The sequence below is a fragment of the Schaalia suimastitidis DSM 15538 genome, from assembly GCF_000429105.1.
GTDB lineage: Bacteria > Actinomycetota > Actinomycetes > Actinomycetales > Actinomycetaceae > Pauljensenia > Pauljensenia suimastitidis.
Window position 1 is genome coordinate 174,407 of the sequence record NZ_KE386848.1, and the last position, 57,671, is coordinate 232,077.

Sequence of the window (57,671 nt, forward strand, 5' to 3'; positions counted from 1 at the left end):
AGCCCAGCCCTTCCTTGACGGCTACGAGGCTGGCGGTGGCCAGGTACCCGACGATGACTATCTGCGTGACGCGCGAGCCCGCACCATCGTGGAAAAACTCGCAGAGCCACTGCGCAATGCGCAGCCCACGTGGAAAAACGACATGAACAACGCCCTTGACGAACTGGAAGGACTCCTTCGATGAAAGCGTTTGAACGCCTCAACGCCATCGCGGATGTTCGACGCGCGTGGCCAGCAGCAGGCAACAGCATCGTCTTTGAAACACTTGACGAATACCAGCGTATTCGCGCCGGCAAGATTGACGCCGACGGCACGGTGACGATTAATGCCTACGCCAGTGACGGTCAACTGCCGACAGTGGCAGGTGCGACCGGCGATATTGTTGTCCACCGCCTCGGCAGACGAGCTGTCGAAATGCGCAGTCGAAGCGTACGCAAACACCTGCGCGCCTCCAAGGTCGCCTCAGCTTTTGGCGCAGCCCAGCTCGCCTCACGCGCAGCGCGGCGCTGCGGACTGTATGTCCCGCCCGTCATCGCCGTCGGCCAAACCTATATCGACTTCGAAATGCGTCCGGGTATTAGCCTGGCCGGTGCTGACTGCCCCGAAAGCGCGTGGGAAGCCTTCTACGCCACATGGCCAGGTTTTGCCGCCAGCACAGTCGACGCCGCCACACACGATGGCGCAGATGAAGCCCGGGTACTTGCCACGTGGCTTGACCACGTGCGCACCCACAACACCATGGAAGCCATCACCGACATTGCTGCCAATGCTCAAAGGGTTGCTGCAGTCTTGACTCGTACAGGTGACCATCTCGTCACCGCCCACCGTGACCTGCACGAAAAGCAAATGCTGTGGGATGGACGTCACCTTACCCTCCTCGATGGGGACACCATCGCCCGCAGCGAAGCGGCCCTTGACCTTGGCAACCTCGCTGCACACCTTGAACTTGCCGCCACCAGCGGACACATTCCCACCAGCACAGTCAACCACCGCCTGGGCAAACTTCGCGACCTTGCGCACACGATGCATGTGAGCGAAAGCCGCCTAGAGGCATATACCCAAGCAGCACGCCTGAGAACCGCGTGCGTGCACTCATTCAGACCAACATCTATGCCGTGGATCAGCCACTGGATTGACCACTGCCTGGCCCACTGACAACACCCACGACCAATGGCGCGAATAGTCGCGCCTGACACCACTCGTTCCACCTCAGACATGAAAGACAAGGACTACCACTATGAATATCTCAGTTATCGGATGCGGATACCTCGGCGCCGTCCACGCAGCATGTATGGCCTCCCTCGGCCACACGGTCGTTGGTATCGACACCAATAAAGAACGCGTTGACGCACTTGCTCAAGGTATCCCACCGTTCCACGAACCCGGCTTTGAGGAACTACTGGCTGAACAAATTGCCAGCGGACGCCTGAGCTTTACCACCAATGCTGACGAGGTGGATTTTTCCAGCATCGACGTTCACTTCCTTGCCGTGGGCACGCCACAAAAGGCTGACTCTCATGCCGCTGATCTGTCGTACCTGTGGAGTGTCGTGGATATGCTCATCACGAAGGATATTCGTGGAGCACTCCTCGTTGGCAAATCGACCGTCCCAGTCGGCACCGCCCAACAAATCGCCGACACCGTCGAACCCTATGGTGCAACCCTTATGTGGAACCCTGAGTTCCTACGTGAAGGCTTCGCCATCAAAGACACCTTACATCCTGACCGCATTGTCTACGGTCTGCCCGCCGACGAAAACCGTGCGGCACGTGCGAAAAGTACCCTCGATGCTGTGTACGCAGCCCTGCTAGAAGAAGAAATCCCACTGCTCACAGCTGACTACGCCACTGCCGAACTGGTCAAGGTTGCTGCGAACGCCTTCCTGGCAACCAAGATCTCATTCATTAACGCCATGGCCGAAATCTGTGAAAGTACCGGTGGTGATGTGACAATCCTGGCTGATGCCATCGGTCACGATCCGCGTATTGGTCGCCGTTTCCTTGGCGCCGGCATTGGTTTTGGTGGCGGCTGCCTACCTAAAGACATACGCGCCTTTGTTGCGCGCGCCGAAGAGCTTGGCAATGGCGAATCGGTGTCCTTCCTCCGACAGGTTGACGCCATCAACGGGCGACGCCGCAGCCGCGTTATCGATTTGTCCCACGAAATGTTGGGCAAGGACCTCTCTGGCGCGCGCGTGGCCGTGCTTGGCGCCGCATTCAAGCCCAATAGTGACGACATACGTGACTCGCCGGCCCTTGACGTGGCAACGCGGCTTCACGAGGCAGGGGCAGATGTAGTGGTCACCGATCCCAAGGCCCTGCCTGCTGTTGCGGCCCGCTACCCGCAGCTGCGCCTCGAAAAGGAAACAACCACAGCGCTCAAAGATGCCGACCTGGTGATCCTGGCAACGGAATGGGACGAATACGCCACCCTCAACGCCACCCAGGTGGCAGGCCTGACACGTCAAAGCAACGTGATCGACGCACGCAACGTCCTCAACCATGAGCAGTGGCGTTCCCAAGGGTGGAACTTGCGCGGCTTAGGGCGATAAAAGATGAACATAGGTGCACGTATCCTCAAGGCAGGGCACAATAGCCACGTGAGACTTTGGGGAGCGGATGCCAAAATCCGTACGCGCATCCTATGGAGCATCATCGGTGTGGCCGTCAGTGCCGTACTGGTATGCGGGGTCAGCGTCTTTGTCCTCCAAACAAATAGTGTCTACTCGCAGATGACGTCAGAACTGCAAAGTATCGAAGGCGAACTCAAAGTACTTGCTGAAACTGGAGTAGATCCGCAAACAGGACAACCTTTCGCTGACCCCGCTGCGGTGATCCGCACACATTTAGAACGTTCAGTACTTCAACAAAGTGAATCAGAAATGGGTTACGTCGGCGCGAATCTCACCTGGCTCGCGCCCTTGGATGTGACATTTCGGCCCGAACAGGATGCCGAACTACTCAGCGACGTCGCACAATGGGTCCAAGCCACCGAAAGCACCATACGTACCGTGTCGACGACCTCAGGTACCTACAGGGTCCTGGTGGCTCCTGTCCATTCGGGTTCTTCCTCTGGCGCCCTCGTGCACGTCTACGATGTTAATAGTGCACTGGCGGGTCTGCGATCCATGCTGTGGACCTATGCCATTGTGGGGATCTTCACCATTGCGTTAGTGGCCGCCTTGGCCCATTTACTTGTTGGCAGACTTTTGCGACCCATCGGTGAATTGCGTGATGCCACCGAATCCATTGACGAAACAGATCTGACCAAACGCGTGCCTGTACGAAGCCGAGACGACTTGGGGCGTTTGGCCGCATCCTTCAACCGAATGCTTGACCGTGTGCAGGAAGCCTCAGATGCACAGCGGGCCTTACTTGACGATGTCGGACATGAGTTACGTACCCCGGTGACGATCCTGCGTGGCCACCTTGAATTAATCGACCCCACCGATGAGGACGATGTCCGTCAAACCCGCGACTTGCTCCTTGATGAGACCCAACGCATGGGGATGCTCGTAGAAGACATTCTGATGCTCGCCAAAGCCCAGCAAGCAGATTTTGTTACCGCTACTGACGTTGACCTTGAGGTCCTTGGCGAGCAAGTCTTTGAAAAGGCGCGCGCCCTTGGTGACCGCGCATGGGTTGCTGACCTTCACGCTGTTGGCCAATCGAGGCTTGATGCGAGCCGTGTCACCCAAGCCTGGTTGCAGTTGGTGGACAATGCTGTCAAATATTCACGACCTGCCTCCACGATTACCGTGGGGTCACGTATCGTTGACAACGTCATTGAGTTGTCAGTGCGCGACGAAGGTATTGGCATTTCACCTGAGGATCTTGATCGTATTACTCAACGTTTTGCCCGCAGTCGCCAAGCGGCGCGCATGGCAGGCGGGAGCGGCTTGGGCTTAAGTATTGTCGAGACTATCGTCGTTGCCCACGGGGGTGTCCTTGCGGTCACCTCACAGCCTGGGATCGGATCAACCTTCACCCTGCGCCTACCTGTCGTTCATGCACCTGACCCTGATACACCCGATACGTCGACGGCATCGTCGAAGCCCACACCCTCCAAGGAGCGTCAATGAGACAGATCCTCATCGTTGAAGACGAAGAACGCATCGCCTCATTCATTGCCAAAGGACTGAAAGCTGCAGGCTACTCGACGATCGCCACGCCGTCGGGCCGTCAAGCCGTCACCTTACTGCTGACTGCAGAATTTGACCTCGTCATCCTTGACGTGGGTTTGGAGGATATTGACGGGTTTGAGGTCCTTGAACAGATGCGCGGGCAAGGTGTGTCAACGCCGGTCATTATGTTGACTGCACGTTCATCTGTGGCTGATCGGGTTGCGGGCCTGGAAGGTGGAGCCGACGACTATATGGCGAAACCTTTCTCCTTTGATGAGCTTTTGGCGCGTGTGAAGCTGCGTTTGCGAGCCGAAAAAACGCAAATGCCCGAGGCGGAGCTTGCTCACGCGGGGATGGTGTTGAACCTGCGGACACGCCAGATACACGTGGATGGGCGCGTGATCGACCTGTCGGCCCGTGAATTTGCGCTCGCTGAAGCGTTGATGCGTCACCCTGGGCAAATACTGTCGCGTGAACAACTCTTGTCGTCCGTTTGGGGTTTTGATTTCGACACGGGTTCCAATGTGGTGGATGTGTATATCTCGTATTTGCGTTCCAAATTAGGTAAGGATCACGTGGAAACGGTCCGCGGTATGGGGTATCGCCTCCGATAGGCGTTTTGTGTGCAGTTTTCTGGCGCGCGCGCATGCTCGGGTGCATCCGACATGCATCACCGTGTCATTGCAGTGTGTCATTGCCTGTTTCTGCTGCACTTGGCCGTTATGTACAAAGTGGCGGTGTGCCACAGCCTACACCTGCTGCAGTGTGCCACTCACTGCGTCTGCTGCCAACGACGAAGGGCCCAGCGCAGATGCGCTGGGCCCTTCAATGACGACAGTTAGTCGTCGGAGTCATCATCTGAATCGTCGTCATCCACCGTCACTGGAGCGGCTGGCGCCACAGGCTGCGGGGTGGACGGTACGGTGACCGTTGTTGTAGTTTGCTCGGCGGTCACTTCGGGTAAGGGGGTCGTCGTTTCAGTGCTGGTTACGCTGGATGAATCCAACGGAGACTGACCTTCGGTGGTGGCGTCGGTGCTTTGTTCGGTTGTGCTCTGATCCGTTCCAGTGGTGTCTGAACTATTCATGACGATTGCTTCAGAGCGAATCTCGGTGGAGTTATTGCTTGCCAGGGTAACAAGTGCCCACGTCGCAGCTGCGGCCGTCACAATCAGGCCAAGCAGTGATGCGCCAATACGTAGATAGCCGCTTCTCATGGTCTTTCCTTCCCAGTTCTCGTGTCCTTGTTACCACTAGTCAACACGACCTAGATGAAAAAACAGGTCGATGAAGATGAGAAAACTCTTAGGTACAGTCTGCCTGCAAATAGGCAAGAACAAAAGTCTGTTTCATGTCTGTGCCGCGAACGACAGCGTGGCCGTTAACGTGCCACAGCGTCGACATTTTACCGCTAGGCGCCGGGGATCCTCGGGCATGAAAGCGTCGTTGAAGCCATTGAGTGACCTGTCGTGGGTTCGACACTAGTTCCGTCGTGGAATCACCGAAGTGGCCCGAGCCGAACTTGGCGCTTGCTAGGCGTAATCAAAGGGGGTGGGGGCCGCCTGCACGCGGGCGGTTTCAAACCACCCGCAACTATGTGCAGGCAGCGTAAAGGACACGGCAGAACGGTGACGGGGCGCCGCGGACGTCAGGAGCGGCAGGTGCTGGCTGGGAACCTCAATATCGGTGGAGGTTGTATTGAGTACCACCATGATCCCTGACACGATCATCACGAGGACCCCATCAGGGGCCCACTCAAGACCATCGACGATAGCCAACGACCCTGTGCCCATATCCCGTTCGCGGCGCAACCGCGTTGCTTCACGAAGCATAGCCACACGTGTTGTTCCACCGCCAAGTGCGCTGGCTTGGGCTTCAAGGGGGCTACATTGGGCGACCGGTATGCCACTGGCAAGGTAGACGCTTCCAGGCAAGGCAAGGGAGGCAAGCAAGCGAGCATTGTCGTCGTAGCCGGTTTGAGGCGATGCGGCAGCGTCGTTTTCCGAGGCCGACCACGACCATGCGGTCACCTGTCCTATGGGGTCACGCAATTCGTAGGCTTGTCGCAAGGTGCGCGCAATAGAAGGCCCATCCCAAGCGGTGTGATTAAGGAACGTGTCCCGCAGATGGTGGAACCAGTTGTCTTCGAGTTGGTGACGCAATACATCGACGCTGGTTGTCGCTGACGATGCAGTCAAAATGGGGGAGTCGTCCTCGCCGCTGACCTCAGCCAGAAGGACCTGGACGAGGTCAGTAAAACGCTGGGCGTAACGGGCCTGTCCGTCTGGCGTGGCAATAGATGCTGGATCGGGTATTTCAGCGAGGTCAACGCCATCGGCGCCAGCAGCCCGGCAGGCGCGGATACGGCCAAGCAGTGTGGTCACGCCCTCCATGACATCAAGGGTTGAGGCATCGACTGGGATAGCAGCCCCAGGAAGCGTAACAAGTACCTTCAGTGAATGCTCGTGCGTGGAGGCAACGAAAAGGGCGAGACGCCTGTCCCGTACCACATCAGCTGTCGATAGCTCCACGTGCACAGCGTCCACACCCAGAGACGAGGCGCACTGGCCAAGGTGGAGTAAATTCGCCAAAGCCTCACCGTCCAGGGCGGGGCCTATGGGTAATACGACGGCATTGTGCCACCACACACTTGGGCCGCGGTGCTTACGGTGGAGTAAAACCGTGCGCACCCGAGTCGAGGACGCATCAACTGTCACATGTCCATCATGTCATGCCAATGGCATTGTGTGTCGAGTCATTCACGTTAGGCTGGTCATGTGAGTGAAAGTCCCTACACTGCCATTGACCGAGCTCGGCGCGTTTTAGAATCCCCAAAATCACCTGTGCGCACCGACTTTGAACGTGATCGTGCACGTATTCTTCATTCCTCAGCGCTGCGACGCCTTGGTGAAAAAACGCAGGTCCTGGGCCCTTCTTCCGATGATTTTGTGCGCACGCGCCTCACGCACTCCCTTGAGGTAGCCCAGGTGGGTCGCGAATTGGGGAAGCTCCTTGGTGCTGACCCGGATGTGGTGGACGCAGCGTGTCTATCCCACGACCTGGGCCATCCACCATTTGGGCACAATGGGGAGGCGGCACTGGATGCGCTGGCCAAAGACGCTGGCGGATTTGAAGGAAACGCACAGACATTTCGGGTGCTCACGCGGTTGGAACCGAAGGTCCTTGACCACGACGGTGATCCAGCTGGCCTGAACCTCACCCGTGCAACCCTTGATGCGGTGTGTAAATACCCGTGGGCAAAAGGGAAAGGTCCAGATAAGGGCAAGAGCGAACGCAAATATTCGGTCTACGACGACGATAGCGACGTATTTGCCTGGGTACGCCAGGACAGCCCGGAAGGCAAGCGGTGCCTGGAAGCTCAAATTATGGACCTTTCCGACGATATCGCCTACTCGGTACACGACGTTGAGGACGCTATTGCCACCGGCAAATTTGATCCTGCCGCGCTTGACGACCCTGCTCAAATTGATGCCATGATCGACACGACAATGAACTGGTACAAGCCGTCGTGCACCCCGGATGACCTTGGCGCTGCCGTGGAACGCTTGCGGGCAAGTCGGGTGTGGTTGGCCCGCTTTGACCACAGCTGGGCGGACCTGGCTGCCTTGAAAGACCTCACTTCTGAACTGATTGGTCGGTTCTGCGCATCAACCGTTGAAGCCACCAGGTCCCGCTTCGGTGAAGGGGCGCTCGGACGTTATCAGGCTGACCTGGTGGTGCCCACGAGTACACGCATTGAAATCCTTGCACTCAAAGGTATGGCAGCCCACTATGTGATGGGTCCTCGCGAAACCGAACCCGTGTACTACCAACAGGGCACGCTCCTTGCTGACTTGGTTGATGTCCTCTGGAATGGGGGAGCAGACCTGTTGGAACCACCATTTGCTCACAGATGGCGCGCCACGACCGTAGACACCGTGCGGCTACGTGTCGTGATAGACCAGGTGGCATCCCTCACTGACGCCTCGGCATCGACATGGCACGCGCGGCTGTGCGGTCTCCTGTCCACGCAGCTTTAGATTCGCTCCGTACATACCGACGTGAGCTATTTCGTCGTCACCTGCCCGCCTGTGTGCAAATGCTGTCACATCACGATGAACCAGGTCCTATCGCCTGACAGTGCCACGATATTCGCTACACTCACACCATGGCAGGTTTAATCCGAAAAGAGGATATTGCGGCAGTACGCGACGCCTCGCGGATTGACGATATTGTTGGCGAACACGTGGCTTTACGTACCGCAGGTGTTGGTTCACAAAAAGGCCTGTGTCCCTTTCATGACGAACGCACCCCCAGTTTTCATGTCCGCCCGCTCCTCGGCCTGTGGCATTGTTTCGGCTGCGGCGAAGGTGGCGACGTCATCAGTTTCGTTGAGAAAATCAACCATATTTCCTTCACTGAAGCCGTTGAACTACTCGCAGCCAGAGCCAATATCACCCTGCACTACGAAGAAGGTGGACGGCATCGTCACACCGAGGAACCAGGGCGACGCCAACGTCTTCTTGATGCCCACCGCGCAGCGGAAGAGTTTTATCAACTCCAACTGGGCAGCCCCCAAGCCCATGTTGGTCGCGCATTTCTTGCGGGCAGAGGATTTACCGAAGCGATGTGTCGTCACTTCGGTGTGGGATATGCCCCCCAAGGGTGGGACAACCTCACCCGCCACCTCCGGTCCCGTGGATTCACTGACGACGAACTCAAAATCGCTGGCCTGGCCAGTGCTGGCAATCGAGGCCTTTACGATCGGTTCCGTGGCCGCCTCGTCTGGCCGATCCGCGATATCACAGGTGCCACTGTTGGTTTTGGGGCGCGACGCCTCGATGACAACGACAAAGAATCACCGAAATACCTCAATACGCCAGAAACACCGATCTTTAAGAAATCGCAACTGCTTTATGGGCTGGACCTGGCAAAAAAGGCGATTATTTCCAGCAGACGCATTGTCGTCGTCGAGGGGTACACCGATGTAATGGCAGCCCACGTTGCTGGCGAAACCTGTGCGGTGGCCACCTGTGGTACCGCATTTGGATCCGAGCACGTCAAAATTGTGCGACGCCTTTTGGGGGATAATGCCGACCCTGCGGCAGGAGTGGTCCTTGCTGATGGGCGAGGCCACGGCGGTGAAGTCATCTTCACCTTTGACGGCGACGAGGCAGGACAAAAAGCCGCATTACGTGCCTTTACCGAAGATCAAAACTTTGCCGCCCAAACCTTCGTTGCGGTCGAAGCTCACGGTATGGATCCGTGCGATCTGCGACTGGCCCATGGTGACCAGGCGGTGCGCCGCCTAGTGGAAGGTCGTATCCCGCTTTTTGAATTCGTGATCCGTGCACAACTGAAACCTTTGGACCTGCGAAGCGCTGAAGGACGTGTGCGTGGTTTACGTTTGAGCGCACCAGTGGTTTCACGCATTAAAGATCGCGCACTGCGCACAGAGTACACACGTCTACTTGCCGGGTGGCTCGGTATGGATATCGCCGAAGTGTCGCGCGAGGTGCGCTATAGTCCTCGACCAGGCCCTGGGGCACTTCAGCATGAAGTAGGTGCTCAGCCGATGGCAGCAGCAGGACTTTCTCGCCCGCGGCATGTGAGCGCAGAAGACCCTGTTACACGTTTGGAGCGTCATGCCTTGGCCTGCGTGTTGCAATTTCCCCGAGAATCTATCGGCATGGGTTTTGAAGAACTTGACGCACAGTCCTTCACCGCCCCAACGTTACGCACCGTCCACGATGCGTTACGTGCCGTCGGCGGATTGGACTACTATGTGACCCTCATGCGTGAAGAGGAAACAACACAAGGGGTGGGTAGCGCCGCACATGCGACGGCAGCACGTCGTTTTGTTGATGCCGTTCGTTCGTTTGCTGATCCGTTTGCCGAGGCTGTTTCTGAGTTAGTGGTGACGCCGCTGCCCATCATTGACGATGAGGAACGGATACGACACTACTGTCGTGGCACGATCGCGGCAATGGTGAGGAAAGACCTTGTGCGCCGAATCGGTGATTTACGCACGCAGCTGCATGGTATGAACGATACTGACCCCGCCTATACACAGGTATTTGCTGAGCTCATGCGCCTCGAGGCGCGCCGCCAGTACTTCGTTGAACATCCACAGTAGGCACAGCCATCGGCAGGCACAGTAGTCGGCAACGACACCAAAGACGTCGAAGGCACGCAGCCAATAGGTCGAGTGGTTAGCACCGTGAGCGGCACCTACACTCCCAGCGCAGATCGGTGTTGTGGGCGCACACCTACTCTAAGCCGACGGCTTCACGCATCTCCCATTCGAGCCTGTCAGCGGTACGCTTTGCCGCCTCGTCAAGCGGACCGGAGGCCGTGAGTACCGAAAACAACGCGCCGTCGGGCCCACGGCGTATCTGCACCACGATACGTGTCCCATTGTCGGCTCGTAGGGAACGCAAAGACACCTGCGTATAAGCGAGGCGCTCGCGGGCATGGCGCATAAAATCAACGGGCTCGCATGTAGTGATGCAGGAAAAAGGGACACGGCCTGGATCACTCCACACCACCTGCAGACGTTGCGTATCTGCATCCCAGGCGAGTGTCTGTATCTCATACCACATGCCAGCAGTGACGATGCGTCCGGGTGCCACCACCGCAAGTGCATGGGTACCTGCAACTGCCCACTGGTCGTCGAGCAGAGCCACCGCAGGTGCGAGGCGGTCACGTGTGGGCAGTAGTTGGGCAATAGAATCAGGTAATGCCATAGGCACAAGCCTAAAACCAGTGAGGACCCCCACGCAGGAGGAATCATGAGTACACCCAGCGCCGCGCGAATCGCGGCATCAGTGAACGCAGGAAAACTCACTGCCCTCAGTGCCACCCAGGCGACGCTGGCGCGTATCGACGCATTAGACCCATATGTCCACGCACTTACCCACGTTCGCCGCGATGCTGCGCAGGAAGAGGCACGCGCCCTTGACCGCAACGCCAACGGTGCATTGCCACTCAAAGGGGTCAGTGTTGCCGTCAAAGAGGAATACGACGTTGCTGGTGATATCACCACCTTAGGGGGACAAGGCAATAGCACCCCCGCAGATCATGACTGCGCTGTCGTTGCGCGAATTCGCAGCGCAGGCGCAGTCATCGTTGCGCGCACAAATATGCCAGAGTTTGGTCAGTATGCGGCTGGGGAGTCGGAGTATCACGGAACAACAGTGAACCCGTGGAACCAGCAGTACTCACCCGGCGGCTCCTCTGCGGGCAGTGGCGCCGCCGTCGCAACCGGTATGGTGCCCATCGCTTTGGGTGCTGACGGAGGAGGATCACTGCGTATCCCCGCCTCGGCCAGCGGAGTTTTTGGCCTCAAACCGACACGTGGCCGTATTTCGAGTGCGCCACTTGCACAGCACTGGCATGGATTGGCAACCTTTGGTGCCCTTACGCGCAGTGCATACGACATGGCCCTCGTCCTTGATGTCATCAGTGGAAATGAAGATATTGACCAGTGGACCTATCCACCTCATACCGAGAGCTACACGCAGGCGGTGGAGGAAGGATCGCGCGGCAATTTTCCGGTGAATCACCAGGGGCCGCTGCGGATCCGCGCCCAGCATCGCTGCATCCTCCCGGGTATTGCCACTGATCCGCAGGTATATGCCGCTTTTGACCAATTTCTTTCGCGCCTGATGCGCCTTGGCTGCGACGTGAGGGCCCGTGCACTGACATGGCCACTTCCCACCCCCGCATTCATGGCGATGCACCTGTCCGGTATGCGCGTTGAGGCCAGCCAGGTGGAACACCCCGATCTTCTTACCGCCCGCACCAAAGCGAGTGCCGCGCTCGGCGCAGCGGTGACGCCGCAGCTTCTGCGAGCCGCTACTGCCTCGGCCATGCGCATCAGTAACCGCATTGACGCACTCTTTGGCGGGGCTGACCTTATCGCAGTGCCAACTATGCCTCAGCTGCCTGTGTCGGCAACCTTTTTTGCAAACAAAGGGCATCTTGCGTCGTTCATGGCATCAGCACCGATGGTGGCCAATACGGCGATCTTCAACGTGTCTGGCCACCCCGCGATGTCGGTCCATGCTGGAATGAGTGACGCAGGTGTGCCTATTGGTGCTCAGATCGTTGCACGCATGGGACGAGAAGACCTACTCCTTGCGTTAGCGGCTCATCTTGACACCAACGGTGGACTAAGCGCCCAGTGGGATGCCTCGGTCCTCCATACCTGACGGGGAGTAAATATTCGGCGTGACGGTCATATCCGACGGAGCTTTACTCACCTTCAATAAGGGTGAAAGAACGGGAGGCAAGCACCTCATCCATATACGGTGACCACACAGCAAGGTCCTCTAAGAGTGCCTGCGCACCGATCTGTCGAACAGGCGTCGATGAGGACGTAAATAGTGCGAGGTCGGCATCCAATACTGTAGCGGCAAGTCCGGTGGGGGAGGTGTCACTGATCTGACACCTGTAGAGGCGCCGATCCGTTGCACCCTGTGTGAGATACACCAAGGATCGCGCCAGCAGAGCATCGCCGATAGATTCGCCATTGGGTATGGTCTCGTCAGCAAGTTCGCGCGCAGGGACGTGCTGGGCAATGCAATCCCATGAGGTAATTGTCGAGGCCAATGCTTCGTCCGCCTGGTTATCCTGCTCAAGTGGTGACGGCGACAGCTGTGCGAAACTGTCGTCGGCAAGTGCCCATCCTCCATCAGAGGTGCCGCCTCCCAAGTCATTCAACACCTTCGCACGTGCGACCGTCGTATTGACATTGGCAGCGCCAGTGGTGACATCGACGCCGTAGATACCGGCAAGGTGCGTGGCATCCTGGTGCCGACCAAGGGCGAGGCGCACCATCGCGCTGGCTTCTTCTGGTTCGACAACATCAGCATCGGTGGCTGCCAGCAGGTCACGGCGGGCACTTGCCTCAAGCCAGGAAACGAAAGAGGCAATATCAACAGGGGCGTCAGCAGCGTCTTGGGGCTGTTGTAGGCCGTCAGTGGTCGCGTCGCCCCACGGATCCCACATGCCACCCAACAGCGTGGCACGCTGCTCGCTTGCCGCTGCCACATCGTGAAGTGCTGAGCTGCAGGCCTGGCATGTGTTCGCCTTGGCTGCCAGTTCTAATGCACGCGCATGTGCTGCCACTTCAGTGCGCGCCATCGTGTCTCGCAGACTTTGCGATTGCGATAACGACGGCAAAGACTCGGGGTTCGTCGAAAAGCGAAGGCTGCAGGCACCCAGGAGGAATGCAACTAGGCAGGCCAGGGCCGCCACAGTTGTGCGGCGACGAGCAGACGGCAGATTTGTCAAATGAGAAGCAACAGACACAGCACCATCATTCCATGCTTAAGACAGGTAACATTGCCCCTACGTGACGTGTCGCCGCACGTATGCCCTTTGTTCAAGGAGGTCCTGTGCCCAAGCCTCAGCCTGATGAGCACCTACATGCCGTACTTACCCCCGTCGCCGCCCAGCATGGTGTGGAGGTGGATACGGTCGTACTGGCTTCCCAATATGGTGCGACCGTGGTGCGTGTCGTCGTTGAAGAACCCGAAGGGCAGCCGCCGTTGGATTCAGAAACCCTGGCAGACGTTTCCCGAGCAATTTCGCGCGCAATGGACGACCTTGATCCGGTGGAAGGGGAGTACCTCCTCGAGGTCACGACCCCAGGGATTGAACGACCACTGCTGAAGCCAGCCCATTGGAGGCGCGTGCAGGGACGCCTTATTCGTGGCAAACTCAAAGATGGGCGTTCACTGCAGGGACATGTTCTTAGTGTTGACGATAGCGCTGTCACACTCGACATCGATGGTGAGGCGACTACCATCGACTACAACGCAATAAAAAAGGCGCGTGCATGCGTCGAATTTGCACACGACTTCGACACGGAGGAATGAGGCGAGTATGGAAATCGACATGACTGCACTGCGGATGGTGGAACAAGAAAAAGGTGTTGCCCTTGACACGCTTGTTGACGCCATCGAAGAAGCGCTGCTGAAGGCTTATCACAATCTGCCAGGCGCCATCAGCCAGGCACGTATCGAAATTGACAAGCGCACTGGGCGCGTGTCAGTGATGGCCACAGAGGAAGACGACGACGGCAACCCCATCGGCGAGTTCGATGACACTCCGAAAAATTTTGGACGCATCGCCCAAGCCACTGCCCGCTCCATCATCATGCAGCGTCTGCGTGATGCAGACGATCAACGTGTGCTGGGCGACTTCGCGTCAAAACAGGGGCAGATTGTCACCGGCGTGGTTCAGCAATCGCGTGATGGCCGCCTGACGCGTATCCTCCTAGCTGACGAATTCGAGGCCGTATTGCCCGATTCAGAAAAAACTCCTGGCGAATTCTACCGCCATGGTGATCGCGTACGTGCCTATGTTGTTGCCGTTGAGCGCACAGAAAAAGGTCCGCGTATCACGCTGTCGCGAACACATCCAGGTTTGGTTTTGGGACTCTTTGAACGAGAAGTGCCAGAAATACAAGACGGCCTTGTCTCCATTAAGTCCATCGCCCGCGAGGCCGGACACCGAACGAAGATCGCTGTGGCTGCCTTGCGTGAAGGTGTCAATGCTAAAGGTGCCTGCATCGGGCCAATGGGCGCTCGCGTCCGCGCAGTGATGACAGAACTTGGTGGAGAAAAAATCGATATCGTCGACTACTCCGACAACCCCGGTCATTTCGTCGCGAACTCTCTATCCCCGGCTCGCGTCACCCGTGTGGTGGTTCACTCGGTCGAAAACCGTACCGCCACCGCAATCGTGCCAGATTTCCAACTGTCCTTGGCCATTGGAAAAGAAGGACAAAATGCGCGTCTAGCCGCGCGGCTAACGGGTTATCACATCGATATTCATTCTGATACCGAAGGCGGTGACGACCCGGAGGTTTCACGCTCGTCAATGTCAGACGACGTCCGCAACGACGCAGCGCTGTAACAGTGACGCAGCGCTGTGACAGTAGTGCACCGAAAACATGCGCAGCTGTCAGTGGCGGCGCGCGGCCTCGTGCACTGACGTGACCAGTTGCTCACGAGGCAAAGACGGGAAACGGGCAAAACTCGACTAAGCTTGGACACTGTGCCACAGCTCAACGAGCCCACTGCGGTCAAGGAAACCCTTGTCCCTCCAGTGCGTACCTGCGTGGGGTGTGGCCAGCGGAGCGCGCGTGCGAAGATGGTTCGCATCGCCGCCTTCAACGGGACTGCGTACGTAGATCCCAAAGGCAAACTGCCAGGTCGAGGAGCATGGTTCCACCCGGATCCACGCTGTATCAGCCGAGGACGCCAACGCAAAGCATTGGCTCGCCGCCTCAGATTTGACGGAGAAATCCCCGAAAGTCTGTGGCACACACTAGAGCAGATAGCCGCCACCGCGACGCACGGTGCGTCGTGAGACGATGAATGGAAGCGGGTTGGAAGCCGATGGGCACCCGATGAGTACCCAGCGATGAGCTGCCAGCAATACCAATGACGCGTCACTCCTGTGTGGAGTCGCGTCCAGACAGGAGAAATGTGGCAAAGTTGCGTGTCCACGAGCTCGCCAAAGAGCTCGGAATCACCAGCAAAGAACTATTGACGTATCTCAACGATCACGGTGAGTTCGTCAAGGCATCCTCGTCGGCCCTTGAGCCGCCGGTGGTGCGTGCTGTGCGTGAGCACTACCAAAGTCAAACGGCAGAAAAACCTGCTCCGGCACCTGCGCCGAAAGCGACTGCCGCCCCCAAGCCAACTGCGCGCCCATCGGCGCCCAAAGCCCCGCAGGCTCCACGCGCTACTGAAGAGCGCGTTGCCGAAGAACCGACACCAGCAGTGCCATCACCACAGGCTCCTAAGGTCGATACACCTCAAGTTGAAGCGCCCAAGGTTGAGGCCCCCAAGGCTGCAGCACCCATCGCTCGCCCAGGCCCCAAGAAACCTGCGGTACCCACGAACGCCCCAGCATTCGAGGAAGCTCCAGCTCGGCCCGCACCACCTCGCCCTGCACCGCGCCCTGCGGTCCCGCGCGCAGGTGGACCGCGCCCTGGCAATAACCCGTACGCCTCAAGCCAAGGCATGCCTCGTCCAGGAGGCTCAGGCGGGCCTCGTCCTGCGCCGCGTCCTGGCGCACCCCGCCCAGGCGCCCCTCGAAGCGCAAGTGCGCCGCAGGCAGAACGCGGAAAAACAGCAGCCCCACGTGCGCCGCGCAGTGGTGCTCCACGCCCAGGCGGCGGCAACCGTCCCAATCCTGGCATGATGCCAGGGCAGGCAAATTTTGTCCGCGGCGGTGCAGGCGCACCTGAACGCGCTCCACGCCCAACGGGCGGCGGTCGCGGACGCGGAACCAGCAGCCCACGTTCAACGGCACCTGCTGCAGGTGCACCTCAGGGTGCCGGTGCAGGATTCGCTCCGCCTCGTGGTGGTGGTCGTGGCGCAGGCCGCGGTGCGACGCCCGGGGCATTCGGGCGAGGCGGCGGCAAGAGCCAACGCGGCCGTAAGTCAAAACGCGCGAAACGACAGGAATTTGAACAGCAGAATGCGCCCGTCATCGGTGGCGTATCGATTCCGCGCGGTAATGGACAAGAGATCCGTATCCGACAGGGTGCCTCCCTTGCTGACCTTGCCGAGAAGATCAACGTCAATCCTGCTGCACTTGTGACAGTGCTATTCCACCTCGGTGAAATGGCGACCGCCACCCAGTCTCTTGACCAAGACACCTTCGAAGCACTGGGTGCTGAACTTGGTTACGAGGTTAAGGTCGTCTCGCCGGAAGATGAAGACCGTGAGTTGCTCGAATCCTTCGACATTGACCTCGAAGCCGAAGAACTCGACGATGCCGACAACATGGTGGCGCGCCCACCGGTCGTCACCGTCATGGGTCACGTTGACCACGGTAAAACCAAACTGCTTGACGCCATCCGTCATACCGACGTGGTGGACACCGAACATGGCGGCATCACCCAGCACATCGGTGCCTACCAGGTGTCCGTGGAACACGAAGGCCAAAAGCGTCCGATCACCTTCATCGATACCCCCGGTCACGAAGCATTCACTGCTATGCGTGCCCGCGGCGCACAGGTCACTGACATCGCGATCCTCGTGGTGGCAGCTGATGATGGCGTGATGCCTCAGACCGTTGAAGCCATCAACCACGCTCAGGCAGCAAATGTGCCAATCGTGGTGGCAGTCAACAAGGTCGATAAGGACGAAGCCAACCCAGAGAAGATCCGTGGTCAGCTCACCGAATATGGCCTCGTGGCTGAGGAATACGGCGGCGATGTGATGTTTGTTGACGTATCAGCTAAGCAACGTAAGGGTATCCACGAACTCCTCGAAGCGGTACTGTTGACGGCCGATGCTGCACTTGACCTGACGGCCAATCCCAACTCTGATGCACGTGGCGTGGCCATCGAAGCCAACCTCGACCGCGGTCGTGGTGCCGTCGCCACAATGCTAGTTCAGCGTGGCACCTTGCGTGTGGGCGACTCCCTTGTTGTGGGCGCCTCGTATGGTCGCGTCCGAGCAATGTTTGGCGACAATGGTGAGGACGTTGCCGAGGCAGGTCCGTCGCGTCCGGTCCAAGTGATTGGTTTGACGTCGGTGCCGCGTGCAGGTGACGCCTTCTTGGTGGCACCGGATGACCGCACCGCTCGTCAAATTGCTGACAAACGTGAATCAGCGGAACGTCAAGCCATGCTGGCTAAACGTCGTAAGCGCGTCTCCCTTGAAGACTTCGATAAAGTCCTTAAGGAAGGCACCGTTGACACACTCAACTTGGTCATCAAGGGTGACGTCTCCGGTGCTGTTGAAGCACTTGAAGATGCCTTGCTGCGCATCGAGGTGGGCGACGAAGTGGCGCTGCGGATTATTCACCGTGGTGTTGGCGCTATCACCCAAAACGACGTCAACCTGGCAACGGTGGACAACGCCGTTATTATCGCCTTCAACGTGCGCCCGGCTGAGCGCGTCCAAGAAATGGCCGACGCTGAAGGTGTCGAGATCAAGTACTACAACGTGATCTACTCGGCACTCGACGATGTCGAAGCAGCACTGAAAGGTATGCTCAAGCCAATCTACGAGGAAGTCCAGCTGGGTACCGCGGAGATTCGACAGGTATTCCGTTCAGGCAAATTCGGCAATATCGCAGGTTCAATTGTCCGCAGCGGCACCATCAAACGTGGTACCAAGGCACGCCTGGTACGCGACGGCGTTGTGCTGGCAGACAACCTTGAAATTGCCTCGTTGCGGCGTGAAAAAGACGACGTCACTGAGGTACGCGAAGGTTTCGAATGCGGTATCACCCTGGGTCACAAGGATATCGCCGAAGGCGACATCATTGAGACGTGGGAGATGCGCGAAAAAGCTCGCGACTAATCGCTAGCTGACATGTGCTTGGGGGGGCGGCCACATGGCCGCCCCCCCAAGTGTGATGTGATTCGGATTAGCGTACAGTCTTACTGGCCATGCAGTGTGCCTCGCGATGCAATCCGCTTCGCTATCCAGTCGGTTTAGCTATGCACTGCCCATTGCGCGCAACGCATTTCGCGTGCAATTGGCGCGGCGTTACCTGCCTGAAGGAACTACTTTGCTTGATCGACATCAACAACCGGCCCGCCGTAGATATCATCAATTGTGTCGGCAAAGCGCTGGAGCACAAGCGAACGCTTCACTTTGAGTGAAGGCGTGAGCAAGCCGTTGGCCTCGGTGAAATCAGTGGTGAGCACCTTGATTTTGCGTATCGCCTCGGCACGTGACACGTGCTGATTGGCGCGATCCACCGCCCGTTCCAACGCGTTCAACACCTCAATATTGGTCGAGGCCTCCACAACCGACATGGCAGGCAGTCCATGGTTGCTTAGCCACCCCTGCAACATCTCGGCGTCAAGGGTGACAAGAGCAGCGATAAAAGGCCGCTTATCGCCCACAACAACAACCTGTGAGATCAGCGGGTGTCCACGCAACGGATCCTCTAAGGATGCGGGTGCCACATTTTTCCCACCCGCAGTCACGATGATTTCTTTCGCACGTCCTGTGATGCGGACATAGCCGTCGCGATCTAAAGAGCCAAGGTCACCGGTTTTAAACCATCCGTCGTCCGTGAAAGCGGCGGCACTTGCCTCAGGATTATTATGGTACCCCTGGAAAACAGAGGGTCCCTTAATCAGGATTTCACCGTCGTCACTAATCTTGACCGACATGGGTGGTAGCGGCGGACCAACGGTGCCAATTTTGCTCAGACGCGGCGTATTGACTGATAGTGGCCCCACGGTTTCAGTCAGACCATAGCCCTCAAGGACCGGTAGTCCAAGTCCCGTGTAGAAGTGTGCCAGCCTCGTCGACAGCGGCGCTCCGCCGGAAATAATGAATTTCGCGTTGCCGCCAACGAGCTGCACAATCTTCGAATACACCAGTCGGTCCGCCAACGTACGCTGAGCTTTGAGCGATTTTGAGGGACCTTCAGGTGTTTCCATCGCTTTAGAGTAGGCGACTGCCACCTGGGCAGCCCACCGAAATATCTTCTGCTTTGGCCCCCCACCTGCTTTAGCGTCCGCAGAGTTATAAATCTTCTCTAACACCCGCGGCACTGCCAGAAGGTAAGACGGGCGGAACGACGCCAAGTCAGTAAGGAGGTTCTTCGTATCAGGGGTATGTCCCAAGATGCCTTCGCCGGAGAGCTGGAATACCTGCAGGAAACGCGCAAAAACATGTGCGAGCGGCAGGAAAAGAAGCAGGCGGGAGTCCTTCCCCATCGCAACCTCAGGCATCCACGCGTGAGAATTCACCGCAAGCTCAGTGAAATTTCCGTGGGTGATCACCGTGCCTTTGGGTCGTCCCGTCGTCCCCGAGGTATAGACAATCGTTGCGAGCGAAGCGGTGGTGAGTTGGTCGGTGCGTGTTTGAACCGCCGTACGCGGCGTGGTCACACCAGCATCTTGAATCGTTTGGATGGCTTCGGTATCAAGGGAGAAGAACAGAAGATCATCAATGCCCAGGCGTTGACATGCAGCTTTTGCCAATTCTAGTTGGGTCACGGTCTCAGTCACGATGGCCCGCACATTGGCATCTTTAATGATGTATTCGATTTGTTCGCCTGAGGAGGTTTCGTAGATCGGCACGGGGATAAGACCTGCCGCCCAACAGGAGTAGTCCAGTAGGGTCCATTCGTAACGAGTACGCGCCATAATGGCCAGCGACTGTCCAAATTCCAAACCCAATGCGATCAGGCCAGCGGCGGTTGCTTGAACCTCGTCGTGAAATTGTGCAGCCGTAATATTGCGCCAGCCTGTGCCTAAGGCATCTTTCACGGCAATAAGTGGCCGCCGTGCACTACGTTGGACACGTCGTTGGAGCAGGTAGGGGATGGTAGTGCGCTCATCGATGCGGACCAGTACGGGCGCGTGCCATTCGAGGGCTTCGGTGCCATTATCACCTAACACAGGCTCGCCCAGTGCCCGGGGGAGGGTGCGTGGGGCCTGAGAGGAAGTCGCCTCGTGAACGTCAATTGACGAGGCCGCATCCTCGGTTTGGCTTGAGGTAACCGCATCCGATGCGTCATTGGGGGAGTGAACCATCCTCAGTTCCCACTTTCTCATCCGCTTGGTGGTTGTACGTGGTGGCAAAGCCTCGTGCATAACCCTAGCGCGTAGGTGAGGCGGTGTCAGGTGGGGGTGCGCCGCAACCCAGTGGGCATATGAGGGCAGGAGTGGGCACATGAATGTAGGGCTGGGCAACCGAATAGGCTCACGAAACACCTCAACAGTTTCGGAGGTATTTCGTGAACCACATTCGCGTTGGGAGCCTGCGGACCGGGTGTCCGCAGAAGGTAGGCGTTACCCCTTATTGCGTGCCGGCGCCTCGCCCAATTCAAAAGCGGTGACCAGCACCTGGTCCCCACCCTCATACCCATCAAGGGCAGACAAGACCGGGTGCCCTTCAATGCGGGTGGCCGAGGCCACGTCACCACTCACCGCATCAAGGAAAGGCAGCAATGACGCCTCAGCCGCCACCTCGACACGCACAAAGGGGGTACGAGGCGAAACCTTCGCTTCCGATTTCACGCGCCGCAATACAACCAAGGCAGCCGAAGCGGCCTTCAAATGCGCCGGATCGCCGTCCACGTCAGCCAATTCTGAGGCGCTGGGCCATGCCGCTTGATGCACAGAGCCTTCGCGGTACCACGACCACACCTCTTCAGTGACGAAAGGTAAGTAGGGGGCCAGCAGACGCACCACCGTATTGATCACCAGCGCAAGGGCTGCGCGTGCTGACGCCGCCTGCTCCTGGCTCCATTTCCCATCACGGTTGTACGCGCGTTCCTTCACCAACTCCAAATAGTCATCGCAGAAGGTCCAGAAGAAGGACTCCGTTGCCTCCAGCGCCTTCGTGTGGTCGTAGGCCTCCATTGCGGCGCCGCTCAGCTCAACGACTCGGCGCAGTTCAGCGAGCACCGAACGATCCAAAGGCTCAGTGACATGACGCGGATCCAGGTCCACATCGGCACCTTCACCGCCCATGGTGAGAGCAAATTTCGACGCATTGAGGACCTTAATGGCCAGGCGACGACCAATCTTCATCTGCGCCTCGTCAAAGGTAGCATCCAAACCTAAACGCGCTGACGCCGCCCAATAACGCACCGCATCCGACCCATGCTTTTCCAGAAGAGCCATCGGGGTGACCACATTCCCCTTCGACTTCGACATCTTCTTGCGGTCCGGATCCAAAATCCAGCCGGAAATCGCAGCATTCGCCCACGGCAACGCACCAAACTCAAGGTTGGCGCGCACCACCGTTGAAAACAGCCACGTACGGATAATGTCTTGACCCTGTGGACGCACATCCATCGGGTAGGTGCGGGCAAAAAGATCGTCATCGTGCAAGAAGCCGCAGGCAATCTGCGGTGACAAAGAGGACGTCGCCCAGGTGTCCATGACATCAAGTTCGCCAACGAAGCCACCCGGTGCACCACGTTGTTCTTCCACAAAACCTTCGGGCACGTCGCTGGACGGATCGACGGGCAGTGAGGCTTCAGGCGGGGTAAGAATCTGCGTGTAGTCGACTTGGCCAGCCTCGTCCACCCGATACCACACCGGGAAAGGCACACCAAAGAAACGTTGGCGAGAAATAAGCCAGTCATTATTGAGGCCAGTCACCCAATTCTCGTAACGCACGCGCATGAAATCCGGGTGGAAATCAAGCTGGCGGCCACGTTCAATAAGTTCGCCGCGCAAATCGGCGCCAGAGGCAGGATTAGTCCACGCCTTGCCTCCGTTACGGATGTACCACTGGCGCGAGGTGACAATCTCCAGAGGCTTATCGCCCTTTTCAAAGAAATTTGTTTGCCGCAGTGTCTTTTCCGGCTCGCCACGCATTTCGCCACTTTCCTTGAGGCGCGCCACCACTGCCTCGCGCGCACTAAAGGTGGTTTTCCCAGCGATCTCTTCAAAAGCCTCGATACCAGCAGGGGTCGTGATCCACTGCGGCACCTCTGCGTGGATCCGGCCATCCTTACGCAGGATTGCGCGCAACGGCAACTCAAGGTCACGCCACCAGTCAATATCAGTGGTGTCACCGAAGGTACAACACATGGCGATACCCGCGCCTTTGTCCCTTTCAGCCTGCGGATGAGCCAAGACAGGTACCTCAACACCAAAGACAGGCGAGGTCACCATTTGGCCAAATAATGGCTGATAGCGCTCGTCGTCGGGGTGCGCCACAAGGGCAACGCAGGCCGCAAGTAATTCAGGGCGTGTCGTTTCGATACATACGTCAACGCCGTTTTCTACCGGCGCACCCTGCTCGGCTGCGCGAGCAGCAGCCTCAGCGTCAGTAATGTGGAAAGCTAAACGGTGGTAAAAGCCCGGGTATTCGCGCGACTCTAACTCTGCCTGCGCCACAGCCGTTTGGAATGTGACATCCCACAGGCCAGGTGCTTCACTTTGGTAGGCCTCGCCTCGTGCCAGGTTACGCAAGAAGGCAGCCTGAGCTACCTTACGTGCCCGCGCGCCAATCGTCTGGTACGTCTGTTTCCAATCCACCGACAAACCCAGGTAGCGCCACAGAGCCTCAAACTGTGCCTCATCTTCCACGGTAAGGCGCTCGCATAACTCCACGAAATTACGCCGCGAAATAGGCACCTGATCTGCTGCCTTAATAGATTTCCCTTCACCACCCTGGTGCGGGGGAACAAAATCTGGATCGTAGGGCAACGTAGGGTCGACACGGACACCGTAGTAATTCTGTACACGCCGTTCCGTGGGCAAGCCATTATCGTCCCAGCCCATCGGATAAAACACTGCCTTACCGCTCATCCTGCGATGGCGAGCAATCACATCGGTATGCGTATAGCTAAAGACATGCCCCACATGCAGTGAACCTGAGGCCGTCGGTGGAGGCGTGTCAATGGAGAATACCTGCTCGCGCTGGGCAGTGCGATCAAAAGCGTAGGTTCCTGCAGCTTCCCACTGAGCTCCCCACTTTGATTCAAGGCCTTCGGCGCCAACCTTGTCAGGTAGCACAGGTGCAGGCAAACGCGTGGGGGCAGGTGATGTGCTCATTGCAATATTCTCCATCCGAGTCGTGGATTATCTACGCGTCTAAGGGTACGGGCTTTTTGCGCTACTGCGGTAATGCGGCAGGTAGCGTATCGCGATAACGTGGCATGATTAACGAGGCGGCGGCACCCTTCCTGCAGGAGGCGGTATTGCGCACCGCGTCGCCTCCATCTGTGCCCTAGGCGATGCCTTGGTCTACACCGTCACTGTTGAGCGAGTGAAATATGAACCTTGTCGAAGAAACCGTTGAGTTGCTAAAAGAACTCGTTGCCAACGCCTGCGTCAACGATTCCAACCCCACATCGGGCAACGAGTGGCGCAGCGCGGACACTTTGGAACGCTATTTCGCTGACACATGCTTAACAGTGACCCGCATTGAACCCGCGCCTGGACGCACCACACTGATCGCCCACCTGCCAGGCAGCGACCCAACAGCTGATCCTCTTACCCTCATCGGACACACCGATGTTGTTCCAGTGGACCAATCGCGCTGGAGTCACCCACCATTTGAAGTCAGCAGCGACGGAGAAAAACTGTGGGGCAGGGGAGTGGTTGACATGCTTCACCTGACCGCCGCAATGGCCGTCATTATCAAAGCGGCCGCAACAGGCAACACGACGTTCCGTGGGGCACTCACCTTCGTCGCTGCGGCCGACGAAGAAGCGCGCGCAGGCTTAGGTATGCGGTGGATTGAAGAACACGCGCCTCATGCCATCGACTGGCGGTACTGCATATCAGAATCAGGCGGTGGGCATATCCACGGCGCTCGCGGTAGCGATGCCATTGTGATCACTGTTGGTGAAAAAGGTGCGGCACAGCGTCGGCTTCACGTCACGGGCGATGCTGGACACGGTTCGGTACCGCTAGGCAAGCACAGCGCCGTGGACATTGCCGCCCAGGTGGTGCAGCGCCTCGGCAATGCCATCGTCCCCAGGGCCGCAGACGATTTGTGGGCCACCTTCGTTGAGGCCTTCGAATTTGACCAGGCAACCGAAACATCACTGATCGGCGGCACCTATGACGGTGACTACACATGTTTTGGTGACCTTGCCCCATACGCGCACGCCATTTCGCGTATGAGTATTGCGCGCACCGCCATCCATGCAGGTACTGCCATCAATGTATTGCCGTCCTATGCCCAGATTGACCTTGATATCCGCACCTTGCCCGGCATGGATGATGACGATGTAGACGCGGTACTACGCCACGCACTGGCTGACTTTCATGACAAGGTAGCCATTGAGCGACTCATCTGCGAAGAGGCAACACTCAGCCCTCAAGACAATCGCCTCTATGACGTGATCGCAACGGTACTGAGCGAACAACACCCCACGTCTCGCGTGATTCCCGTCCTGTTCCCCGGCGGTACAGATCTACGCGTTGCGCGAAGACAAGGTGGCGTGGGCTACGGCTTTGGCTCCTGTGCTCAGCCTCGTACGTTGGGCAGTATCTATGGGCAATTACATGCCCATGACGAATGTCTCTTTTTGGAGGATTTGGAGCTGACCGTGATGGCACTACATGAGGTAGTACGCCGATTCTTGCAATAGGTGCACGTAGCAAATACGTGCCTTTCAGGGTGTTACTGTCGCCCACCTAGTGTCACGGTATGTCTTTTTCGGTCAAGATGCCCTACCTTTGCGCTTGGTCCACAAAGGGCATCCCCTATTTCTTCCAGGAGGTTGAACCATGCCAGGTGCACTACGCGGCGCACGAAGACTAGCCGCAACAGCAACACTTACAGCAGCAATTATGGGCATGGCGGCCTGTGCGCCATCCTCCGTGCCCTCCACCGCTACCAGCAGTCAAAGCAGTAGCGCGACAACACTGTCAGTGGGGCTACCCGGTAGCCTGTCAACCCTTGACGTTGCCCAAGAAGCAGGCATTTTGAACTACTACGTAGCTCAATTGTCTTCAGAAGGCTTGCTTGGTGTTGACGGCAACGGTGCGCTCATCCCGGCGCTCGCACAAAGCTGGGAAACGACCGATGGGCAAACGTGGAATTTTACGCTGCGTGACGGCGTCAAATTCCACGATGGAACAGACGTCACCATTGATGATGTCCTATTTTCTATCGAAGTAGCACGGGACCCAGAGCGTTCACCTTCAACAGCGGTGTACTGGCCCGAAGGTGTCAACGTTGCTGCGAACGGTGACAATGGCATCACCATTACCTTGCCTGCTCCTGCAGTGAATTTTGGGTGGACCGTCACGTCAAATGGTGGCCTGTGGATCACGTCGAAGGCCTACTACGAGGCCGCGCAAGCCTATGGTTCCTCCACGGATCTCATTATGGGGACTGGCCCCTATAAGCCGGTGGCCTTCCAACCTGACTCCCATGCCACCTTCGAACGTGTCGACACGTGGTGGGGCACTGCCAATGACGCTGCGGCACACACCGTTGAATTTGCATTCTTCTCTGATGAATCCACGCGTCTGCTCGCACAGCAATCAGGCGAAATTGACGTGGCACTACAGGTGCCTGCCGCGCAGACCGAACAGTATGGAGCCATCACTGGCGCCAAAGCCATCACCCTAACTGACCGCTCATACGTGGGTCTCACCTTCGACGCGGGCGTCGCACCCTTCGATGACATCCACGTGCGCCGCGCCATTGCTTACGCCATCGACCGCGAAGCTATCGTGTCCTCCATCCTGCAAGGACGTGGTGAAGTTGCGACCTCCATTGAAAGCCCAGAGCAGCTGGGCACCGAAATTGGTGTGGATGCTGCACGTGACCTCATCGCTGGCCTGCCAACCTACAACTTCAACCTTGACAAAGCCAAGGAAGAACTTGCCCAGTCATCTGTGCCGCAAGGCTTTGACGCGGAACTGCTGTACCCCAATTCCATCCCGGAGTTAGGTACTGCCGCGCTGGCTATCGCCGATAACCTCAAAGGTCTTGGCATTAACCTCACAGTGACTGACCAACCTGTCGAACAGTGGATTTCTACTCTGGGCACGGGTGATTATGGGATTTCCTATATGTCGTACACGCCAACCACAGGTGATGCGGTGGAAATTTCTGGGTGGCTGCTTGGCCCTGGTAACCCTGCACGCTACGTGAACGACGAGGTACAGTCGCTCATTGCTGCCTCTACCAGCCAAACCGATGCGACCCAGCGCGCCACTGATGCAGTAGCGGCGACAAAGATTGCCTTGGATGACCTTGCGTATGCGCCAATGTGGTGGGGTGCTCAAACGACGGTACTTGGTCCGAAGGTATCTGCCAGTGAGTTGTCCCCTTACTTCTTCATGACACCTTGGGCACTCAGCCTACCGGTGACGCAATAAGACACCGTGTACTGCCCCAGGCTGACCGTGAAGAGAAAGCTTGGGGCAGTAACACTTTTTGATGCGGACATTGTGTTCGCCTCGACACATTATGTAAACCACAGCTTGGACGTTGGAATCTCGCCGTAAAACATGCCTAAGCTAGTACTTCGTAGTTGAGTTGCCCAAAGGCACTCCCGTCGCCTCCACGTCGTAGGAAGGAGTCGAATGGCACTGAAGCAGGTGATGTCGCGTATCGCGCAATCCGCGGGCGTCATGCTTGTCCTTTCTTTCATTGTTTTTTCCCTCCTGCACCTGGTGCCGGGGGATATTGTGAAAACGTTGGTTGGCACCAGACGTGTGACCGACGAAGTACGGCAGGCAATCACCGATAAATACAACCTCGATGATCCTTTCCTTATCCAATACGCCAAATGGTTAGCGAATGCTCTCACCGGCGACCTTGGTACGTCGATACGCACCAATGCGCCCGTCGTTGACACCATTACTCAACGTGTTGGTGTGACGGCACTGTTGACATTGATCGCTTTCATTGTGGCGATGTGTGTAGGCATTGTCCTTGGCGTTGTGGCGGCACACCGAATAGGGAGTCGGACCGACCGTACCATTGTGGGGTGGGCAGTCGTAGGTATCAGTGCCCCAGGCTTCGCACTTGGTTTGATCTTGTTATACGTCTTTTCTGTGATGCTCGGCTGGTTTCCAATTTTTGGTATCGGACGAGGCGGTGCAGACCTCGCCTGGCACCTCACCTTGCCAGGTATCGCACTTGCGGTGGGTACGTGTGCCCTCATCATTCGGATTACGCGAGCCGCTGTAGCGCATGAATTGGAGCAGGACTACGTCACCTTCGCGCGTTCCAGAGGTATTGATCGTCGCCGGATCCGCCGCATGTATTTAAAGAATGCGTCCATCCCGATTATCACGTCCGCTGGCTTAGTCTTAGGGTCACTTTTCGGCTCCACAGTATTAGTGGAACAAACCTTCTCACTGCCGGGCCTTGGTCAACTACTCGCCGACTCGATCACCTTCAAAGATGTCCCGGTTGTCCAAGCGATCGTGCTGTTGGTCGCGGGGGTGATCGTTGCAGTCACGCTTGTCGTTGATCTTCTAGTCCTCGCTATTGATCCGACAGCGCATGCACGCCAGGGGGTGCAATGACTGAAGCAACGCAGATTAAGCTTCGCCGCTTCCATCAACACCTCGTTCACCAGGTGCGCACGAAAGTACCTGCATCAGTGGGCCTATCGGTCATCATTCTTGTGATCCTTTTCTTTGTCGCCTGCTTATCGCCGTGGCTACAAGACATAGGCTTGGCACAAAACGTCACTCTGGGGGTGACTCCCGCGGGTACCCCAGGACATCTCTTAGGAACCGACACACTTGGCCGCGATGTTGTGGCATTGACAGCAGCTGGGACCGCCTCGGCACTGATTGGGCCAGTGGTCATCGCCCTTGGGTCAATGCTACTTGGTATCGTGCTGGGTGTGACGGCTGCTTGGCGAGGCGGATTATGGGACGCGCTCGTGTCGCGTAGCTGCGAAATACTGTTGGCTCTTCCTGTCACCTTGTTGGCTATCGTTGTTGCCGGTGTCCTCGGGGGTGGGTACTGGTTCACGGTGGCGGTACTCGTGATCCTTTTTGCGCCCTCTGATGTGCGTATGGTGCGTGCCGCAACCTTGCAGCAAATGCCTAAACCCTACCTTGAGTCGGCGATCTTGTTGGGTATGCCGACGCGGCGCATCCTAGCGGTTCATGTGCTTCCCAATATTTTGCCTATCGTGTGGGCTAATCTTTTCGTCAACGTGGCATTCGCCTTGGTATCTCTTTCTGGCTTGTCGTTCCTTGGGCTGGGGGTATCGGCGCAGGCAGCAGATTGGGGTCGTCAACTTGCTGACGGACGTGCTTTTATCTTCCAAAACCCTGCGGCCACTGTCGTGCCAGGTTTACTCATCATCATTGCCGCAGCAGCCATCAATATTGCAGGCGATTATTTCGCCGTCCGCGCACAGGAACGGAGTGGCGCATGAGTACACGTGACGATATCGCATTACGCGCCTCGAATATCACGGTGAGCGCACCGAGTGGCGCTGTCATCGTTGACGACGTCTCTATTGAGGCGCGCCGCGGACGCACACTGGTTATTGTCGGCGAATCTGGCGCCGGTAAATCTATGCTCTCTCGCGCACTCTGCCACCTTTTGCCTTCTGGGCTTCGAGCAGCGGGCACATTGAATTTGGCGGGTGTCGACCTTTCACTTGACACGCAGGCGCATCGCATTCGGTCACGGCGAGGCCACGGCATCGTGTGGCTTCCGCAGGATCCGTTCACATCGTTGTCGCCCACCCATAGCTGCGGTTCGCAGATCCTTGCACGTAAGTCACGTAAGGCGCAGGATAACCGCGACCGGGTCCTGGCTCGACTGGCCGAAGTGGGTTTGCCTCCTCGTGTCGCTATGGCAAGGCCCCATCAGCTTTCAGGGGGGATGCGTCAGCGCGTCGCCATTGCGGCCGCATTGGACACTCAACCTGAAGTATTGATTGCCGACGAGCCAACAACGGCACTGGATGTGACGACACAGCGGGATATTCTTGAACTATTGGCTCGTATTCGCCGTGAACGCGGAATGGCGCTGATCCTGATCACCCACGATCTGTCATTGGCGCGTGAATATGGTGACGATATTGTCGTGATGCGTTCAGGAAGGGTTGTTGAATCGGGCCCCGTTAGCCGTGTACTGTCTCAGCCAAGTCACGAATACACGCGCCGTTTGGCTCAGGTGGAGCCGCGTCTTGATGGCCCTGACCCACGTGAAGCCTTGGTGCCTAAAGAACTGCGGGTCGCCACGGCTTTGCTTAAGGTGACAGGGTTGACGAAGATATTTCGTGCTCAACGAGGTGGCGTGGCCCATGTGGCACTTGACGGTATCGACTTCACGATTGCGCCTGGGGAGGCAGTGGGCCTGGTTGGCGAGTCGGGTTCTGGTAAGACTACGTTGGCGCGGTGTGTCGTCGGTTTGGAACGGCCGGACTCCGGTTCGGTCACTATTGACGAGGCACCTGCATCCGCTGCAGCACATCGGGGTGGTTGGAAGGTCCCGCCGGTGAGTATGGTCTTCCAGAATCCGTATTCTGCTCTCAACCCGTCACTGACGGTTGGTAAGGCGTTAGCTGAGGCTCTGCTGGCGGTGGGGCGCAGTAGCGAGGAAGTACCACAGCTGCTGACGTCGGTGGGTTTGCCTGTCGAATACGCCTCGCGGTTGCCGAAGGCACTGTCGGGCGGTGAGCGACAGCGTGTGGCCATTGCGCGTGCCATCGCCACACGCCCCCAATTGTTGGTCTGTGATGAGCCAGTATCCGCATTGGATGTGTCGGTACAGGCCCAAGTACTTGAACTTTTGGAGCATTTGCGTCAAGAGCTTGGTTTCGCCTTGCTTTTCATTACTCACGACCTTGCTGTTGCCCGAGCGGCGTGTGATCGTCTTATGGTGATGAAAGACGGTGTGATTGTCGAAGAAGGGCCAACGGCTGTGCTTTTGGAATCGCCCACACATCACTACACGCAATCCTTACTTGAGGCAGTCCCGGGCCGTGAAATCAAAGGCCAATGCGCATGAGCGACACGCTGCTCGTTACCTCCCGTGAGGTGGAACTGAAGGATCAGGCTACCGATGTGCTGCTGCAGGCGGGGCTTCCTTTGGCGCTGGCTCAGCTGTGGGGGCGCAGCGGGGGAGTGCGCTCGGCGAGACTGTGGGTGGCCTCGGACCATGGCATGGATGGAGTAGGTCAGGCGCGCCCGGTGGCGTATCTATGGGAAGTGCATCGCCGCATAGGGGCCCAACGCGTCATTGTCGGCGTGTACTGTCCTGAGGCAGATCGCACTGGGGAGGTAGTTGCTTCCGATGAGGTGGCTGCCGTGCGTTTGCTGATTGACGCGGTCGTGGAGGAGGCACGAGCCGCGGGTGTATTGAGCGTGAAAGCGCAGGTGCCTGATGACGACGAAGTGCTGACACCGCTGCTGCAGGATGCCGCGTTCGTGGAATTACCTAAGGCGAAGTACTGCGCGTCACCTGCTTTCAGTGGCACGCAGTGGCGTGGCTGGGTTCGTTTTCTTGTCGCCCCGGAGCATCTTGTACGTCTTGTCAACATTGCACCGATCTATGAACGGCAGCAAAGTGATTTCACATGCGGTCCTGCCAGTGTGATTATGGCCTTGTCGGGGACTGACCGGCATGTGGTGGGTGGCTTTGATGAAGAAATGGCGATGTGGCGTGAAGCGACCTACACCTATGGATGCTGTCACGCTGGCCTAGCTGCGGTGATAGCTCGCGTGCAGATGCCTACAATGATGCGCGTGTCTGCGACGGGACCACTGATTGGCTTGGCTCCGCCACATGCGATGGTTTCCACGCAGCTGCGTCATCAGATTTTCGAGGCGCACCGTGCGTTGGCGTTGTCATCTGGCGCATCCGAAGTGGTAGGGGAGCTTACACTTGATGAGTTGATCGCTGCCGTGGATCGTGGGCTTCGAGTTATTGTCCTGGTCGATCTCAAACCGCTCAACGGAGAAGATGTCCCTCACTGGGTGCTTTTGTGGGGTCGTGTGGGGGAGTATTTCTTGCTACATGACCCGTGGTTTGATGAAGACTTTGGTGAAACCTGGGTGGAAACGGCTTATCAGGCCATTAAAGCGGAGGATATGTGGGCTGTTGCCGCGTGGACTGAAAATGCTGGTGAAGAGCGTGGGCGAGTGGCTTTACTGTTGGGTGAAAACCTGCCATCAAGTGTGGAATAGGTGAGTGCGTAGGGGTGGACCTTGTTGATCTTTGGGCTTGGCGCTGATGTGGTTTAAGTCCTAGTTTCGATCTGCGGCGTGTCCACACAGTGTAGAACATGTGTTCCATTTATTGTGGTGTGTGGACAGCAGTGCCCCTCCTTCCATAAAAGGTAACGGTGGGACGCAGATGTGGGTGGTCGAACATACGGTTGTCTATGCCAGCTCGGAGAGGGCTCGGCATCGCAAGACCAGGACTATTGGCAGGCCGGAGAGGCCTAAGACAGAACGGAACCATCATGGCAGCACCACGTAAAAGTGCATCAACAACTGTTGGTAATGACCGCAATAAGGCCCTAGAAGTGGCCCTGGCGCAAATTGACAAGCAATTTGGTAAAGGTTCCGTGATGCGCTTGGGTGAAGATACGCGCCCGCCAGTCCAAGTGATTCCTACCGGCTCCCTGGCCCTTGATATTGCCCTCGGTATCGGTGGCCTACCCCGTGGTCGCGTCATTGAAATTTACGGTCCTGAATCCTCAGGTAAAACCACTGTGGCTCTTCATGCCGTTGCCTCGGCCCAAAAAGCGGGCGGTAACGCCGCATTTATTGACGCAGAACACGCTTTAGACCCAGTTTATGCGCGCGCCTTGGGTGTTGATACTGATGCGTTACTCGTTTCCCAGCCCGATACCGGAGAACAGGCGCTCGAAATTGCGGATATGTTGATCCGCTCGGGTGGTATCGACATTATCGTTATCGACTCTGTCGCGGCCCTTGTCCCCAAAGCTGAAATTGAAGGCGAAATGGGTGACAGTCACGTCGGCTTGCAAGCGCGTTTGATGAGCCAAGCACTACGTAAAATCACCGGTGCACTGTCAGCGACCGGTACCACAGCCATCTTCATTAACCAGCTACGTGAAAAGATCGGCGTCTTCTTCGGATCACCAGAAACCACTACAGGCGGTAAAGCCTTGAAGTTCTACGCCTCCGTTCGCATCGACGTGCGACGTATCGAGACGCTGAAAGAAGCAGGCGCCCCGGTCGGTAACCGTACGCGTGCCAAGGTTGTGAAAAACAAAATGGCACCGCCCTTCAAACAAGCCGAATTCGACATTGTCTACGGCAAAGGCATTTCCCGTGAAGGGTCGATTATTGACATGGGTGTCGAAACCGGCATTATCCGAAAATCCGGTGCATGGTTCACCTACGGGGACGATCAATTGGGTCAAGGCAAAGAAAACGTCCGTAAATTCCTTGTCGATAACCCAGAACTGGCCACAGAGATTGAAATGAAGATCCTCGCGGCAATGGGTATTGGGCAGAGCGGTGCCGAAATAGTCGACGAGGCTCCTCAGGCGGTAAGCGACCCATCTGCGGACGCAGGTTTCTAAGGTTCAACAGATGGTTCGCTACAGCGATCCTGAAGACTGCATCGACGCACGCGAAGCCTCCTCGCGTAGCCGCAGCAGTGACGCCGAGAAACGTGCGCGGCTACGCGAGAAAAACGCGCACCTCACAGGAAGCGCCGCCATCGAGGCAGCGCGGGAAGTTGCACTTCGACGTCTGGATGTGCGTGCACATTCTCGTGCGCAACTTTACAGTGCAATGACGACCCGCGGATTTAGCTCCGATGTTGCCAATGAAGTTCTTAGTCGCCTAGAGCGTGTGGGCCTCGTGGATGACCTCGCGTACGCCACAGCGGTGGTCAATGCCCGCTTCGCAGGAAGCGGTAAGGTTGGCCCTGCTCTTATTCGTGACCTGCAACAAAAGGGGCTTCCTTCCGATATTATCCAGCAGGTCCTTTCTGATATGGACCGTGACGATGCCATTGCACGTGCCCGGCAACTCGTCAGTGCGAAACGGCGAACATTGGCGAAGCTTGAACCGCATGTTGCCAGGCGGCGACTGAGCGCTATGCTCGCCAGAAAAGGGTACAGCGGTAGCATCGTCACCCAAGTGGTTGGCGAAGCGCTCAACGAATGGGCAGATGAGTATGACGAAACACCCTACCTGTGATCCGCAAGGACTTATCGAGGCGCTTCAAACCTGTGGCCTCACGCTGGCAACAGCCGAATCGCTGACCGGCGGTGCTTTATGTGCTCGGCTCGTTGATGTTCCTGGTGCCTCAGCAGTGCTGCGCGGCGGCGTGTGCACATACAGTACGGATACCAAAGCCAAAATCCTGGGCGTTCCCACCTCATTACTTGACGCCCACGGTCCTGTCCACCCTGAGGTTGCTCAATATATGGCCCAAGGTGCACGGAGCCTATTTGGAGCCGACCTTGCCCTTGCTACAACAGGGGTTGCCGGACCTGGCCCTGCCGATGGGCATGATGCGGGCACCGTGTTTATTGCCTTAGCGTGGCCCGGCGGTACCATCACGCAGGAGCTTCACCTTGAAGGGGACCGTCAAACAATTCGACGCCAGGCCGTAAATGCCGCACTGGCGCTACTTTCAGGTCAGCTTCGCCAACTGTGACCAATTGCCTCTGCCACGCTATGGCTCAGCTGAACACCTTGTCTTCTGCGCCCCCTAGAATCTAAGACGATGACACTCGAAATGAACACCACGCTCCCACGCACCTATGCGGTACGTACCCTGGGCTGCCAAATGAATGAGCATGACTCTGAACGCATGGCGGGCCTACTTGAACGTGCCGGACTCTTACCTGTTGATCTGGTACCCGAGGCTGCCAAGCGCGCCACGGATGCTGGCGATATGGGTGCCGACGTGGTGGTGATTAACACGTGTTCAGTGCGAGAAAACGCGGCCACCAGACTGTTTGGTAACCTTGGGCAGCTTGCAGCGGTCAAACGGGAGCGGCCCGGCATGCAGATCGCGGTAGGTGGCTGCCTTGCGCAACAAATGCGCGACGGGATCATTGAAAAAGCTCCGTGGGTGGATGCCGTATTTGGCACACATAATATTGATGTCTTACCTGCTCTCCTTGCACGCGCCCAGCATAATAAGGAAGCGGCCGTTGAAATCGAAGAAGCATTAAAGGTTTTCCCGTCGACTTTGCCCACTCAACGCGAAAGTGCGTATGCAGCATGGGTATCCATCTCGGTCGGCTGCAATAACACCTGCACCTTCTGTATTGTGCCTCACCTGCGTGGTAAGGAACGTGACCGACGGCCGGGCGACATTTTGGCTGAAGTGGAAGCCGTGGTCTCAGAAGGCGCGATTGAAGTCACCTTGCTCGGACAGAACGTCAACTCTTACGGCGTGGGATTTGGCGACCGTGGTGCCTTCGCGAAATTATTGCGCGCTGTGGGGCAGATCGATGGACTTGAGCGTGTGCGTTTCACCAGCCCACACCCCGCAGCCTTCACAGATGATGTCATTGACGCAATGGCTCAAACCCCAACGGTAATGCCAAGCCTTCATATGCCGTTGCAATCAGGTTCTGATGCGATCCTTCGTCAAATGCGTCGCTCTTATCGGCGTGAAAAATACATGGGTATCCTCGAGCGTGTGCGTACTGCCATCCCTGACGCCGCGATTACCACCGACATTATCGTGGGCTTCCCTGGTGAAACAGAGGACGATTTCCAAGCCACTCTTGATGTGGTGGAAGAGGCACGTTTCAGTTCAGCCTTTACCTTCCTTTATTCGAGACGGCCAGGTACCCCCGCAGCGGATCGAGATGACCAAGTTCCCGACGATGTTGCCCTTGAACGTTACAAGCGCCTCTTGGCGGTCCAAGAGCGGATTTGCGCCGAAGACAATGCGGCGCTTGTTGGCACAGATGTTGAGGTGCTCATCAGCCAAGGGCATGGACGTAAAGATGAGGCGACGGCACGTATCTCAGGGCGCGCCCGCGATAATCGCCTCGTCCATATTGCTGTGCCCCCTAGCCTTGCGCAGCCCCCGCGTCCGGGCGACATGGTGCGTGCCCGAGTCACACACGGCGCACCCCACCATCTCATTGCCGACTCTGCCCTTGAGGGCGGCTTATTCGAGGTCCGTCACACACGTGCAGGTGATGCCTGGGAGCGACGGCGTGCAGCTGAAGCAGAAGCGAAAGACAGTCGCATCCCATTGGGTATCCCCACATTGAAAATCCGCTAGACACCCGCATATCCGCTACCCTGTGCCTGTGTGAGCGTTACCGTAGGTTTTCCCTTGCGCAACACCTGCCGTTTGGCCCTCTAGCGTGAATACGCCTGAGGGTACGCCGCCCGCGCTTGCGGGACCCGTGGGCGCGATTTCAGCCAGGAAGCCCACCGAGGAATCTCAGCACCGTCGCAAGAGCCGTCATTTACGAGGCGGGCGCCTCGAATGCGGTGATCGCTTGGAGTGTCACCCCGATGCCGCGACGCAAGAGCGTGTGCAACTGCCGGTCGGAAAGGCCATGTTCCACATAAAAACGCGTAGCGAATACGATGTCATCGGTCGCCCCTCGTTCCACAACAAATGCAGTGGGCTGCATGCGGGTGTTATTCCACTCGTTGCACCGTTCGTCAGCCTGCGCTTTGCTGTCGTGGCAGGGGAGCACGGCCTCGATCTGAATCCACGGACAGGAGGCGGGCTCGTGATGGATCTGCATACGCCGCCCCTGGACTTCGGTGACGACAATATACTGGCCACGGCCCGTTGCAAGGCCATCACTGTTCAGAATCTTTTCTACGCGATCCAGGTCGAAAGGTTCCACCCTGGTTCCCCACTTCGCGGCAGCTTCATCCACTGGGACGGGCTGTGGCGGAGGTGGCGTATTCGCGCCAAAAGATAGGCCTTTGACTAAAGGCTCGACGCCGTCGATGTTGATGGAGGTCCACTCAGTCATTGCTTTGCTCCTTAGGTGTTGTGAGGGTGGCGCTGTCATGCGCGGGTGAAAGGGGACCCCAAGGATCAATGAAGGTTTTCTCCAGTGTGCTGAATGCGGCAAATGTGGCACGTATAAACTGCTCTACCTCGCCACGCAGCTGCACGTCGGTGGCACCAACGGGCCACATGAACACGTGTTGGGCTCGCACAACAAGGCCGCCTGCCGCGCTATCGGCCACACTTAATTTGGGAAGATACGTGGTGGCATTGACCGTGCGCGTCGCCTGAGTTGCGGCCTTACGGTGCCAAGGAGCAAGGAGGCGATGCCATTCGGCGATGCCATGTACGGGACGATTATCCTGCACAACAAAGCGGATAACGCGGGCAGGAGGCAAGATAGCGGCTACTTGATTGCCCGGAGCGACAAAAGGAACAATACCGATTCCGGTTAGTGTTTCACTCAAACGTTCAAGACTCACCGGTGTTGTGACATCCGCAGACATGGTGTTAACAGTAGTCGCAAAATACCGTACGCATGTGCTGGGGCCTAAACTGGGGTTATGTCAACGCCTGCGTCCTACCACGAGTGTGATACGGCATCTGCCCCCGACTCCACGATGATTGTCGCCGTCGTTGGCCCCACAGCCTCAGGAAAGAGTGACCTCGCCCTTGATCTTGCTGAACGCCTACCTGCTCTTCTTGGCGCTCATCGCGGCGAACTTGTTTCAGCGGACTCAATGCAGTTCTACCGTGGGATGGATATTGGGACTGCAAAAACCCCCATCAATGAGCGTCGCGGTATCCCACACCACCAAATTGACACCCTTGATGTCACCGAGGAACCGTCAGCTGCGCAGTACCAGGTGCAGGCACGCGCCGATATTGCAGCCATCCATCAGCGGGGTAACCTTGCCGTCGTTGCTGGAGGTTCGGGCCTATACCAGCGTGCGCTCCTTGACACAATTGACTTCCCGGGTACTGATCCGGCGATCCGTGCTCGTTACGAAGCCCTTGCCCAGGGACCATATGGGCCTCGTGGCTTACATGAACGCCTCAAAAGCCTTGACCCCTTAAGTGCTGAGCGCATTGATGCGCATAACACCCGCCGCCTTGTGCGCGCCCTGGAAGTTATAGAACTCACCGGCAAACCGTACTCAGCGACAATGCCGCGTCACGTATTCCATCAACGGGCCGTCATGATCGCTATTGCACGTGAGATGGACGACCTTGACCTGCGAATCGGCCAGCGTACTCGCAAAATGTTTGCCGATGGCCTCATTGATGAGGTACGCGAACTCATTTTGCGGGGTCTGCGTCAAGGGCGCACCGCTTCCAAAGCAACAGGATATGCGCAGGCTTTAGCCGTTATTGACGGGGCAATGACGATTGACGAGGCCACTGACGCCGTTGCGCTGGCTACGCGCCAACTCGCCCGCAAACAGTTGAAATGGTTACGCCCAGACCCCCGCATTATTTGGCTGCCTGCAACGCACGATAGTTCACTTTCTGACCGTGCCTGTGAGGCGGTGCTTGCCCAATGCAGCCGAAAGGACAGTAATGAGTAACAATGCGGGGGAGGGGCTTTGGCCACCTGACGGTATCAGCACTGCCAAGGTCCATGGGACAAGCAACACGTTTATTATCTGTGACGATGCGCATGACACATGGGAGCCCACTGCGGCGCAGGTACGTGCCATGTGTTCGCCTACCGTTGGGATTGGTGCGGACGGCTTCATACGCTGCGTGTATACCGACGACATATGGTTCATGGATTACCGCAATGCTGACGGTTCTTACGCCCAAATGTGCGGCAATGGGGTGCGAGCATTCGTCCACCATCTGCGCCATCGTGGATACATTGATCTTGGCGTTGGTGACACACTGCCAGTTCGCACACGAGGCGGCCTCAAAAAGGTTCAGCGGCTGGCAGATCGTGATGGTCAAGCGTGGTACGCCGTTGACATGGGTGCGCCGGTGACGAACGGCACAGCAAATATGATGGTGACAGTGCCCGGTGTTGACGGGATATTTGAGGCAGTTCACGTGGATATCCCTAACCCCCACGCGGTGGTGGCTTTTGACCGTCGGGAAGATCTTACGGCCGCGGTGCTTCCACTCTGCGATGCTGACGCTGCACCGCCGCATATGCGGCCCATATATTCACCGACGCCACCAGATGGCATCAACCTTGAGCTCACCGTAGATATCACCACCCACAGCGAACGTGAGGGAGGCTACGGACACCTCGTGATGCGTGTCTTAGAACGCGGCGTCGGAGAAACAGCATCCTGCGGGACAGGGTGTTGTGCGGCGGCTGTGGCAGCAGCTCTACGTCAAGGCAAAGGCGCGCCAACACATTGGCTGATCGATGTGCCCGGTGGACGCATCGACGTGGAATTACGACCAGATACAGTCATACTGATGGGGCCAGCCTGCCATATTGCCGATATCCTCTGGTGACTCCACGCCGCGGCACACCCCTCACATTGCATGAGTCGGGGTAGCGGTTGCACCAGTTAGGTCAGTGCGAAGAGTGAGGCTCCACCTCGATAATGCGGAACCCTTTTTTTGACGCAATTTTTCTCGCAGGAAAATCATGCGCATTCAGCCAGGTGGTGAGTGAATCAGCCCCCAGGTTCTTTTGCACCACCAAATAAGCGCGCCCGGCCTCGGCAAGTAAACTCAGCCATGACGTGAGCATCTGGTGCATCGCTTCCTTACCGATACGTACTGGCGGATTCGACCAAATGACGTCAAAACGTGTCCCCTCCGATGCTGCCCGCGCCATCGCCTCGTCACCGGTGGCAACATAAAGGCGGTCCTCAACTTCGTTATGCACGGCATTTCGGCGTGTCAAATCAAGGGCACGTTCATTCACATCAACCGCCCACACACTCGCTTGCGGAGCTTCCAAGGCCATCGTCACAGCAAGCGGTCCCCACCCGCAGCCCAGGTCTAACATGACGCCACCATCGGGAAGCTTCGGCGCCTCGGCAAGGAGCTGGCGCGTCCCAAGGTCAAGACGCGTTGCCGAAAAGACACGATCAGATACCCACATCTCCAAGTCGTAGCCGCGCGCCTTCGCGTGAAGTAGACGAAGCTCGTCGGCTGAGGCAGGAGATAGATTCGAAAAATACTGCTGCTGTTCCACCCTCATAGCCTACGTGTCCACAGGCCCCATTTCACATCACGGATCGGCACCAAACGTGACACACTGGTATATCTATCTCATCCAGGTACCAAAGGAGTCCCCTTATGTCGCAGACCCCACCCGAGGCAGAACCGACCAATACGGAAGGGACACGCCGAGCGGAAGAGGTCGTGGCGCGGGTACTTGCCAGGACCGGTACCGCACTGGCCTCAACCGTTGGGCACGACACATCCACTGACGCAGGCTGGTTAGAACGAGAAGCTCGCACAGGTACACGACGTACAAGTGGATTGTCCACAGAATTAGAAGACATTTCCGAAGTCGAATACCGGCAGGTTCGCCTGGAAAAGGTAGTACTTGTCGGCTTGCGTACTGTGGAAACGCAAGAGGAAGCAGAAAACTCGTTGAGAGAACTTGCTGCCCTCGCTGAAACGGCAGGATCTGAAGTCCTTGACGCCATGATTCAACGACGTGTCACCCCTGATCCGGCGACCTACCTGGGGAAAGGTAAAGCGAAAGAACTCGCAGAATTGGTTGCAGCAACAGGTGCCGACACCGTGATTGTGGACTCAGAATTGGCTCCAAGCCAACGTCGTGGCCTTGAAGACGTCGTGAAAGTCAAGGTGGTTGACCGCACCGCGCTAATCCTTGATATTTTCGCTCAACATGCGAAATCCCGCGAAGGTAAAGCGCAAGTGGAATTGGCTCAGCTTGAATACCTGCTGCCCCGCCTGCGTGGCTGGGGTGAGTCAATGAGCCGCCAAGCTGGCGGACGGGTTGCCAGCGGTGAAGGTATTGGTTCTCGTGGTCCAGGCGAAACAAAAATTGAACTTGACCGCCGCCGAATTCGTACCCGCATGGCACGGCTGCGCACCCAAATCAAAGACATGGAACCGTCACGCCACACGCAGCGCGCTGCACGTCGACGCGGAGGCGTGCCCTCTGTGGCTATCGCAGGGTATACCAATGCTGGAAAATCAACCCTGCTTAATCGCCTGACAGGTGCGGATGTCCTCGTGGAAAATGCATTATTTGCCACCTTGGATCCCACCGTACGGCGAGCCACGACTCCTGATGGGCGTCTCCATACACTCACTGACACGGTGGGTTTTGTTCGCAATCTGCCCACTCAACTGGTTGAAGCATTCCGGTCAACCCTGGAAGAAGTTGGGCAAGCGGATGTCATCCTTCACGTTGTCGATGGTGCTCATCCCGATCCGCTTGGCCAAATCAACGCCGTCCACGCGGTAATGGATACAATCCCTGGTGCCCGTGATATTCCTGAAATCATCGCACTCAATAAGGCAGATTTGGCGCCGCCGGAGCAAATTGCTTTGCTGCGTTCAGTACTGCCTCATTCGGTGGCTGTTTCTGCGTGGACGGGGTACGGCATAGAGGAACTGCGGGAAAAAATCCAGGATATGTTGCCTCGTCCCCGCGTCCAGGTTGACGTTGTCGTGCCGTATAGCCGGGGAGATCTTGTCCACGCTGTCCATGAAGAAGGCGAAGTAAGTGTTGAAGAATATGTGGCAGCAGGTACGCACCTGGTGGCACGGGTCGATGCCTACCTTGCTGACAAACTGACGGCCGCATCGGTGAGCGATGGCTGATGTCGCTGTGCCAACTGAGGTTGACGAGGCCTCCAGCCATTTAGCGGCGCTGAGTAGTCGCGTCTTAACGGATGTCCTTTCGGCGATGGGTGGTGGCCACCGAGCCGGTCAAGTCACGATGGTTGAAGAAATATGCCGAGCCATCACCAGCAATGAACGTCTCCTTGTGCAAGCAGGTACAGGCACCGGCAAATCAATCGGCTACCTCGTGCCGACAATGACTTACTGCGCGAGCGCGCAGGCACGTGCTGTGATCTCCACAGCGACCTTGGCGCTACAGCGGCAAATACTGGTCAAAGACGCGCCCGTTGTTGCTGATACCGTTGCGACCCATACGGGGGTACAACCAACGGTGGCGCTACTGAAAGGGTGGAATAACTACCTGTGCCCTTACCGTCTGGCAGGTGGTTATCCTGACGAGGGGACACTTTTCGACGTTGAGCACTCACCTGTATTTGCGCGTGCAACAGGTGGCCCCAGCTCACAGCTTGCTGCCGAAATTATGGAATTGCGACAGTGGGCCAAAGAAACTGATACCGGTGACCGTGATGACCTTGTGCCGGGACCATCAGAGCGGGCATGGCGTCATGTGTCGGTGTCGAAACGTGAATGCCTTGGGCGTGCCTGTCCTATGGTGGAGGAGTGTTTCGCGCAGCGTGCCCGCGATCGGGCTGCTGAGGCCGATGTGATTGTTACGAATCACACGCTGCTTGGAATCCACGCAACGGGGGAAGCGGATTTATTCACCGATATTGACATGGTCATTGTTGACGAGGCCCACGAGTTAGCTGAACGGGTTCGTGCACAGGCATCCGCGTCGTTTTCGGCGGGACAACTGGCGCGGGTGGCACGTGCGGCCCGCACGCATGCTGCAGTGGATACACAGGATTTTGAAACAGCTGCAACGGCCCTCGTCGACGCGATCAACGAGTTACCTGCCGGATTGCTTGCCGAACGAGACCAGGTCCTCAGCGATGCGGTGCGCGGCCTCGACAATGCGGCAAGGGAGGCACTTACTCAGGTGCAGGCTTCGTCAAGTGATGCAGCGGCCAAGGCATTAGCTCGCGCGGCCTTGGACGAAGTGATGGGAACATGTGGTGCGTGGAATCGGGTGGCCGATGAATCTATTACGTGGATTCAGCGGCCCGATGATGGCGGGCAGGCAGAATTGGTGATCGCACCACTTCACGTGGCCTCGGCAATCGGCACGGCTGCGCTGGGTGATGCTGCAGCCGTGCTGACGTCGGCAACACTTCGTCTTGGTGGCACATTTGACGCTATCGCCTACGATTGTGGCCTGAATCTGGCAGAGCAACCTTGGCGCGCAATCGACGTGGGTACCCCTTTTGACGAGGCGAAACAGGGTATTATCTACGTCGCCGAGCACCTGCCGATGCCTGGGCAGGCAGGGGTAAGTGACGAGGCCTTGGCTGAGCTCGTTGAACTCGTCCAGGCAAGTGGTGGCGGCGCATTAGCGTTATTTTCTTCCTGGAAGGGAGCGCAGGCGGGGGCAGCTGCGTTAAGGGAAAAGACTGATTTCACCGTTTACCTTCAGGGGGAAGAAAGCGCGTCGTCACTGATTACGCAGTTTCGTCACGACGTCGATTCTTGCCTGGTCGGTACGCTTGGCCTGTGGCAGGGGGTGGACGTTCCCGGAGCCTCGTGTCGATTGGTCATCATTGACCGTATTCCATTTCCGCACCCTGATGATCCAGTGTCCAAGGCGCTAACAAAGGACGCTCAGCGGCGCAGACTCAACGGATTTTGGACGGTTTCACTGCCAAAGGCGACACTTCTCATGGCACAGGGCGCTGGACGATTGTTGCGCACCGTGAATGACCGCGGGGTCGTTGCCGTATTGGATTGTCGTTTAGTGACGAAAGGCTACGGCGCGGTGATCCGCTCATCGATGCCCGCGATGTGGCCAACAACGAATGGGACACTTGTTCGCCAAGCTTTGAGACGTTTAGCAGATGAGCGTGAGGCCTAAAGCGCTAATCGCTGCCGTTTCTGTCCTTCCCTATGCCACGAATATGCGGTGAGGACTGTTGCCAGCGGCTCTGACTTGCCATAATGGGGATCACACTACCTTGCCTTTGAGGAGGAACACTGTGTCTGAGACCGCAACGAGCCTTTACCCAATGTCCACTGGCCGCCCTTCGAAGATCGCTGTCATCGGTGCAGGCGCTGTCGGCACCGCTGTCGCCTACGCCTGCGCCATTAAGGGTGACGCACGCAGCATCGTTTTGCATGACATAAATAAGCCGAAGGTCGAGGCTGAAGCTCTCGATATTGCCCACGGTATCCAGTTCACGCCGACCTCAAGCGTTGAAGGAAGCGACGATATTGAGATCGTGCGCGGCGCTGACATGGTAATCGTTACCGCTGGTGCGAAGCAGAAGCCAGGCCAGTCGCGCCTTGAACTGGCAGGTTCCACAGTGGACCTGATGCGCGTCATTGTGCCACGGCTCCAAGAAGTGGCCCCGGAAGCGGTATTCATGTTCATCACCAACCCCGTTGATGTGGTGACGTATGCAGCACTGAAAATCACTGGCCTGCCGCGCAATCAGGTATTTGGTTCAGGAACCGTGCTCGACACCTCTCGTTTGCGTTACCTTGTCTCGCTCGAAACAGGTGTGGCAACACAAAATATCCACGCTTATATCGCAGGTGAGCATGGTGACTCCGAGGTAGCCCTGTGGTCAAGCGCCGAAATTGGCAATGTTCCGCTCAGCCACTGGGGGCCGACACTTTCAGGGGGCCTTTTCGACTCAGAATTGCGTAAGCGTATCGCTGAGGACGTCGTGCAGTCGGCGTATCGGATTATCGAAGGTAAAGGTGCCACCAATTACGCTATCGGTCTGGCTGCCTCCCGTATCGCGGGTGCAGTCCTCCGTGACGAAAACCGTGTCCTGACCATTTCGACCTTGCTTGAAGATTGGGAAGGCATTTCCGATGTGTGTATGGCTGCACCGACAATCGTTGGACGTGCTGGCGCTGGCCGTGTGCTCAATCCGCCGTTGACATTGGCTGAACGCGACGGCTTGACTGCGTCGGCTGAGCGTCTGCGTCAAGTTGCCCGCGATCTGGGCTTCTGATTGCATTTTTCGGGAGGGCCGAGGCGCACGCTTCGGCCCTCCTTGTTGTTTGGAAATATTTGGCCGACGACCCGATTACCTCAAATGCTGGGCTCAAATGTTGTGCGTGCAAGCGTGCGCAGATGCGATGGTCTTATAGGGAACGCAGGACGGTGACGACGCGTCCCAAAATGGTAGCCATATCGCCTGGGATAGGGGAGTAGTTCTGGTTGCAAGGCAGTAGCCAAATATGGCCACCGCTTCGAGAAAAGACTTTGACGGTGGCTTCCTCGTCAATCATGGCAGCAACGATTTCACCCTCGTGAGCTGTTTGTTGAGCGCGTACCACGACGAAGTCGCCGTCAAGGATACCGGCTTCAATCATTGAATCGCCGCTGACCTCCAACATAAATAGTTCACCGTGACCGGTGAGTCGGGTAGGCAGTTGGAAAACGTCTTCGACATATTGTTCGGCTGTAATCGGCGACCCTGCTGCGATGCGACCCACGAGTGGAATCGCTGATCCGTCCTCGTCGCTGTGTCCTACCGGGACCGTCACTTCAATGTAAGACGCGGAAGGTAGGCCAGGGGACGGTGAAGCGTCAACGCCAAGACACTGACGACCGTATTCGGAGACTTCCATTGCGCGCGGCAGACCCTGGACGCGTTGAAGGTATCCAGCGCGTTCCAAAATATCCAGGTGGTGTTTGACCGTCGATGGTGACGCTAGACCTACGCTGGTGGCGATTTCGCGCACAGACGGAGGGAAGCCGTGGTGTTGTGCGTGGTCATAGATACAGCGAAGGATCTGCATCTGACGATCGGTGAGAGCAGTGGGTTCCATGGTGTCTCCTCAAGCGCTGGACGCAGATGTGGGTGGGTGCTGTTCCACTTGTAGTAACAGGTTATGCGAGCGACGCCGAAATGTGAAACATATGTTCGAGCGGGTCTCGACATTGCCGGTCGACATTGATATAGTACATGTGTTCGACGAACATGTGTACGACTGGTGAATGGAGTAAAACAATGGCATATGCAGCAGTTGTAAAGACACAGCGTCCTCGGCTTATCGTTGTCCCCGATGCGCCGCTCGCACCGGTGCGTGATATTTCCTCCGCCCCGTCACTGCGTCGTCGACGTGAACAGCTGCGGGAAGATTCTCCTGCTGATGCGCGCCGCCCACTCATGCGTCACACAAGCACAGTGAAAAAGAGGGGAAGCTACCTGCGTGCGGCCCTTGCCGTTGGTTCTACTGTCGTCGCCACCGTGGGTGCAATCTTCTTTGGGCTGGCACTGCAACCGCAGATTGACCCTGCTGCCACTGTCGTTCATTCAGTGCAAAGTGGTGAATCGGTGTGGAGTATTGCGGCTTCGCTTGATACGCAGCGTCCTTTGGAAGATATTGTCACAGATATCTATCGGCTCAACGATATTTCTGGCGGTCTCGCGGTCGGACAGATGCTGCGCTTGCCCACACAATAAGGGCCGATGGGCTGAAGGATAATGTTGCCACACCTGTTGGTAATTGATGATCGTGAGATGAGCGCGGTCTTAGGCTTGCGCTGATCGCCCTCGGGCCGTAGCGTTATGGGGTGCATTGCCCGTTTTGCCATAACCCCGATTCGCGCGTCGTTGATACACGGATCGCCGATGATGGTGCATCCATTCGACGAAGGCGTGAATGCACAGCATGTAAAAAGCGTTTCACCACCCTTGAAACCTCGTCGTTTCAAGTTGTTAAACGCTCGGGCGTTGTTGAGCCTTTTTCACGTATGAAAGTGATCTCTGGCCTGCGGCAAGCGTGCCGTGGCCGCGATGTTGATGAAGATCAGTTGGCTTTACTTGCTCAGCAAGTGGAAGAACAGTTGCGTTCCTCAGGTGTATCCAATGTATCCTCCGAGGAAGTGGGCAAAGCGATCCTTCCCTTCCTTCGTGACCTTGACGAAGTTGCCTACCTACGCTTTGCCTCTGTATATCGAAATTTCGATAGTGTTGAAGATTTTGCTCGCGCCATTGACCAGTTGCGTGGGCGAAAACCAGTTACCCCGCAAAAGCGGACAACAGGTAAACGACGCACAAAACGTTCGCAAGTGGAAGAGCCAACACTCCTCGATACGTAAAGGTGCCTGCGAAGGGATGGCTACCGGTGCGCCAGGTGGATCCCGCACCACAAAGATCAACCAGATAGCTCGCTATAGGGGTGTCACAGTGAGACGGATAGTGTCTTCCATAGCATCAATCGCAGCCAACGCCTCGTGAGGAAGCTCAGAGGAAATATCGGTGAGCACATAACCCGTTGACCCAGCAGTTGACAGAATCTGGCTTTCAATATTGGCACCAGCTTCAGCAAATACCTGGTTGACCAATGCCAAAACACCTGGCGTATTACGGTGAACCAACGAGATACGGAACTGAGCTGTGGCAGAAGTATGCAGCTGCAAATTCGGCAGGTTCACGCTCATATCAGTTGAACCAGTAGCGTCAAAATCAGTAATCTTTGACGACACGAAGCGGCCAATATCCCACTGGGCCTCCTCAGTGGACCCACCAATATGCGGCGTCAAAATGACGTTGTCAAAACCAGCAAGTGGTGACGTAAACGGATCGCCATTGCCTTTAGGCTCCTCTGGGAAAACATCAAGCGCAGCCCCAGCAAGGTGCCCACTTTCAAGGCTTTCACGCAGTGCATCCATATCAACAATGAAACCGCGTGACAGGTTAATAAATAGCGCTCCACGCTTCATCGATGCGAATTCATTTGCACCGAAAAGTCCTTCGTTGTCAGAAGTGCCATTGACATGAATAGAGACAATATCAGCCTCGCGTAGCACCGACTCTAGCGTTGGCATTTGGGTGGCATTGCCAAGCGATAACTTCTCGGCAATGTCGTAGTAGATCACGTTAAGCCCCATGGCCTCGGCAAGTACCGACAACTGTTTCCCAATATTGCCGTACCCGATAATGCCCAGCGTGTGGCCCCGCACCTCATGCGCACCGTCAGCACTCTTGTCCCAAATACCACGGTGCAAACGTGAATTCTTCACCGTCACCCGTCGTGACAGGTTAATGATGTGGCCAATCGCGAGTTCAACAACCGAGCGGGTATTGGAATACGGCGCATTAAAAACAGCGATACCTAGGGAGGTGGCAGCCGCCACATCAATCTGGTTCGTACCGATGCAGTAGGCGCCTATCGCACGCAGGTGAGGGCGGGCACGCAATACGCGCTCTGTCACCATCGTTTTCGAACGAATGCCCAAGTAGTCGACGCCTTCTAGCGCCTCGATTAATTCATTCTCATCCAAGGCGCCGCTGTACCGCGTGACGTCAATACCACACCGTTCAAACACCTCATCTGAAACTGGGTGCGGATTCTCCAAAAGCAATGCCCGAGTCATAGAAACATCGTGCCATGAATAGACAATGAAGCGCCCAAGATATCCGGGCCGCGGACGCTTCTATTGCGCCATGTACGTCCAGCAGAGCACAGCAATTGCGGTGGCGAGGTGTCGGATCGCTATTCCCATTCCTCCATGCCGCCAGGCCCGAAACTACTTCTTCCGTCCGAGGTGTTTGCACCTCGTCGGATCGCTATTCCCATTCCTCCATGCCGCCAGGCAGCGGGGAAGCGTGAACAACAGTTAAATCATGGGTTGCACGCGTGAGCGCCACAAAAAGGTCGCCAGGTCCGTCAGCCAGGATTTCACTGGGTTCAACGACGATAACAGAGTCAAACTCTAAGCCTTTGGCTGCTCCCGCGGACAATAGACTCACGCGTTCAGTCAGTGACGTCGCCCCAATAGTGTCCGCTCCCCACGCTTGCGCTCGAGAGGAGCCAACGATGACGGCGACACGTCCCTGCCCTTCACCTTGGTCCGCATCGAGGCGCTCACAAGCGTGCCGGGCTGCCGTGCCAGCGAGGCTACGCACCGCCTCGTCGCTGCCAGGTGTGCCAGGGGGAAGTGAGCGCACCTGGTAGCAGTCCTCAACGTCACGTACCGCGTGGGTTGGATGTAATACCGGTGCGCCTGCACGTGCCAACACGCCTTCCGCCAAACGCGTCAACGTGCGTGGGGTCCGATACGACACCGACAGTACGTATTGTGCGTGCAGTGCCCTGGCAGCAGGGCCCAAGGCATCCTCCCACGACGATGCTGGGTGCTTGCCGCGTTTCTGGTCAAGATCGCCAACTACTGTAAAGCTTCGTGATGGGCATCGGCGCAAAAGTGCGCGCCAGGCCATCGGTGACAGGTCCTGCGCCTCGTCAACGACGATATGCCCGTAGGTCCATGTGCGGTCCGAGGCGGCGCGCTCAGCCAGCGGGGCGATCTGTTCGACGCCAGCTGCCGAAGCTGCGAGCATTTCCGCTGAAACAATGCCGCCGCCCAGGCCCATTGATTCCATCGCTTCGCGTGCACGTTCAACTTCGTCACCTGTGGAGGTCGATTCCTTTGATGTATTGCGTTCTAATACGTCGCATGTACCAAGGAGTTCCTCTAACTCATCAAGGAGTGGCACGTCAGCAGCAGTGAAACCCGCGTCGCGTTGCCGAAAGACCGCAGCTAATTGTTGTGCCGACAAAGGGGAACCGACCTCGCGGTTGAGGCGAGCGAGAAGAGCAGGTTTTGCCCACAGGCGTTTCAGTAGCGTCGTGGCACGCGTTGGCATCCACGCAAGGTTAATGGCTCGGCGTGCCGACGTTGAGTCCCGGATTTCGCCTGTCCATGTCACCACTTCTTCAGGGTCTGGTGTGCTGCCGGGCTGTGCGTGATCAGTGACCAGGCGTTCAGCGAGGATTTTCATCAGGTCGCGTGCGAAAGTGTCGCGTGCAACATTATGTGGACGTCCTCCTCGACGCGCATGACGCACGGCCGCTACGACATCGGTGTGTAGCAGCCTGACCCGCCTGTTCCACACGGTGAGAACCTGATCTGACTCAGGGACTTTCACAAGGTCACGCACTGCGTGCTCAAGGATTTTTGACCAAACTGCAAGCCCTTTTATGTGCGCTACCTCGGGTGTTTCGCTTTCGCGTGCGCGCACGCCAGGAACTAAATCGCCAATGGTGATGGACACAACACCCGTTTCCCCCAGTGAAGGGAGGACCTTCTCGATGTAACGCAAAAATACGCGCGAAGGTCCCACTAGCAGCACACCTGAGCGCTCAAGGCGTTCACGGTTGGCGTGGAGCAAATATGCTGCACGGTGAAGTGCCACCGCTGTTTTTCCCGTGCCGGGACCACCTTGAACGACGATCAGACCATTGTCATCGGCGCGAATAATCTGATCTTGTTCGCTTTGAATGGTGGCAACGATATCGCCCATGCGGCCTTCGCGTGCCTTACCCAAAGCCGCCATTAATGCGCCTTCACCTTGGAAAGCCATGCCTGCACTCTCGGCTGCGGCGCTGTCAAGAAGTTCATCTTCAATCGCCACAACACTACGTTGTCGCGTGGAAATATGACGTCGCCGAACTACGCCTTGCGGGTGAACAGCCGTGGCCCGATAAAAGGGTGCTGAAGCGGGTGCACGCCAGTCCAGAAGCAAAGGCGTACCGGAATCATCTGACAGTGACGTTCGGCCAATATAGTGCGTGTCACCACTGGATAGGTCCAACCTGCCAAATACGAGGCGTTCTTCCACACCATCAAGGCGTGCAGCAAGTTCACCGAAATGTGCCGATATAGCGTCACGTTCGCTCCATCCTTGAGCGTTGCCTACACCGTGTGTGGCATGAGCTTGCACCTGTCGCTGGCGATATTGGCCGCGTACCTCATCAAGACGTGCATAGGCAGTGTCAACAAATTGCTGTTCGTGCCTCAATTCGTCGGTGGGGTCAGCCGAGATAATGTGATCAGGCATCGCGACTCCAATCCGAGGCAGGCTAACGGCATGCTAACGAGCAGTCTGTCAATTCTAAGAAGCCATGATTTATGTCGTACATGGGTGGCCAGTTAGTGGACGCAGGTGACATGCTGAGGCACATGTCACCTGCGGCGACATCTCACACTGTCATGTATGCGCACCACGCGGTATAACAGGCTAACTGGGCTGCCACACGGTAGCGTAGAACTACAGAAAGAAAATAAGGATCCGATACGTGCAGAAGGAGGGACAAGTACACATGTCAACGATTGACAAAGGCCCGGCCTGGGGTGCCTCAGCGCCAATTCTCGTCATCCACTTCGATGGTGCCATTGACGCAGGTGCAGCCGGCCATATTGCAGTACGGCAGATGATGACCTCGCTCCAATGGGACGTTGTCGCCTCGTTTTCCTCCGACGATTTTCTTGACTACCGTTCGCACCGACCGATCTTAACGATGGACAACTGGGTGACAACGAATATGGACCTTCCCCAGATACGCCTTGATCGCGTTGCGGATGACCTCGGGCGGCCCTTCCTGCTACTTCACGGCCCTGAACCAGATATGAAGTGGGAGGCCTTCGCGCAGACTATCGCCACCATTGCCCGTGACGCAGGCGTGGAAATAACGGTATCGCTGCATGGGATACCGGCTGGAACACCCCATACGCGACCAGCCCAAGTCCATGTGCAAGCCACTAGCGCGTCGTTAGTGCCCGCACAGCCACAAATGCTTCAACCGCTGCAATTTCCCGCCCCGCTATCAAGTTTTATTCAACAACGCCTAGCTGAGGGTGGCATTGACGGTATCGCCCTGATTGGTAGCGTTCCGTTCTACATGTCTGAACGCGCCTACCCTGCGGTTTCCTCTGCGATGCTCGGCAAATTGGCGGCAATTGCCGACCTGGCGCTACCAGTTGGGGACCTGGAACAAGGTGCCGCCGAAGAATCACAGGCACTTGACCAATTTATTGCCGATAGTCCTGAGATAGCCGCTACCGTACGCGCTTTAGAGGCGCATTACGACGCATTGACCGGTCCTGAAGGTATGGTCCCACTCGGGTCGCTGGGCAAAACCACCAATGGGCAGAAAACTGAGGAAGATAAGACCATCGGTGACGTCATCGAAGCCTATCTGGCCAATGTCACCCGCACTGCCAAGGCCGCCCAGGCGAGCGATGCTGAGGTCGAAGGTGAGTATCACCTCGGAAATGACGATGGTCAGGCGCAGCAAACCTTGGCTGATACAGCAGATTCTGACACCGAAAAAAGCCTTGACGAGCGGGTACGAGCGGCACTTGAGCGGGTGGAAAGGCGAAAGCAAGGGCTGCCGGGGGACGACAACAACGGACAAACCCCGCGCCACCGCGCGTAAGAACAACGCGAGGGCGTCCTAAGAAGTGGCGTCATGTAGTGGCCGCGTACCGGCACACCACTTGGCGAAATCTTTGCCGTAAAGAGGACGAGCAGGTAACGGCAAGCGGCGCAAACGCCGTTCCAAATCCGCGTAGTCAATGGGCACAATATCTTCCACCTGACCACGCGCTTCGCCGACATTGCCCACGACATCCTCGGCCACGCCTACCGTATGCGGGCAGCTTGCAGTGGAAGCTGCCTCCGCCTCGTCAAAGGGCGTGGTGAGTTTCTGGGCCGCTAAAATCACGTTGCCACGTCGCCCACCACGCCCGACCTTCGGGTCAGTAATCGCCACAACCCAGGGAAATACTTCGCGTAACGCGGCCGCGTCAACGCGCGCATCACTGCCACCTCCGTGGGCGGCGTTGACAATATAGATACCGCCAGGCCGCAAAACATTCCACGCTAGTTGCGCACACTCAACCGTGCAAAGGTGCGTCGGAACGCGGCCATCAATGAAAGCGTCGCGCATAATGACATCCCACGACGCTGGACGAAGCGTCTCCAGGATTGCCCGACCTTCACCGACGCGTATTTTCAGTTGGGGCGCTCGCGGTAGATCACAGTGCTGGCGCGCCAAGGTGGCCAACGCCTCGTCAATTTCAATGGCGACATGCCGTGACGTTGGCCGGAGCGCAACCCATGCGCGTGCCAGGGCGCATCCAGCACCACCAATATGGAGTGTCCGTAGTGATGGGGGTGCTGCAGCCCACGAATCTAACACACAGGTGGCGTGCTGCATATATTCAAATTCAAGGTGTGTCGGGTCTAAAAGATCAATACACGACGATTCCACGCCGTCAATAAACAAAGTGAGGAGGTTGCCGTCTTGGGTGAAAACCGCGGTGCCCGAATCAATGGGGAACTCGCTTGTGGCTCGGGAGGAAAGACGTCTGCTCATAGGGGACACTGTAATGGGTAGCAATGTGAAGGGAAGGGAAGCCGCGTCATGTCCACCGCTCCACGAGATAGTCGCGTGAAGCGACACTGGGGTGACGACGATACGCAAACCCCTATTCTTCACGTGGATATGGACTCTTTTTTTGCCGAGGTTGAGCTTGCAGAAAATCCCGCGTTACGTGGACGGCCACTCATTGTGGGTGGCAGCGGGAACCGAGGGGTGGTGACTTCGGCAACCTACGAGGCGCGCGCCAGCGGTGTGCGTGCAGGTATGCCTATGATGCGGGCACGAGCATTATGCCCCCAAGCGCAGGTCGTTTCGGGTAGCCATCGGGTCTATGCCGCGTACTCGCGTCGGGTGATGGATATTTTGGCGCAGGTCACTCCCTGCCTTGAGCAAGTCAGTATTGACGAGGCCTTCCTCGACGTTGCGGGTGCGCGGCGACGCCTTGGTTCGCCCACAAGTATTGCGGCCGAAATACGGCGACAGATTCGTTCTAAGGTGGGTCTACCAGCATCCGTTGGTATCGCCTGTAACAAGTCTGTGGCAAAGATTGCGTCGGCACATGCGAAACCAGACGGTATGCTGCTGATCCCTGCCCACGAAACCATTCCGTTCCTTCATAGTTTGCCGGTCGGTGTGATTTGGGGTGTTGGAGGGAAAACAGCTGCCGTACTTGAACGTGAAGGAATCATCACCGTTGAAGCCCTTGCGAATGCTCCCATGGGGCGGCTTGCAAAACTTCTGGGTCCGGCTGTGGCGCATCACCTCCACGACTTGGCGTGGGGGATTGACCACCGATCGGTGGCCGCACGTCCTGCAGAAAAGTCGGTTGGGGTTGAGCGGACTTTTGAGCACAATATTTCGTCGCGTTCCCAACTTGAGCGTTTTCTATTATGGGCGGCACACGAATGCGCGCGGAGGCTGCGAGCTGCAGATATGGTTGCATTCACGGTAGCGATAAAATTACGTGATGGCGAGTTTAAGACAGTTAGTCGTTCCGTCACCCTGAGTGAAGCCACTGATCTTGCCGCCCACCTGGCCCATGCCGCCAAAGGGTTGCTCGCACAGCAACCTATTCCTGCCTCGGGTGTTCGCCTATGTGGATTGAGGGCAGAGAATCTGCGTTCCCGTAGTCAAGGTGTGCCGGTGACACTTGACGTTGATTCGCGCCTTGAGGCAGCAGAACGAGCATTAGACCAGGTAAAACACCGTTTCGGTGCTGATGTGTTGCGTCCAGCAACATTGATGGACCCAGCATCGGCTGGTCCGCCTGGTGGCGCATTCGCGAAACACTCGCATTGAGGGTTAGACTGACCACACCTGCAGGTGAACCAGTGAACTAGGGGGTGTGTGATGGCACTGTCAGAGTACGAAAAGCTTGTTCTTCAACAGATGGAGGAAGAACTTCGCCGTGAAGATCCTGAGCTTGCCTCACAATTATCGCGTCCAGCCTCTAGGCCACGCCGTCAAGAAGGCGACGAAATGGCGCAGGTGACGCATGGCCATACATGGTCTCCACGTCGCCTTGCGCTTGGTATTAGCTGCACTGTTGCAGGGCTCATTGTCCTTGTGTCGGCTTTGTCGCTCGGTCACGGGATTTGGACCGTCGTAGCAGCGGTGATTGGTTTCGTCCTCATGCTGGCGGGTGTCCTTGTGGCGATGAGTTCCCCGAAAGGAAACGCGTCAAAAGGACAGGAAAAGAAGGGTCTGCCTAATGGGTGGGCAGCCTTTATTGCTGACCAAGAGCGCCGATGGGATGAACGCCGCGGCTAGTTTTCTGCGCAGCGTCGCAGGGTGAGGTGCATAGACGTCAGGTGAGGCGTCCGCCTGCCTCCCATTTGCTCGTCACTGATATCCTCTGCTGCTTGGTGAGGTGGTGGTGGCTTTTGTGTGTGGTGGTGGCTTTGCCCGTAATGATTGTGCGGTGGATGATTCCGTCGGTGGTGGTGGGGGTGTTTAGTGTCCGGCGAGTTCTTCGGCGGTGTCGGTCAGGGCGACGTGTGCTTTGCGTACGGGAAATGGCTGGGTGCGTTCGGTGGTGGACAAGGCGCCGTCAACCTGGATTTCTTCTCCGGTAAAAGGGTTGACAATATGGGCGGCCCATGTGGTGGTCAAGGTTAAGACTCGTGCGGGGTGGGTGTGGGTGTAGTGGTGGCTGATGGTCATATCTGGGTAGGGTGCCCCAGGTGTGGATGATGTGATGGGTGGGGTGCCGTCTCCAAAGTCGAAGGTGAAATTTGTGGCGTGCAGTGTGATGGTCACGGGTGTGCCCATTAGGGTCACGGTGTGGGTTTGTGTGGGGGTGGTGGCGTGGGCGAGTTGAGCAAAGTCGATGTAGGCGTATTGGGCAGGTTGCATGACAAGGCCCGCGCCGTTGATAGTGACCGAGGCCAACGCGGCGTACAACAGATCGTGGGTTGAAGGTGTGGGGGTGGGTGTGGGTGTGCCTTGGGGTGGTGGGGCGCAGTAGACCTGTGTGCCGTTATCACCGATGTACCACACTCCACAGTCCGGGTCAGACACCGGCGCCATAAACGTCACATCCTGCCCAACATGACGCACCACCAACACCTCACCCGGCGCGTCAGAAGGTGATCCAAACAGGGGACCCCAAGCGGACCTTGTCGTGTATTGCCCGCTTCGCAGTGCCTCTGTATACAGTTGATCGTTATGCGCATGCGCCTTCAAACTGGTTTGTGGCGCGCATTCATTGGCGTCGTTGCATGCTGGAGTTGCGGCTGTGGCCTGAGGTATGAAACCAAGGGCAAGCAACGTGATGGTTGCCACCAGTGCCGCAGTGTGAAGATGTTTCTTACTCATCATCTTGGAACGCACCTCCAGCACAGATAGTCCAGGATGTTTCCGCCCAACACGCGTGCAGTTCCAACAACGAGCGATCTTCCTCAATCTCCACCAGTTGTGAACCGTCGTAAAGATGATGTGCAGCTTCTACAACATGAGCAAACAGTGCAACTGCGTTCGCATTTCCAGGGATGGGCGAAGGGTCTTCAAGGCTGTTGATGGAATAAGCTACACCGTCCGCCCAACCGCCAGATGAGTAATGTTCATCGATGGAGGTGATCATGCTCAGGCAAAATTGACATTCCTCCGCAGAAACAGCCTTTAGTGTCGCTGTCTCTCCTGTGTTCCAGGCATATTCCATGAGTTCGATGTAATACTTTGAAAACTCTTGAGCGCCGGCGACGCTCATACTATTCGCCATTGCAGGCAACTCGGGTTCGCTTAATCCGCGGTCGGGCTGGATGAGTTTGCCATCAGGGTCGGTCTCGTAGGAATTTTCTTCAGCTTGTGCAGCCTCCCACCGTTCGATGCCTTCGGCAAGCCTGCGTGCCTCTGCTTCTTCTTCGGATTCACCGCTACTGCACGCGGCAAGGCCAAGCGCGCCACACACGCACACAGTAAGCAGCGCCACCACAGTGCGCACCACCGTCACAGGCCACGACATGCACCCTCGACCTAAAGATCGCCCAGAAGCAAAGCCCGACAACTGGCGCCCCGAAACGCCACACAGGTCCTTACCAGTGCACGAATCATGACCACAACACACCCGCGCACCATCACGCACACCCGTAACAGCGTCAGCGTGTGACACCACCTGACCATCAGCATGTGACCTCATGCACACACCGTAAAACACCAAGCCCCACCCTGACTACCCCCAACAACAAACCTGTGGAAACGAAATCTCGGCAGGCGTTGCCCATCAGTAGGTGCCGATCGGGGCTCGGACGCTGTCATGGTGAGCTCGTCCCACCTTCCTCCACCTACCTGCTCCACTTTCCTCCACGCGACCGTGTAGCTCTTTTCGAGCAAATAATGCCGACAGTGTGCAAGAGTCGCTGAAGGTCCAAATACCGCGTAGAGGCTCAAGCGCCTGCTTGTTGATGCAGGAGTGATGATTCGCTAAATCTGAGGCTTTTCCGGGCATTTTGCTGAGCCCATCCTTTGCGCGGGCGGGCCAATTCTGAGACCTCGTCCAACAATTGCGCGTATCCGCAGGCATTATCCGCCGCTGTCGGTGGGGAATATGCACGAGCTGAAAGTGCCCGCTCTACCCAAAATAAGAAATTTTCCTCCATTTTCCTCCACCATGATTTTTTGTTGAAATTAAGCCAATTTTGTTGCTTGTTGCAAAGAAATTAGCGTGAAATAAGCTTGAAATCTTCCTTCAGTGGAGTAAAGTGGGGGCAAGTGTCACGTGGGGGAAGGTGGTGAGGCATGTTTCTTGGCACATACGAGCCCAAGCTCGACGACAAGGGACGTGTGATCCTCCCTGCTCGCTTCCGCGCAGATATGGAGGGCGGCATCGTCCTCACCCGCGGACAGGAACGCTGTATCTACGCATTCCCCGCACAAGAATTCGAAAATATGACCGCAGATATGCGCCGCGCGCCTCTGTCATCAAAACAGGCGCGTGACTGGATCCGCGTCATGCTTTCGGGTGCATACAAAGAAGTCCCTGACAAACAAGGTCGCATCGGTGTCCCCACTGACCTGCGCCAATATGCAGGACTTGACCGGGAACTTGTCGTCATTGGCGCAGGCAACCGTGCAGAAATATGGGATGCCAAATCTTGGTACAGCTACCTGGCTGTCCAAGAAGAAGTGTTCTCCAACACCGAAGACGAAATCATTCCCGGAATGTTCTAGACGTATCGCGCGGTCTCCGCCCAAGTTCTGACATCACTTCCCCGATAGCAGAGCTCGGTGGGGGACCGGGTGATACGTCGTATTGCCACACAAGAAAGGACAGGTAGCAGATGAATACCACACGCGACGCCGCCCATCTGCATATCCCTGTGCTTCTTGAGGAATGTCTGGACATGCTTGCGCCAGCCATCAATCATCCTGGCGCAACCCTCATTGACTGTACCCTCGGTATGGGTGGGCACACCGAAGGGGCGCTCACACGTTTCCCCGACCTTACCGTCATCGGCATTGACCGTGATCCCCAGGCCATCGCGCTAGCCAGCGAACGTCTGGCGCCATTCGGACAGCGTTTCAGTGCAGTACACGCTACCTATGACGCCATTGACGAGGTGGTGGCGCAGCGGGGATTGGACGGCAAAGTTGACGGGATACTCATGGATCTTGGCGTCTCGTCCTTGCAGCTTGACGAGGCCGAACGCGGCTTTTCGTACGCAAAAGACGCCCCAC

The 57,671-nt window shown here is 57.1% G+C and carries 49 protein-coding genes (2 of these 49 running past the window's edge); 34 read left to right on the forward strand and 15 right to left on the reverse strand.

Features of this window, described 5'->3' with window-relative positions:
* The 5 genes from G438_RS0107650 to G438_RS0107670 all read left to right on the forward strand — a co-directional run.
* Positions 1 to 184, forward strand: partial view of a phosphotransferase family protein gene (locus tag G438_RS0107650; RefSeq protein WP_026460819.1) — the 3' end only. The gene continues 899 nt to the left of window position 1, outside the view; only the last 184 of its 1,083 coding nucleotides appear in the window; its start codon lies off the left edge, out of view; the stop codon is at positions 182 to 184.
* On the forward strand, positions 181 to 1,155 hold the full coding sequence (locus tag G438_RS12070) for a hypothetical protein (protein WP_051259413.1): 975 nt from the start codon (positions 181 to 183) through the stop codon (positions 1,153 to 1,155). Before G438_RS0107650 ends, G438_RS12070 begins: the two co-directional genes overlap by 4 nt.
* An 82-nt stretch (positions 1,156 to 1,237) precedes the next feature.
* Positions 1,238 to 2,551, forward strand: a complete 1,314-nt coding sequence (locus G438_RS0107660; RefSeq protein WP_026460820.1) for a UDP-glucose dehydrogenase family protein — start codon at positions 1,238 to 1,240, stop codon at positions 2,549 to 2,551.
* 48 nt (positions 2,552 to 2,599) lie between these two features.
* A complete protein-coding gene (locus G438_RS11385) occupies positions 2,600 to 4,081 on the forward strand; it encodes a sensor histidine kinase (protein WP_240471031.1) in 1,482 nt (493 codons plus the stop codon).
* On the forward strand, positions 4,078 to 4,737 hold the full coding sequence (locus tag G438_RS0107670; protein WP_026460821.1) for a response regulator transcription factor: 660 nt from the start codon (positions 4,078 to 4,080) through the stop codon (positions 4,735 to 4,737). The genes G438_RS11385 and G438_RS0107670 overlap by 4 nt, the downstream gene beginning before the upstream one ends.
* Positions 4,738 to 4,961: 224 nt before the next feature.
* Here G438_RS0107670 and G438_RS11390 read toward each other — a convergent pair whose 3' ends face one another.
* Entirely contained in the window at positions 4,962 to 5,339 is a 378-nt protein-coding gene (locus tag G438_RS11390; RefSeq protein WP_034285677.1) for a hypothetical protein, read from the reverse strand.
* A 315-nt stretch (positions 5,340 to 5,654) separates the two neighbouring features.
* On the reverse strand, positions 5,655 to 6,839 hold the full coding sequence (locus tag G438_RS0107680) for a hypothetical protein (RefSeq protein WP_026460822.1): 1,185 nt from the start codon (positions 6,837 to 6,839) through the stop codon (positions 5,655 to 5,657).
* Between the two features lie 60 nt (positions 6,840 to 6,899).
* Here G438_RS0107680 and G438_RS0107685 point away from each other — a divergent pair, with 60 nt between their 5' ends.
* On the forward strand, positions 6,900 to 8,162 hold the full coding sequence (locus G438_RS0107685) for a deoxyguanosinetriphosphate triphosphohydrolase (protein WP_026460823.1): 1,263 nt from the start codon (positions 6,900 to 6,902) through the stop codon (positions 8,160 to 8,162).
* 128 nt (positions 8,163 to 8,290) lie between these two features.
* Positions 8,291 to 10,258, forward strand: a complete 1,968-nt coding sequence (gene dnaG, locus G438_RS0107690) for a DNA primase (protein WP_026460824.1) — start codon at positions 8,291 to 8,293, stop codon at positions 10,256 to 10,258.
* 133 nt (positions 10,259 to 10,391) lie between these two features.
* Here the strand turns inward: dnaG and G438_RS0107695 are convergent, their stop codons facing one another.
* Entirely contained in the window at positions 10,392 to 10,868 is a 477-nt protein-coding gene (locus G438_RS0107695) for a hypothetical protein (protein WP_026460825.1), read from the reverse strand.
* A gap of 45 nt (positions 10,869 to 10,913) precedes the next feature.
* Between G438_RS0107695 and G438_RS0107700 the strand changes: the two genes are divergently transcribed.
* The gene (locus G438_RS0107700) at positions 10,914 to 12,335 is read left to right on the forward strand and encodes an amidase (protein WP_034285680.1); all 1,422 of its coding nucleotides are present in this window, start codon (positions 10,914 to 10,916) and stop codon (positions 12,333 to 12,335) included.
* Between the two features lie 43 nt (positions 12,336 to 12,378).
* On the opposite strand, the gene G438_RS0107705 is transcribed toward G438_RS0107700, so the two are convergent.
* Positions 12,379 to 13,437, reverse strand: coding sequence for a hypothetical protein (locus G438_RS0107705; RefSeq protein WP_026460827.1), 1,059 nt, complete (start codon positions 13,435 to 13,437; stop codon positions 12,379 to 12,381).
* 86 nt (positions 13,438 to 13,523) lie between these two features.
* Here G438_RS0107705 and G438_RS0107710 point away from each other — a divergent pair, with 86 nt between their 5' ends.
* The 4 genes from G438_RS0107710 (at position 13,524) to infB (ending at position 18,461) form a co-directional block, all read left to right on the forward strand.
* Positions 13,524 to 14,006, forward strand: coding sequence for a ribosome maturation factor RimP (locus G438_RS0107710; protein WP_026460828.1), 483 nt, complete (start codon positions 13,524 to 13,526; stop codon positions 14,004 to 14,006).
* 7 nt (positions 14,007 to 14,013) lie between these two features.
* Complete coding sequence (nusA, locus tag G438_RS0107715; protein ID WP_026460829.1) at positions 14,014 to 15,048, forward strand: transcription termination factor NusA; 1,035 nt, start codon at positions 14,014 to 14,016, stop codon at positions 15,046 to 15,048.
* Between the two features lie 237 nt (positions 15,049 to 15,285).
* Positions 15,286 to 15,504 (forward strand): YlxR family protein, encoded by a 219-nt coding sequence (locus G438_RS12285; protein ID WP_131245845.1) that lies wholly within the window; start codon positions 15,286 to 15,288, stop codon positions 15,502 to 15,504.
* 119 nt (positions 15,505 to 15,623) lie between these two features.
* A complete protein-coding gene (gene infB / locus G438_RS0107725) occupies positions 15,624 to 18,461 on the forward strand; it encodes a translation initiation factor IF-2 (protein WP_026460831.1) in 2,838 nt (945 codons plus the stop codon).
* A gap of 206 nt (positions 18,462 to 18,667) precedes the next feature.
* Here the strand turns inward: infB and G438_RS0107730 are convergent, their stop codons facing one another.
* Together G438_RS0107730 and valS are read right to left on the reverse strand one after the other, a co-directional pair.
* A complete protein-coding gene (locus G438_RS0107730) occupies positions 18,668 to 20,659 on the reverse strand; it encodes an AMP-dependent synthetase/ligase (RefSeq protein ID WP_084403197.1) in 1,992 nt (663 codons plus the stop codon).
* Positions 20,660 to 20,917: 258 nt separating this feature from the next.
* A complete protein-coding gene (gene valS / locus G438_RS0107735; RefSeq protein ID WP_034285683.1) occupies positions 20,918 to 23,656 on the reverse strand; it encodes a valine--tRNA ligase in 2,739 nt (912 codons plus the stop codon).
* Positions 23,657 to 23,862: 206 nt separating this feature from the next.
* Here valS and G438_RS0107740 point away from each other — a divergent pair, with 206 nt between their 5' ends.
* The 10 genes from G438_RS0107740 (at position 23,863) to miaB (ending at position 35,774) form a co-directional block, all read left to right on the forward strand.
* Positions 23,863 to 25,188, forward strand: a complete 1,326-nt coding sequence (locus G438_RS0107740; RefSeq protein WP_026460834.1) for a M20/M25/M40 family metallo-hydrolase — start codon at positions 23,863 to 23,865, stop codon at positions 25,186 to 25,188.
* Between the two features lie 139 nt (positions 25,189 to 25,327).
* Complete coding sequence (locus G438_RS0107745; protein WP_026460835.1) at positions 25,328 to 26,932, forward strand: ABC transporter substrate-binding protein; 1,605 nt, start codon at positions 25,328 to 25,330, stop codon at positions 26,930 to 26,932.
* A 207-nt stretch (positions 26,933 to 27,139) separates the two neighbouring features.
* Positions 27,140 to 28,090: an ABC transporter permease gene (locus G438_RS0107750; protein WP_026460836.1), complete on the forward strand. Its 951-nt coding sequence runs from the start codon at positions 27,140 to 27,142 to the stop codon at positions 28,088 to 28,090.
* Entirely contained in the window at positions 28,087 to 28,959 is an 873-nt protein-coding gene (locus tag G438_RS11395) for an ABC transporter permease (RefSeq protein WP_084403198.1), read from the forward strand. The genes G438_RS0107750 and G438_RS11395 overlap by 4 nt, the downstream gene beginning before the upstream one ends.
* A complete protein-coding gene (locus tag G438_RS0107760; RefSeq protein WP_026460837.1) occupies positions 28,956 to 30,545 on the forward strand; it encodes an ABC transporter ATP-binding protein in 1,590 nt (529 codons plus the stop codon). The genes G438_RS11395 and G438_RS0107760 overlap by 4 nt, the downstream gene beginning before the upstream one ends.
* Positions 30,542 to 31,723, forward strand: a complete 1,182-nt coding sequence (locus G438_RS11400; RefSeq protein ID WP_051259415.1) for a peptidase C39 family protein — start codon at positions 30,542 to 30,544, stop codon at positions 31,721 to 31,723. The genes G438_RS0107760 and G438_RS11400 overlap by 4 nt, the downstream gene beginning before the upstream one ends.
* Before the next feature lie 278 nt (positions 31,724 to 32,001).
* A complete protein-coding gene (gene recA / locus G438_RS0107770) occupies positions 32,002 to 33,093 on the forward strand; it encodes a recombinase RecA (protein WP_026460838.1) in 1,092 nt (363 codons plus the stop codon).
* A 10-nt stretch (positions 33,094 to 33,103) separates the two neighbouring features.
* Positions 33,104 to 33,718 carry a regulatory protein RecX gene (locus G438_RS0107775; protein ID WP_026460839.1) on the forward strand — a complete coding sequence of 205 codons (615 nt, stop codon included), beginning with the start codon at positions 33,104 to 33,106 and terminating at the stop codon, positions 33,716 to 33,718.
* On the forward strand, positions 33,690 to 34,181 hold the full coding sequence (locus G438_RS0107780; protein WP_420804724.1) for a CinA family protein: 492 nt from the start codon (positions 33,690 to 33,692) through the stop codon (positions 34,179 to 34,181). Before G438_RS0107775 ends, G438_RS0107780 begins: the two co-directional genes overlap by 29 nt.
* A 69-nt stretch (positions 34,182 to 34,250) precedes the next feature.
* A complete protein-coding gene (miaB, locus tag G438_RS0107785) occupies positions 34,251 to 35,774 on the forward strand; it encodes a tRNA (N6-isopentenyl adenosine(37)-C2)-methylthiotransferase MiaB (RefSeq protein ID WP_240471033.1) in 1,524 nt (507 codons plus the stop codon).
* 190 nt (positions 35,775 to 35,964) lie between these two features.
* On the opposite strand, the gene G438_RS0107795 is transcribed toward miaB, so the two are convergent.
* Together G438_RS0107795 and G438_RS11405 are read right to left on the reverse strand one after the other, a co-directional pair.
* Entirely contained in the window at positions 35,965 to 36,489 is a 525-nt protein-coding gene (locus tag G438_RS0107795; protein WP_026460842.1) for a YbjN domain-containing protein, read from the reverse strand.
* Positions 36,482 to 36,973: a hypothetical protein gene (locus G438_RS11405; protein ID WP_051259416.1), complete on the reverse strand. Its 492-nt coding sequence runs from the start codon at positions 36,971 to 36,973 to the stop codon at positions 36,482 to 36,484. The genes G438_RS0107795 and G438_RS11405 overlap by 8 nt, the downstream gene beginning before the upstream one ends.
* Positions 36,974 to 37,030: 57 nt before the next feature.
* Between G438_RS11405 and miaA the strand changes: the two genes are divergently transcribed.
* On the forward strand, positions 37,031 to 38,035 hold the full coding sequence (miaA, locus tag G438_RS11410) for a tRNA (adenosine(37)-N6)-dimethylallyltransferase MiaA (protein ID WP_051259417.1): 1,005 nt from the start codon (positions 37,031 to 37,033) through the stop codon (positions 38,033 to 38,035).
* Positions 38,028 to 38,930, forward strand: a complete 903-nt coding sequence (gene dapF / locus G438_RS11415; RefSeq protein ID WP_051259418.1) for a diaminopimelate epimerase — start codon at positions 38,028 to 38,030, stop codon at positions 38,928 to 38,930. The genes miaA and dapF overlap by 8 nt, the downstream gene beginning before the upstream one ends.
* A gap of 61 nt (positions 38,931 to 38,991) precedes the next feature.
* On the opposite strand, the gene G438_RS0107815 is transcribed toward dapF, so the two are convergent.
* Positions 38,992 to 39,621, reverse strand: a complete 630-nt coding sequence (locus G438_RS0107815) for a class I SAM-dependent methyltransferase (RefSeq protein WP_420804725.1) — start codon at positions 39,619 to 39,621, stop codon at positions 38,992 to 38,994.
* Positions 39,622 to 39,725: 104 nt separating this feature from the next.
* Here G438_RS0107815 and hflX point away from each other — a divergent pair, with 104 nt between their 5' ends.
* The 3 genes from hflX to G438_RS0107830 all read left to right on the forward strand — a co-directional run bounded on the left by hflX (position 39,726) and on the right by G438_RS0107830 (position 44,329).
* Positions 39,726 to 41,231, forward strand: a complete 1,506-nt coding sequence (gene hflX, locus G438_RS0107820; RefSeq protein ID WP_026460844.1) for a GTPase HflX — start codon at positions 39,726 to 39,728, stop codon at positions 41,229 to 41,231.
* Positions 41,224 to 43,221: an ATP-dependent DNA helicase gene (locus tag G438_RS0107825; protein WP_051259419.1), complete on the forward strand. Its 1,998-nt coding sequence runs from the start codon at positions 41,224 to 41,226 to the stop codon at positions 43,219 to 43,221. Before hflX ends, G438_RS0107825 begins: the two co-directional genes overlap by 8 nt.
* A gap of 151 nt (positions 43,222 to 43,372) precedes the next feature.
* Entirely contained in the window at positions 43,373 to 44,329 is a 957-nt protein-coding gene (locus tag G438_RS0107830) for an L-lactate dehydrogenase (RefSeq protein WP_034285887.1), read from the forward strand.
* 133 nt (positions 44,330 to 44,462) lie between these two features.
* On the opposite strand, the gene lexA is transcribed toward G438_RS0107830, so the two are convergent.
* On the reverse strand, positions 44,463 to 45,152 hold the full coding sequence (gene lexA, locus G438_RS0107835; RefSeq protein ID WP_026460847.1) for a transcriptional repressor LexA: 690 nt from the start codon (positions 45,150 to 45,152) through the stop codon (positions 44,463 to 44,465).
* Between the two features lie 182 nt (positions 45,153 to 45,334).
* On the opposite strand from lexA, the gene G438_RS0107840 reads away from it, so the two are divergent.
* Entirely contained in the window at positions 45,335 to 45,790 is a 456-nt protein-coding gene (locus G438_RS0107840; protein WP_026460848.1) for a LysM peptidoglycan-binding domain-containing protein, read from the forward strand.
* 110 nt (positions 45,791 to 45,900) lie between these two features.
* Positions 45,901 to 46,428: a transcriptional regulator NrdR gene (nrdR, locus tag G438_RS0107845; protein WP_026460849.1), complete on the forward strand. Its 528-nt coding sequence runs from the start codon at positions 45,901 to 45,903 to the stop codon at positions 46,426 to 46,428.
* A 72-nt stretch (positions 46,429 to 46,500) separates the two neighbouring features.
* Here nrdR and serA read toward each other — a convergent pair whose 3' ends face one another.
* A complete protein-coding gene (gene serA, locus G438_RS0107850; RefSeq protein ID WP_026460850.1) occupies positions 46,501 to 47,706 on the reverse strand; it encodes a phosphoglycerate dehydrogenase in 1,206 nt (401 codons plus the stop codon).
* Positions 47,707 to 47,899: 193 nt separating this feature from the next.
* Positions 47,900 to 50,170 (reverse strand): HelD family protein, encoded by a 2,271-nt coding sequence (locus G438_RS0107855; RefSeq protein ID WP_034285687.1) that lies wholly within the window; start codon positions 50,168 to 50,170, stop codon positions 47,900 to 47,902.
* A 262-nt stretch (positions 50,171 to 50,432) separates the two neighbouring features.
* On the opposite strand from G438_RS0107855, the gene G438_RS0107860 reads away from it, so the two are divergent.
* Positions 50,433 to 51,548: a PAC2 family protein gene (locus G438_RS0107860; protein ID WP_026460852.1), complete on the forward strand. Its 1,116-nt coding sequence runs from the start codon at positions 50,433 to 50,435 to the stop codon at positions 51,546 to 51,548.
* Positions 51,549 to 51,566: 18 nt separating this feature from the next.
* On the opposite strand, the gene G438_RS0107865 is transcribed toward G438_RS0107860, so the two are convergent.
* A complete protein-coding gene (locus G438_RS0107865) occupies positions 51,567 to 52,490 on the reverse strand; it encodes a spermidine synthase (RefSeq protein ID WP_034285690.1) in 924 nt (307 codons plus the stop codon).
* Positions 52,491 to 52,538: 48 nt separating this feature from the next.
* On the opposite strand from G438_RS0107865, the gene dinB reads away from it, so the two are divergent.
* Positions 52,539 to 53,795, forward strand: coding sequence for a DNA polymerase IV (gene dinB / locus G438_RS11420; protein WP_051259420.1), 1,257 nt, complete (start codon positions 52,539 to 52,541; stop codon positions 53,793 to 53,795).
* Between the two features lie 51 nt (positions 53,796 to 53,846).
* Positions 53,847 to 54,266 carry a DUF3040 domain-containing protein gene (locus tag G438_RS0107875; RefSeq protein ID WP_026460854.1) on the forward strand — a complete coding sequence of 140 codons (420 nt, stop codon included), beginning with the start codon at positions 53,847 to 53,849 and terminating at the stop codon, positions 54,264 to 54,266.
* A gap of 183 nt (positions 54,267 to 54,449) precedes the next feature.
* Here G438_RS0107875 and G438_RS12075 read toward each other — a convergent pair whose 3' ends face one another.
* Both G438_RS12075 and G438_RS12080 read right to left on the reverse strand, forming a co-directional pair.
* Positions 54,450 to 55,313: a hypothetical protein gene (locus G438_RS12075; RefSeq protein WP_131245849.1), complete on the reverse strand. Its 864-nt coding sequence runs from the start codon at positions 55,311 to 55,313 to the stop codon at positions 54,450 to 54,452.
* Positions 55,306 to 55,941 (reverse strand): DUF6318 family protein, encoded by a 636-nt coding sequence (locus G438_RS12080; RefSeq protein ID WP_131245851.1) that lies wholly within the window; start codon positions 55,939 to 55,941, stop codon positions 55,306 to 55,308. Before G438_RS12080 ends, G438_RS12075 begins: the two co-directional genes overlap by 8 nt.
* Before the next feature lie 791 nt (positions 55,942 to 56,732).
* Here G438_RS12080 and mraZ point away from each other — a divergent pair.
* Together mraZ and rsmH are read left to right on the forward strand one after the other, a co-directional pair.
* On the forward strand, positions 56,733 to 57,164 hold the full coding sequence (gene mraZ / locus G438_RS0107890; RefSeq protein WP_026460857.1) for a division/cell wall cluster transcriptional repressor MraZ: 432 nt from the start codon (positions 56,733 to 56,735) through the stop codon (positions 57,162 to 57,164).
* Between the two features lie 110 nt (positions 57,165 to 57,274).
* A protein-coding gene (gene rsmH / locus G438_RS0107895; RefSeq protein WP_026460858.1) for a 16S rRNA (cytosine(1402)-N(4))-methyltransferase RsmH crosses the window boundary here: on the forward strand, positions 57,275 to 57,671 show its 5' portion. 584 nt of this gene lie beyond the right edge of the window; 397 of the gene's 981 nt are visible here — the first part of the coding sequence; its start codon is at positions 57,275 to 57,277; its stop codon lies off the right edge, out of view.

Excerpts from the sequence above, each read along its gene's own strand:
- G438_RS12070 (WP_051259413.1), top strand. The coding sequence starts at position 181 with ATGAAAGCGTTTGAACGCCTCAACGCCATCGCGGATGTTCGACGCGCG.
- G438_RS0107660 (WP_026460820.1), top strand. The coding sequence starts at position 1,238 with ATGAATATCTCAGTTATCGGATGCGGATACCTCGGCGCCGTCCACGCA.
- G438_RS0107670 (WP_026460821.1), top strand. The coding sequence starts at position 4,078 with ATGAGACAGATCCTCATCGTTGAAGACGAAGAACGCATCGCCTCATTC.
- G438_RS11390 (WP_034285677.1), bottom strand. The coding sequence starts at position 5,339 with ATGAGAAGCGGCTATCTACGTATTGGCGCATCACTGCTTGGCCTGATT.
- dnaG (WP_026460824.1), top strand. The coding sequence starts at position 8,291 with ATGGCAGGTTTAATCCGAAAAGAGGATATTGCGGCAGTACGCGACGCC.
- G438_RS0107695 (WP_026460825.1), bottom strand. The coding sequence starts at position 10,868 with ATGGCATTACCTGATTCTATTGCCCAACTACTGCCCACACGTGACCGC.
- G438_RS0107700 (WP_034285680.1), top strand. The coding sequence starts at position 10,914 with ATGAGTACACCCAGCGCCGCGCGAATCGCGGCATCAGTGAACGCAGGA.
- nusA (WP_026460829.1), top strand. The coding sequence starts at position 14,014 with ATGGAAATCGACATGACTGCACTGCGGATGGTGGAACAAGAAAAAGGT.
- G438_RS12285 (WP_131245845.1), top strand. The coding sequence starts at position 15,286 with ATGGTTCGCATCGCCGCCTTCAACGGGACTGCGTACGTAGATCCCAAA.
- G438_RS0107730 (WP_084403197.1), bottom strand. The coding sequence starts at position 20,659 with ATGGTTCACTCCCCCAATGACGCATCGGATGCGGTTACCTCAAGCCAA.
- valS (WP_034285683.1), bottom strand. The coding sequence starts at position 23,656 with ATGGAGAATATTGCAATGAGCACATCACCTGCCCCCACGCGTTTGCCT.
- G438_RS0107740 (WP_026460834.1), top strand. The coding sequence starts at position 23,863 with ATGAACCTTGTCGAAGAAACCGTTGAGTTGCTAAAAGAACTCGTTGCC.
- G438_RS0107745 (WP_026460835.1), top strand. The coding sequence starts at position 25,328 with ATGCCAGGTGCACTACGCGGCGCACGAAGACTAGCCGCAACAGCAACA.
- G438_RS0107750 (WP_026460836.1), top strand. The coding sequence starts at position 27,140 with ATGGCACTGAAGCAGGTGATGTCGCGTATCGCGCAATCCGCGGGCGTC.
- G438_RS11395 (WP_084403198.1), top strand. The coding sequence starts at position 28,087 with ATGACTGAAGCAACGCAGATTAAGCTTCGCCGCTTCCATCAACACCTC.
- G438_RS0107760 (WP_026460837.1), top strand. The coding sequence starts at position 28,956 with ATGAGTACACGTGACGATATCGCATTACGCGCCTCGAATATCACGGTG.
- G438_RS11400 (WP_051259415.1), top strand. The coding sequence starts at position 30,542 with ATGAGCGACACGCTGCTCGTTACCTCCCGTGAGGTGGAACTGAAGGAT.
- recA (WP_026460838.1), top strand. The coding sequence starts at position 32,002 with ATGGCAGCACCACGTAAAAGTGCATCAACAACTGTTGGTAATGACCGC.
- G438_RS0107775 (WP_026460839.1), top strand. The coding sequence starts at position 33,104 with ATGGTTCGCTACAGCGATCCTGAAGACTGCATCGACGCACGCGAAGCC.
- G438_RS0107780 (WP_420804724.1), top strand. The coding sequence starts at position 33,690 with ATGAGTATGACGAAACACCCTACCTGTGATCCGCAAGGACTTATCGAG.
- miaB (WP_240471033.1), top strand. The coding sequence starts at position 34,251 with ATGACACTCGAAATGAACACCACGCTCCCACGCACCTATGCGGTACGT.
- G438_RS0107795 (WP_026460842.1), bottom strand. The coding sequence starts at position 36,489 with ATGACTGAGTGGACCTCCATCAACATCGACGGCGTCGAGCCTTTAGTC.
- G438_RS11405 (WP_051259416.1), bottom strand. The coding sequence starts at position 36,973 with ATGTCTGCGGATGTCACAACACCGGTGAGTCTTGAACGTTTGAGTGAA.
- miaA (WP_051259417.1), top strand. The coding sequence starts at position 37,031 with ATGTCAACGCCTGCGTCCTACCACGAGTGTGATACGGCATCTGCCCCC.
- dapF (WP_051259418.1), top strand. The coding sequence starts at position 38,028 with ATGAGTAACAATGCGGGGGAGGGGCTTTGGCCACCTGACGGTATCAGC.
- hflX (WP_026460844.1), top strand. The coding sequence starts at position 39,726 with ATGTCGCAGACCCCACCCGAGGCAGAACCGACCAATACGGAAGGGACA.
- G438_RS0107825 (WP_051259419.1), top strand. The coding sequence starts at position 41,224 with ATGGCTGATGTCGCTGTGCCAACTGAGGTTGACGAGGCCTCCAGCCAT.
- G438_RS0107830 (WP_034285887.1), top strand. The coding sequence starts at position 43,373 with ATGTCCACTGGCCGCCCTTCGAAGATCGCTGTCATCGGTGCAGGCGCT.
- lexA (WP_026460847.1), bottom strand. The coding sequence starts at position 45,152 with ATGGAACCCACTGCTCTCACCGATCGTCAGATGCAGATCCTTCGCTGT.
- G438_RS0107840 (WP_026460848.1), top strand. The coding sequence starts at position 45,335 with ATGGCATATGCAGCAGTTGTAAAGACACAGCGTCCTCGGCTTATCGTT.
- serA (WP_026460850.1), bottom strand. The coding sequence starts at position 47,706 with ATGACTCGGGCATTGCTTTTGGAGAATCCGCACCCAGTTTCAGATGAG.
- G438_RS0107855 (WP_034285687.1), bottom strand. The coding sequence starts at position 50,170 with ATGCCTGATCACATTATCTCGGCTGACCCCACCGACGAATTGAGGCAC.
- G438_RS0107860 (WP_026460852.1), top strand. The coding sequence starts at position 50,433 with ATGTCAACGATTGACAAAGGCCCGGCCTGGGGTGCCTCAGCGCCAATT.
- G438_RS0107865 (WP_034285690.1), bottom strand. The coding sequence starts at position 52,490 with ATGAGCAGACGTCTTTCCTCCCGAGCCACAAGCGAGTTCCCCATTGAT.
- dinB (WP_051259420.1), top strand. The coding sequence starts at position 52,539 with ATGTCCACCGCTCCACGAGATAGTCGCGTGAAGCGACACTGGGGTGAC.
- G438_RS0107875 (WP_026460854.1), top strand. The coding sequence starts at position 53,847 with ATGGCACTGTCAGAGTACGAAAAGCTTGTTCTTCAACAGATGGAGGAA.
- G438_RS12075 (WP_131245849.1), bottom strand. The coding sequence starts at position 55,313 with ATGAGTAAGAAACATCTTCACACTGCGGCACTGGTGGCAACCATCACG.
- mraZ (WP_026460857.1), top strand. The coding sequence starts at position 56,733 with ATGTTTCTTGGCACATACGAGCCCAAGCTCGACGACAAGGGACGTGTG.